The organism is Arthrobacter sp. EpRS71 (assembly GCF_001512285.1).
Lineage (GTDB): Bacteria > Actinomycetota > Actinomycetes > Actinomycetales > Micrococcaceae > Arthrobacter.
On the sequence record NZ_LNUV01000004.1, the window covers coordinates 114,423 to 172,093 of the forward strand.

The 57,671-nt window shown below is 62.4% G+C and carries 46 protein-coding genes and 5 tRNA genes (2 of these 51 cut by a window edge); 32 read left to right on the forward strand and 19 right to left on the reverse strand.

The features are described from left to right. Positions 1 to 282 carry the 3' portion of an SLC13 family permease gene (locus tag AR689_RS07915; RefSeq protein ID WP_062068864.1) on the forward strand. 915 nt of this gene lie to the left of the window's left edge, so the window shows 282 of its 1,197 coding nt (coding positions 916-1,197); its start codon lies beyond the left edge, outside the window; the stop codon is at positions 280 to 282. Here AR689_RS07915 and AR689_RS07920 read toward each other — a convergent pair. Further along, positions 279 to 947 (reverse strand): DUF1684 domain-containing protein, encoded by a 669-nt coding sequence (locus AR689_RS07920; RefSeq protein ID WP_062068866.1) that lies wholly within the window; start codon positions 945 to 947, stop codon positions 279 to 281. The two genes, AR689_RS07915 and AR689_RS07920, sit on opposite strands and share 4 nt — an antisense overlap. Positions 948 to 1,001: 54 nt before the next feature. Here AR689_RS07920 and AR689_RS07925 point away from each other — a divergent pair, with 54 nt between their 5' ends. Continuing rightward, positions 1,002 to 1,868, forward strand: coding sequence for a hypothetical protein (locus AR689_RS07925; RefSeq protein ID WP_062068868.1), 867 nt, complete (start codon positions 1,002 to 1,004; stop codon positions 1,866 to 1,868). Positions 1,869 to 1,938: 70 nt separating this feature from the next. Beyond that, entirely contained in the window at positions 1,939 to 2,745 is an 807-nt protein-coding gene (locus AR689_RS07930) for a transglutaminase-like domain-containing protein (protein ID WP_062068870.1), read from the forward strand. Here the strand turns inward: AR689_RS07930 and AR689_RS07935 are convergent. The 7 genes from AR689_RS07935 to bcp all read right to left on the reverse strand — a co-directional run bounded on the left by AR689_RS07935 (position 2,742) and on the right by bcp (position 11,801). Beyond that, complete coding sequence (locus AR689_RS07935; protein ID WP_062068873.1) at positions 2,742 to 3,203, reverse strand: MarR family winged helix-turn-helix transcriptional regulator; 462 nt, start codon at positions 3,201 to 3,203, stop codon at positions 2,742 to 2,744. The two genes, AR689_RS07930 and AR689_RS07935, sit on opposite strands and share 4 nt — an antisense overlap. Then, positions 3,203 to 4,327 (reverse strand): LLM class flavin-dependent oxidoreductase, encoded by a 1,125-nt coding sequence (locus tag AR689_RS07940; protein WP_062068875.1) that lies wholly within the window; start codon positions 4,325 to 4,327, stop codon positions 3,203 to 3,205. Before AR689_RS07940 ends, AR689_RS07935 begins: the two co-directional genes overlap by 1 nt. Before the next feature lie 150 nt (positions 4,328 to 4,477). Continuing rightward, positions 4,478 to 7,696, reverse strand: coding sequence for an efflux RND transporter permease subunit (locus AR689_RS07945; RefSeq protein ID WP_062068877.1), 3,219 nt, complete (start codon positions 7,694 to 7,696; stop codon positions 4,478 to 4,480). Between the two features lie 66 nt (positions 7,697 to 7,762). Beyond that, a complete protein-coding gene (locus tag AR689_RS07950) occupies positions 7,763 to 9,268 on the reverse strand; it encodes a malate:quinone oxidoreductase (RefSeq protein ID WP_082697843.1) in 1,506 nt (501 codons plus the stop codon). A gap of 79 nt (positions 9,269 to 9,347) precedes the next feature. Next, a complete protein-coding gene (locus tag AR689_RS07955; RefSeq protein ID WP_082697844.1) occupies positions 9,348 to 11,015 on the reverse strand; it encodes an ABC transporter substrate-binding protein in 1,668 nt (555 codons plus the stop codon). A gap of 167 nt (positions 11,016 to 11,182) precedes the next feature. Further along, a tRNA-Leu gene (locus AR689_RS07960) sits at positions 11,183 to 11,264 on the reverse strand. Between the two features lie 63 nt (positions 11,265 to 11,327). Continuing rightward, positions 11,328 to 11,801, reverse strand: coding sequence for a thioredoxin-dependent thiol peroxidase (gene bcp, locus AR689_RS07965; protein WP_062068883.1), 474 nt, complete (start codon positions 11,799 to 11,801; stop codon positions 11,328 to 11,330). Between the two features lie 84 nt (positions 11,802 to 11,885). Between bcp and AR689_RS07970 the strand changes: the two genes are divergently transcribed. Beyond that, positions 11,886 to 12,347: a MarR family winged helix-turn-helix transcriptional regulator gene (locus AR689_RS07970; protein WP_082697845.1), complete on the forward strand. Its 462-nt coding sequence runs from the start codon at positions 11,886 to 11,888 to the stop codon at positions 12,345 to 12,347. Positions 12,348 to 12,441: 94 nt separating this feature from the next. On the opposite strand, the gene AR689_RS07975 is transcribed toward AR689_RS07970, so the two are convergent. From AR689_RS07975 to AR689_RS07990, 4 genes are all read right to left on the reverse strand, one after another. After that, positions 12,442 to 12,517, reverse strand: a tRNA-Lys gene (locus AR689_RS07975). A gap of 195 nt (positions 12,518 to 12,712) precedes the next feature. Beyond that, positions 12,713 to 12,788 (reverse strand) — tRNA-Lys (locus tag AR689_RS07980). Between the two features lie 118 nt (positions 12,789 to 12,906). Continuing rightward, positions 12,907 to 14,085, reverse strand: coding sequence for a PQQ-dependent sugar dehydrogenase (locus AR689_RS07985; RefSeq protein ID WP_062068887.1), 1,179 nt, complete (start codon positions 14,083 to 14,085; stop codon positions 12,907 to 12,909). 30 nt (positions 14,086 to 14,115) lie between these two features. Continuing rightward, positions 14,116 to 15,117, reverse strand: coding sequence for a sunset domain-containing protein (locus tag AR689_RS07990; protein ID WP_231745468.1), 1,002 nt, complete (start codon positions 15,115 to 15,117; stop codon positions 14,116 to 14,118). A 180-nt stretch (positions 15,118 to 15,297) separates the two neighbouring features. On the opposite strand from AR689_RS07990, the gene AR689_RS07995 reads away from it, so the two are divergent. From AR689_RS07995 to metG, 9 genes are all read left to right on the forward strand, one after another. Further along, the gene (locus AR689_RS07995; RefSeq protein WP_062068889.1) at positions 15,298 to 16,218 is read left to right on the forward strand and encodes a LysR family transcriptional regulator; all 921 of its coding nucleotides are present in this window, start codon (positions 15,298 to 15,300) and stop codon (positions 16,216 to 16,218) included. A 38-nt stretch (positions 16,219 to 16,256) separates the two neighbouring features. Beyond that, positions 16,257 to 17,978, forward strand: a complete 1,722-nt coding sequence (gene ilvD, locus AR689_RS08000) for a dihydroxy-acid dehydratase (protein WP_062068891.1) — start codon at positions 16,257 to 16,259, stop codon at positions 17,976 to 17,978. A gap of 292 nt (positions 17,979 to 18,270) precedes the next feature. Then, the gene (locus AR689_RS08005; RefSeq protein ID WP_062068894.1) at positions 18,271 to 20,175 is read left to right on the forward strand and encodes an acetolactate synthase large subunit; all 1,905 of its coding nucleotides are present in this window, start codon (positions 18,271 to 18,273) and stop codon (positions 20,173 to 20,175) included. Between the two features lie 2 nt (positions 20,176 to 20,177). Then, positions 20,178 to 20,690, forward strand: coding sequence for an acetolactate synthase small subunit (gene ilvN / locus AR689_RS08010; protein ID WP_011775174.1), 513 nt, complete (start codon positions 20,178 to 20,180; stop codon positions 20,688 to 20,690). Between the two features lie 76 nt (positions 20,691 to 20,766). Beyond that, entirely contained in the window at positions 20,767 to 21,792 is a 1,026-nt protein-coding gene (ilvC, locus tag AR689_RS08015) for a ketol-acid reductoisomerase (RefSeq protein ID WP_024817201.1), read from the forward strand. A gap of 307 nt (positions 21,793 to 22,099) precedes the next feature. Next, on the forward strand, positions 22,100 to 23,695 hold the full coding sequence (gene serA, locus AR689_RS08020; protein WP_062068896.1) for a phosphoglycerate dehydrogenase: 1,596 nt from the start codon (positions 22,100 to 22,102) through the stop codon (positions 23,693 to 23,695). A gap of 209 nt (positions 23,696 to 23,904) precedes the next feature. Beyond that, the gene (locus AR689_RS08025) at positions 23,905 to 26,715 is read left to right on the forward strand and encodes an FtsX-like permease family protein (RefSeq protein WP_062068898.1); all 2,811 of its coding nucleotides are present in this window, start codon (positions 23,905 to 23,907) and stop codon (positions 26,713 to 26,715) included. Beyond that, complete coding sequence (locus AR689_RS08030; protein WP_062068900.1) at positions 26,712 to 27,467, forward strand: ABC transporter ATP-binding protein; 756 nt, start codon at positions 26,712 to 26,714, stop codon at positions 27,465 to 27,467. The genes AR689_RS08025 and AR689_RS08030 overlap by 4 nt, the downstream gene beginning before the upstream one ends. Before the next feature lie 35 nt (positions 27,468 to 27,502). After that, positions 27,503 to 29,062 carry a methionine--tRNA ligase gene (gene metG / locus AR689_RS08035; protein WP_062068902.1) on the forward strand — a complete coding sequence of 520 codons (1,560 nt, stop codon included), beginning with the start codon at positions 27,503 to 27,505 and terminating at the stop codon, positions 29,060 to 29,062. 118 nt (positions 29,063 to 29,180) lie between these two features. On the opposite strand, the gene AR689_RS08040 is transcribed toward metG, so the two are convergent. The 4 genes from AR689_RS08040 to AR689_RS08055 form a co-directional block, all read right to left on the reverse strand. Next, positions 29,181 to 31,649 carry an ABC transporter permease gene (locus tag AR689_RS08040; RefSeq protein WP_062068904.1) on the reverse strand — a complete coding sequence of 823 codons (2,469 nt, stop codon included), beginning with the start codon at positions 31,647 to 31,649 and terminating at the stop codon, positions 29,181 to 29,183. 3 nt (positions 31,650 to 31,652) lie between these two features. Further along, positions 31,653 to 32,447 (reverse strand): ABC transporter ATP-binding protein, encoded by a 795-nt coding sequence (locus tag AR689_RS08045; protein ID WP_062068906.1) that lies wholly within the window; start codon positions 32,445 to 32,447, stop codon positions 31,653 to 31,655. Between the two features lie 111 nt (positions 32,448 to 32,558). Beyond that, positions 32,559 to 33,272 carry a response regulator gene (locus AR689_RS08050; RefSeq protein WP_082697846.1) on the reverse strand — a complete coding sequence of 238 codons (714 nt, stop codon included), beginning with the start codon at positions 33,270 to 33,272 and terminating at the stop codon, positions 32,559 to 32,561. A 4-nt stretch (positions 33,273 to 33,276) separates the two neighbouring features. Continuing rightward, positions 33,277 to 34,461, reverse strand: a complete 1,185-nt coding sequence (locus tag AR689_RS08055; RefSeq protein WP_062068908.1) for a sensor histidine kinase — start codon at positions 34,459 to 34,461, stop codon at positions 33,277 to 33,279. A gap of 125 nt (positions 34,462 to 34,586) precedes the next feature. On the opposite strand from AR689_RS08055, the gene AR689_RS08060 reads away from it, so the two are divergent. From AR689_RS08060 to AR689_RS08105, 10 genes are all read left to right on the forward strand, one after another. Beyond that, the gene (locus tag AR689_RS08060; protein ID WP_062068910.1) at positions 34,587 to 35,639 is read left to right on the forward strand and encodes a 3-isopropylmalate dehydrogenase; all 1,053 of its coding nucleotides are present in this window, start codon (positions 34,587 to 34,589) and stop codon (positions 35,637 to 35,639) included. A gap of 117 nt (positions 35,640 to 35,756) precedes the next feature. Next, entirely contained in the window at positions 35,757 to 36,869 is a 1,113-nt protein-coding gene (locus tag AR689_RS08065) for a branched-chain amino acid aminotransferase (RefSeq protein WP_062068912.1), read from the forward strand. 308 nt (positions 36,870 to 37,177) lie between these two features. Then, on the forward strand, positions 37,178 to 37,978 hold the full coding sequence (locus AR689_RS08070; RefSeq protein WP_062069645.1) for an MBL fold metallo-hydrolase: 801 nt from the start codon (positions 37,178 to 37,180) through the stop codon (positions 37,976 to 37,978). Positions 37,979 to 38,001: 23 nt separating this feature from the next. After that, the gene (locus AR689_RS08075; RefSeq protein ID WP_062068914.1) at positions 38,002 to 38,778 is read left to right on the forward strand and encodes a fumarylacetoacetate hydrolase family protein; all 777 of its coding nucleotides are present in this window, start codon (positions 38,002 to 38,004) and stop codon (positions 38,776 to 38,778) included. A gap of 123 nt (positions 38,779 to 38,901) precedes the next feature. Next, positions 38,902 to 40,422, forward strand: coding sequence for a glutamate--tRNA ligase (gene gltX, locus AR689_RS08080; RefSeq protein ID WP_062068916.1), 1,521 nt, complete (start codon positions 38,902 to 38,904; stop codon positions 40,420 to 40,422). 14 nt (positions 40,423 to 40,436) lie between these two features. Further along, positions 40,437 to 41,165, forward strand: coding sequence for an HAD family hydrolase (locus AR689_RS08085; RefSeq protein WP_062068918.1), 729 nt, complete (start codon positions 40,437 to 40,439; stop codon positions 41,163 to 41,165). Between the two features lie 137 nt (positions 41,166 to 41,302). Further along, positions 41,303 to 41,374, forward strand: a tRNA-Gln gene (locus tag AR689_RS08090). 127 nt (positions 41,375 to 41,501) lie between these two features. After that, positions 41,502 to 41,577: transfer RNA gene (locus AR689_RS08095), tRNA-Glu, on the forward strand. A 106-nt stretch (positions 41,578 to 41,683) separates the two neighbouring features. After that, a complete protein-coding gene (locus tag AR689_RS08100) occupies positions 41,684 to 43,465 on the forward strand; it encodes a dynamin family protein (RefSeq protein ID WP_062068920.1) in 1,782 nt (593 codons plus the stop codon). Next, positions 43,462 to 45,081 (forward strand): GTPase, encoded by a 1,620-nt coding sequence (locus AR689_RS08105; protein WP_062068922.1) that lies wholly within the window; start codon positions 43,462 to 43,464, stop codon positions 45,079 to 45,081. Before AR689_RS08100 ends, AR689_RS08105 begins: the two co-directional genes overlap by 4 nt. Before the next feature lie 26 nt (positions 45,082 to 45,107). Here AR689_RS08105 and AR689_RS08110 read toward each other — a convergent pair whose 3' ends face one another. Then, positions 45,108 to 45,644 carry a DUF1697 domain-containing protein gene (locus AR689_RS08110; protein WP_062068924.1) on the reverse strand — a complete coding sequence of 179 codons (537 nt, stop codon included), beginning with the start codon at positions 45,642 to 45,644 and terminating at the stop codon, positions 45,108 to 45,110. A 1-nt stretch (position 45,645) separates the two neighbouring features. Next, on the reverse strand, positions 45,646 to 46,365 hold the full coding sequence (locus tag AR689_RS08115; protein WP_062068926.1) for an IclR family transcriptional regulator: 720 nt from the start codon (positions 46,363 to 46,365) through the stop codon (positions 45,646 to 45,648). Between the two features lie 123 nt (positions 46,366 to 46,488). Here AR689_RS08115 and leuC point away from each other — a divergent pair, with 123 nt between their 5' ends. The 6 genes from leuC to AR689_RS08145 all read left to right on the forward strand — a co-directional run bounded on the left by leuC (position 46,489) and on the right by AR689_RS08145 (position 53,062). Continuing rightward, positions 46,489 to 47,940, forward strand: a complete 1,452-nt coding sequence (gene leuC / locus AR689_RS08120) for a 3-isopropylmalate dehydratase large subunit (protein ID WP_062068928.1) — start codon at positions 46,489 to 46,491, stop codon at positions 47,938 to 47,940. Positions 47,941 to 47,949: 9 nt separating this feature from the next. Further along, positions 47,950 to 48,558 carry a 3-isopropylmalate dehydratase small subunit gene (gene leuD / locus AR689_RS08125; protein ID WP_062068930.1) on the forward strand — a complete coding sequence of 203 codons (609 nt, stop codon included), beginning with the start codon at positions 47,950 to 47,952 and terminating at the stop codon, positions 48,556 to 48,558. Positions 48,559 to 48,766: 208 nt separating this feature from the next. Next, positions 48,767 to 50,092: a UDP-N-acetylglucosamine 1-carboxyvinyltransferase gene (murA, locus tag AR689_RS08130; protein WP_024817180.1), complete on the forward strand. Its 1,326-nt coding sequence runs from the start codon at positions 48,767 to 48,769 to the stop codon at positions 50,090 to 50,092. Between the two features lie 11 nt (positions 50,093 to 50,103). After that, a complete protein-coding gene (locus AR689_RS08135; RefSeq protein WP_062068932.1) occupies positions 50,104 to 50,877 on the forward strand; it encodes a lysophospholipid acyltransferase family protein in 774 nt (257 codons plus the stop codon). Further along, the gene (locus tag AR689_RS08140) at positions 50,874 to 51,926 is read left to right on the forward strand and encodes an NAD(P)H-dependent glycerol-3-phosphate dehydrogenase (RefSeq protein ID WP_062068934.1); all 1,053 of its coding nucleotides are present in this window, start codon (positions 50,874 to 50,876) and stop codon (positions 51,924 to 51,926) included. Before AR689_RS08135 ends, AR689_RS08140 begins: the two co-directional genes overlap by 4 nt. Next, positions 51,926 to 53,062 carry a D-alanine--D-alanine ligase family protein gene (locus tag AR689_RS08145; protein ID WP_062068936.1) on the forward strand — a complete coding sequence of 379 codons (1,137 nt, stop codon included), beginning with the start codon at positions 51,926 to 51,928 and terminating at the stop codon, positions 53,060 to 53,062. Before AR689_RS08140 ends, AR689_RS08145 begins: the two co-directional genes overlap by 1 nt. Before the next feature lie 15 nt (positions 53,063 to 53,077). On the opposite strand, the gene AR689_RS08150 is transcribed toward AR689_RS08145, so the two are convergent. After that, positions 53,078 to 53,587, reverse strand: coding sequence for a DUF3515 family protein (locus AR689_RS08150; RefSeq protein ID WP_062068938.1), 510 nt, complete (start codon positions 53,585 to 53,587; stop codon positions 53,078 to 53,080). Positions 53,588 to 53,794: 207 nt separating this feature from the next. On the opposite strand from AR689_RS08150, the gene AR689_RS08155 reads away from it, so the two are divergent. The 3 genes in view from AR689_RS08155 to AR689_RS08165 are tightly spaced (at most 22 nt apart) and all read left to right on the forward strand, a layout consistent with a single transcriptional unit that may run on beyond the window. After that, the gene (locus AR689_RS08155; protein WP_156424551.1) at positions 53,795 to 54,808 is read left to right on the forward strand and encodes a thiamine-phosphate kinase; all 1,014 of its coding nucleotides are present in this window, start codon (positions 53,795 to 53,797) and stop codon (positions 54,806 to 54,808) included. Between the two features lie 22 nt (positions 54,809 to 54,830). Continuing rightward, complete coding sequence (locus tag AR689_RS08160; protein WP_062068942.1) at positions 54,831 to 55,907, forward strand: DAK2 domain-containing protein; 1,077 nt, start codon at positions 54,831 to 54,833, stop codon at positions 55,905 to 55,907. Beyond that, positions 55,897 to 57,671, forward strand: partial view of an ATP-dependent DNA helicase RecG gene (locus AR689_RS08165; RefSeq protein ID WP_062068944.1) — the 5' portion only. Its footprint extends 481 nt past the window's final position; only the first 1,775 of its 2,256 coding nucleotides appear in the window; the start codon lies at positions 55,897 to 55,899; the stop codon falls past the right edge of the window. The genes AR689_RS08160 and AR689_RS08165 overlap by 11 nt, the downstream gene beginning before the upstream one ends.

Sequence of the window (57,671 nt, forward strand, 5' to 3'; positions counted from 1 at the left end):
GGCTCAAACGTCGTCAACAACCTGCCGGCGTATCTCCTCGCCGAGCCGCTGGCCGGAGGTCCGGTGCGAATGGCGGCGCTGTTGGTAGGAGTGAACGCCGGGCCGTTGATTACGCCGTGGGCCTCACTGGCCACCCTGTTGTGGCATGACAGGTTGGTGCGGATGAACGTGCTGATCACGTGGAAGGGATATGCGGTCTTTGGCCTGATAGTAGCTCCGCTGACCATAGTGGCGGCCATAGCAGCTCTCGTGGCTGTTGGCCCCGGAGGGGTGTTGGGCTAGCCCAGATAGAGTTCGCCCACGGGAACCTCGGCAGCCAGACGGTTGGCAGGTCCGGCCAGCGGGCATGCCCAGGCTTCGTTGTAGGCGCACGATGGGTTGTAGGCAAAGTTGAAGTCCAGGACGAACTCTTGTTCGGCGCCGGATCCTCGCGTTCCGTGAAATGAGCCTTTGACCGTGTCCAGCAGATACCGGCCTGCTCCGTAGCTTCCGCCGTTCTTGCCGGCCGTCGCATCCCGGAAGGGTACAAAGATGCCGCCCCCGTAGCTCCGTAGCCGCCATGCGGCCAACGAACCCAGCCCGGGCAACTCAAAAGTGCCGATCCTGGTGAAGGGCACCACGCCGTCGGTCCCCGTTTCGACGTTCATCTCCTGTCCGCTTCCCTCGGGCGACAGGGCAGCGTACCTCCGGAAAGAGGGGTCATAGTCAGCGGTTCGAAGTCCGGAAAATGAGTCCTTCATATCGGCCGTCAGCGCTGAAGCAGGATGCGTGGCGAACATCAGGTCCCGTTCCTGCCGCCAGAACACATGGGCGTCGAACGGGTTGGTGGCTGCGAGTTGACGCACCTTGTCGTAGAGAGCGAACGTCCGCAAGCGCCAGTCGGCAATATCAACTGCTGACATGGCGGGGATGTTGTCCTCGAAGTAATCCTGCTGATCGGGAGCCATACCCTCAGCCTAGTCCTGTGCGTGTCGCAGGACTGCCGCCGATAGGCTGTGGTCATGAAGGGCATCCTGAACCTGCGCTGCGGTCCGATGCGGCTCGCCGCGCTGGCGCTGACGGTCACCGTCCTCGCCGGGACAGCGGCCTGCTCCGCCGAGTACAAGGGTCCGCAAGTCACCCCCACGGCCGGATCCCAGCCCAACAGTACGGAATCGGGAACGGGAACACCGGAAAGCACGACGCCGGCACCTGGCTCCGCGGCGGGCTCGCCGTCCGCGGCACCCGGCGAAACAACAGGAGCCGGCGGTAGCAGTTCGGCCAGCCCCGGGCCGTCCCCGGTGGCGACGGCAGTGTCTTGGAAGACCTACACGGACGCCGCCAAAACCGTCAGCTTCGAGCTGCCGCAGGAGTGGATAGCCCAGTCGGTGACGCCGGAGGCCGCGGCATTGGCCCACGCTGTGAAGGTGGAGGTCAAGGATGCTGAGGGGCGGTACATCGCCACGCTCCAGACCGGATTGCCGACGGCAGTGCCGGTTTCCTGCCCCGCCGGTCAGGCGCGCCCCTATGTGGTCATCAGCAGCGTGCCCTTGGACATCCCGCACTCGGATGGCCAGGACACCATTGATCCGCGGGTGGTTTTCCGCGTGGTCCAAGGCTACAAATTCTTTGGCTCCTACGGCATCACCAACATGGTGGCGGGTGTGGACGGACAGTCCTGTGAACTGCGGAACCGGGTTCAGGGCCCTGCCGGAAAGGGGGATATCTCCTTTGGGGATGTTCCGGCGATCCACGCCTTTGCCGCTGATGAGAAGGTGGCCCCGGCCAAGGCTTTCGATACCTTGGACCTGGCTGCGAAGTATGCGGTCCATGGTTCTGAATTCGCCAATGTCCAGCGGATGCTACTGTCTCTGAAGGTCAATCTGTAGCCCTGCGATTGGCTGATCCACACACACGGCAGCGATGGGGGCTGTCCGCCGCAACCCACCTCGGAGATCAATGGAACGCAATGTTGCTGCCTCGCTCGTTTTCAAGACCGCAGCCAACACCAAGGTGGCCATGGCCATAGCCGTGGCCACTAATCGTGGTTACCAGTCAGTGACGGAAAACCTGTCCATCACCAGTGACGGTGCCGAGGTTCCTTGTGCCGAACTCACCGACCACCATGGTGGCCGCTTTCATTACCTGGAGTTCACCGAGCCAAGCGACGTGACAGTGGAGTACCGGGCAACGGTTCATGGCTTTGGGGAGCCGGACACGGCCAGTCCGATGGAACTCATCAGGTATGTCAGGCCCAGCCGGTATGCGGAGTCGGACAGGTTGCTGCCCACCTCCTACGCCGAGTTCGGAAACCTCCACGGTGCAGAGCTGCTGCATGCGGTCCGCAATTGGGTCAACGGGGAACTGCGCTACGTCAGCGGATCCTCCCGCGGGACTGACGGCGCTGTGGAAACCCTGCTTCACCGGAAAGGTGTGTGCCGGGACTTCGCCCACCTTGCCATTGCCCTCTTGCGGTCCAAGGATGTTCCTGCGCGGCTGGCGGCAGTGTATGCCCCCGGGCTGAGCCCCATGGATTTCCATGCTGTTGCCGAGGCATACATCAACGGCGCCTGGCACATCATCGACCCCACCGGGCTGGCACCCCGCGAGTCCATGCTCCGCATCACTGCAGGGCGGGACTCCTCGGATACTGCGTTCCTGTCCACCGTGGGCGGCAGCTTGACCCTGAAGACACTCAGGGTCAGTGCAGTGGTTAACGGAGAGCTCCCGGTGGAGGACCCCCGGGAGCTCATCAGCTTGCGTTAGTGTGCGGCCACCGAGGCGCGGAGTTTCTCCGTCAGTCGCAGAAGCTCCTTCTGTTCCTCGGCTGTGAGTGCGGGCGCCACCAAGTTGGCGATGTCCCGCACATGTTCGCGGCCGATGGTTTTTTGGAGGTCACTGCCGGCTTCGGTGAGTGAGAGCAGGACTCCGCGGCCGTCGTCGGGAGCTGTTGTTCGTTCCACCAAGCCGCGCTTCTCCAAACGGTCCACCAAGCGGCTCAGGCTGGACTGGCTCAGCAGCACCTTGTCATTGATCTCGTTCAGGCGAAGCTGGCCTGACGGGCATGTGGACAACGTAAAGAGGACGTCGTACTCCTTGACCGGAAGCGTCTTGAACGCAGGTCCCGACTGAAGCTTCCGCATCACCGCCACCTGGGAGCGGAACAGAGACTCCCAGGTTTCGGCGGCGAGGCGAACGGCGGAGGACGCCGAGGGGCTGGACATCAGGCGTCCTGCCCCGCAGCACCAGCGGTAGCGGTTTCGCTGACCTTGGCTTCCAAGGCGGCGGCAACGCGCGAGGCGTGCGTCGGTGCGTCCGGCACGTGCGCAGGTTTCATGGCGGCGTATTCCTTACGAAGCACGGGCAAGACTTCTTCGCCGAAGAGGTCCAGCTGCTCCAGGACAGTCTTCAGCGGCAGGCCGGCATGGTCAATCAGGAATAGCTGCCGCTGGTAATCACCGAAAGCCTCCCGGAATGTCAGGGTTTTCTCGATGACTTCCTGCGGGCTGCCCACGGTCAGCGGAGTCTGCGAGGTGAAGTCCTCCAACGAGGGTCCGTGTCCGTAGACAGGTGCGTTGTCGAAGTACGGGCGGAATTCCTTCACGGCATCCTGGGAGTTCTTCCTCATGAAGAACTGACCACCAAGGCCGACTATTGCCTGATCGGCCTTGCCGTGGCCGTAGTGCTCGTAGCGCTCACGGTACAGGCCGATCAGCTGCTGGTAGTGCTCCTTGGGCCAGAAGATGTTGTTGGCGAAGAAACCGTCGCCGTAGTACGCGGCGACTTCCGCAATCTGCGGCGTACGGATGGAGCCGTGCCACACGAAGGGGGCGACGTCGTCGAGCGGGCGCGGCGTGGAGGTGAAGTTCTGCAGCGGAGTACGGAACTTGCCGGACCAGTTAACGGTGTCCTCATCCCACAGCTTGCGGAGGAGGCTGTAGTTCTCGATGGCGAGCTCGATGCCGTCCTGGATGTTCTTTCCGAACCAGGGGTATACCGGCGCTGTGTTGCCACGGCCCAGGACCAGGTCCACGCGGCCATCCGAGAGGTGCTGGAGCATGGCGAAGTCTTCGGCGATCTTGACCGGATCATTGGTGGTGATCAGGGTGGTGGCAGTGGACAACGTGATGCGCTCGGTCTGGGCTGCGATGTAGGCCAGAGTGGTGGTGGGGGAGGAAGAGAAGAAGGGCCGGTTGTGGTGCTCGCCGAGGGCGTACACGTCCATGCCGATTTCTTCGACCTTCTTGGCGATGGCAACGGAGGCCTTGATGCGTTCGTTTTCCGTGGGCGTGCGGCCCGTGGTGGGGTCAGTGGTGATGTCGCTGACGCTGAATACGCCGATCTGCATGGTGTGCCTTTCTCCCTGCCCGAGGTCCCGGGCTCTGTAAACAGTGTACCTCAAACTAGATGCATTTGCATGTATCGATACCTGTAACAGGACAGGCCCGGGAATTGTTCCCGGGCCTGTCCATCAAGGGTGACTCTGTAGAGAAGCCCGCTATTCTGCGGGGTTATGGGCGGCGCGGCGGCCCGTAACCCGGGGAACCATGCCCGTGGTCCAGTCTTGGAAATCGTCTGACGCGGAACTGCCGCCGGATCCGGAGCCGGGAGAAGCCTTGGGCTTGTCCTGAAGCGCCTTCAGCAGATCCTTCTTCTCCCGGCGGCCCTCCACAAGTTTGTAGAGAACCGGCACCAGGACCAACGTCAGCGCAGTGGACGAAACCAGTCCACCGATCACCACAATTGCCAAGGGTTGCGAAATGAACCCGCCTCCACCTGTGAGGCCCAGCGCCATGGGAGTCAGGGCGAACACGGTGGCCAGGGCCGTCATGAGGATGGGCCGGAGCCGCTGGCGGGCTCCGTGGGTGATGGCATCGGCAACGTTCATGCCCTGACTGCCGTCATGGGGTTTGCGGTACTGGTTGATGAGGTCGATCAGCACAATGGCATTGGTGACCACGATTCCCACCAGCATCAGCATGCCGATCAGTGACGGCAGTCCCAACGGAACGCCGGTGACCAGCAGCAGACCCACCGCACCCGTTGCCGCGAACGGTACGGAGACCAACAGGATGAGTGGCTGTATGAGTGACTTGAAAGCGGCCACCATAATCACATAGACGATCGCTATTGCCGCCAGCAGAGCCAGGCCAAGTTGCCGGAAGGACTCAGCCTGCTGCGTTGTGGCACCACCGATGGTGGCCGTCACCCCCGCGGGCAATTCCACTCCAGCCAGCCGCTCCTGCACGGCAGCGCTGACGCTGCCCAGATTGGATCCGGAGGGCGTCACGGTCACCCTTGCCGTGCGCTGCCCATTGCTGCTGGTGATGGACACCGGGGTGTCAACCTGCTCGACGGCGGCAATCGACTCGAGTGCCACTCCGCCGCGGACTGTGGGCAGCTGGAGCGCACGTACCGCGGCGATGCTGGTAAAGCGTGTACCTTCGCCGATCTGCACAGGGTAATCGTTGGTCTCAATCCGGACGGTACCGGCAGGAACGGGGCTGACCGTGGAGGCAAGGAAGGCTCCTACCTGCTCTTCTGTCAGGCCTGCCGCCACTGCCTTGGCCCGGTCGACGCGGACCTGGACCACCGACTGCTTGGAGGCAAGGTTAGTGGCCACTTCCGTACTGCCCGGAACGCCTTCCATGGCCTTGACCATGGCATCGCTTGCCGTCTGCAGGTCAGCGGAGTTCGCGGCCCTGATGGTGATGTCCACCGTTGAGGAGGTGCCGAATCCGCCCTGCTGGGATCCCACCGTCACCTTCCCGGCAGCCCCTTCAAGCTTGGCGCGGACCTCATCCTGGAGTTTGCTTTGGTTCACTTTCTCATCGGTGACAATGGTGAACGTCGAGTTGGACGAACCGGTGGAGGTGAGTGCAGCGAAGCCGGTCTGGGCGTTTCCGGACGTGACCTGCACGTCCTTGATGCCTTCAATGCCCTTGAGGGCTTCCTCAACCTTGGAAGCTTCATCGCTGGTGGCCTGCAGGCTGGTGCCAGCCGGAAGGACTTGGCGCACTGTCATGCTGTTCTCGCGGGAGCGGCCCAAAAGATCAGTGGCCAGAAGAGGCGAGACTGCGATGGTGGCCACCAGAATCAATGCCGCGGCGGACAAGGTGATGACGGGATGTTTCTGCGTCTTGGCAAGAATCGGAAGGTAGCCGCGCTGGAGGCGGCTCCGTTGTTCGGCTTCCCGGGCCTTCTCGGCGGCCTCCTTGGCCGATGCCTGTGCCTCAGCGCCCTTTCCGGGTGAGGAAAGGAACCAATAGGCCAGGACCGGAACGATCGTCAGGGAAACCAGTAGTGAAGACAACAGCGCGATGGTTACAGTCAGGGCGAAGGGCCGGAACAGCTCACCAGCGAGGTCGCCCACGAAAGCGATGGGGAGGAACACAGCCACGGTGGTCAAGGTGGAAGCCGTGATGGCCCCGGCAACTTCCCTGATGGAGGTCAGGATGGCCGTCAGCTTGTGTTCGCCGTAACTCAGATGCCGCTTGATGTTCTCGATCACCACAATGGAGTCATCAACCACGCGCCCGATCGCAATGGTGAGGGCACCCAAGGTCAGGATGTTCAGCGAATAACCGGTGGCGGAGATGCCGATGAACGTGATCAGCAGGGACAGCGGAATGGAGACAGCCGTGACAAGCGTGGAGCGTACGGACATCAGGAAAACCAGGATCACAGCCACCGCGAAGCCCAGGCCAAGGAGCCCTTCGGTGGTGAGGTCCTTGATGGACTTCTCAATGAACGGAGCCTGGTCGAAGACCGGCGTGAAGGTCGCGTTATTGCCGAGTTCCGCTTCCATGGGCCCGACGGCGTCCCTGACGGCGTGCGAGATCGCCACCGTATCGCCCTCCGGCTTCTTGGTGACGGACAGCGCCAACGTGGGCTTACCGTTGGTACGCGTGATGGACGTGGCGGCGTCGTCCTCGATGCTGACATCGGCGACGGCGCCGATGGTGGCGGCATTCTTGGCGCCAGCCAAGGGGAGTCCCTTAATGATGTCCAACGAATCCACCGGGCTGCCGAGCTGGAGGGACAGGGTCTTGCCCTGATCCTCGATGGTGCCGACAGGAACCAAGGTGCCATTGTTCTTCAGGGCATTGCTGATGGACTGGACAGAGGCACCTGACGTTGCCAGATCCGCAGGGCGGGGCTGGATCAGGATGTGCTGGCTGGAGCCGCCGGTCACATCGGCGCCACGAACGCCGTCGATCTTTTGCAGGCGCGGAACGCTGAGACGCAGGAGGTCAGCGTTAAGTTCGCTCAGCGGTTTGTCCGAGGAGACCGCCAAATAGACAATCGGGAAGTCGCTGATGTTGCCGGCGATTGACTGGGGTTCGACGTCGGCCGGCAGTACCCGCTTGGCATTTGAGATGGCCCGGTCAATCTGATTGCGCGCCCGGTCCAGGTTGGAGCCGTACGTGAACACCATGGTGATCTGCGAAACGCCGTTGCGGGACGTCGAGGTGGTGGACTCAAGCCCTTCGACGCTGTTCAGTGCTGTTTCCAGCGGCTGGCTCAGCTGCTTGTCCACAACCTCCGGAGAAGCGCCCGGCATGGAGGTCACCACCGTGATCTGCGGGAACTCGATGGAGGGAATAAGTTCCTGCTTGAGCGAACCCATGGTGATCACGCCGAACACCGCCGCAAAGACGGTGATCAGCGCGATCAAGGCCCGGTTTCCCAGGGACAGTCTGGCCAAGCGGAACATTGCATTGACTCCTGCGGTCTACGTAACGATTCGGCTGAGGGAACCGGCCGCAGCCCCGGGTATGGCCTAGCTTTGGATGGCGGTGGCCACTTCCAATTGCAGAGAGCTGGCGGTGCTTGCTTCCAGCTCGGCTGCAAGGTCGGCATTCTCATTGAGCTTGACGCCGTAGCCCGGCATCATCTCCTTGAGCTTGGACTGCCAACCTTTGAAGTTCTTCGGGAAGGACTTCTGCAACAGTTCGATCATGATGGGCACGGCGGTGGAAGCGCCCGGAGAAGCGCCCAGCAGCGCGCCGATTGACCCATCGCGGGAGGCAATGACTTCAGTGCCGAACTGCAGGACGCCACCCTTCTGTGGGTGCTTCTTGATGATCTGTACACGCTGGCCCGCCGTGATCAGTTCCCAATTGCCCCCGGAGGCTTCCGGATAGTACTCGCGCAGGGCCTCAACCTTGGCCTCGTGCCGCTTGGCAACCTCCTTGATGAGGTACGCGGTGAGGTCCATGTTGTCCTTGGCCACAGCCAGCATGGGAATGATGTTCCCCGGGCGGATGGACAACGGAAGGTCCAGGTAGCTGGAGGTCTTCAGGAAGTTGGTGGAGAAACCGGCGTACGGGCCGAAGAGGAGGGAGCGCTTGCCGTCCACATAGCGGGTGTCCAGGTGCGGGACGGACATGGGCGGCGCGCCCACCGACGCCTGGCCGTAGACCTTTGCGCTGTGCTGGGAGGTGACGGCGTCGTCGGTGCACCGGAAGAACTGGCCGGAGACGGGGAAGCCACCGTATCCCTTGCTTTCAGGAATGCCGGATGCCTGGAGAAGGTGAAGTGCTCCGCCACCGGCACCCACGAAGACGAACTTCGCGTGGATGCGGCCGTGCTCGCCGGACTTGGGGTGCTTGATGGAAAGATCCCATCCACCGCCTGCTGCGCGGTGGATATTGGTGACATCGTGTCCATAGTTGACCTCGGCGCCGCTGCTCTGCAGGTAGCCCGTCAGTTCACGGGTCAAGGCGCCGAAATCGACGTCGGTGCCTTCAGCCGCGCGGGTTGCTGCCACGCGCTGCTTGCGGTCACGGCCCTTGACGATCAACGGGGCCCACTTGGCGATCTGGTCCTGGTCCTCGGTGTATTCCATGCTGCGGAACAGCGTGTTGGGCTTAAGGGCCTCGTAGCGGGTCTTGAGGAAGTTCGAGTGGTCATCGCCAATGACGAAGCTCATGTGCGGAACGGTGTTGATGAAGCCCTTGGGAGACCCGATGACTTTGCTGTCCACAAGATGGGACCAGAACTGGCGGGACAGTTGGAACTGTTCGTTGATGTGCAGGGCCTTGGACGGGTCTACGGAACCGTCTTTTGCTGCGGGGGAGTAGTTAAGCTCACACAGCGCAGCATGGCCCGTGCCGGCGTTGTTCCAGGGTCCGGAACTCTCGAGCCCTGCTTCGTCGAGTCGTTCGAACAGGGAGATGGTCCAGGTGGGTTCAAGTTGCTTGATGAACGCACCAAGGGTGGCACTCATGATTCCACCGCCAATAAGGACGACGTCAGCATGTTGGGTCTTGGAAATGAAGGTCACGATCAATCTCCGTTAGCGGCGGCACTGGCTGTCACAGAATATCCCCGCGCAGACTCAATACTGAAATTACGGGGAATCGTCAAGGCTTTAGGCGGACGTTTGTGAAAACTTCGTTGAGGACCGGGGAAGCCGGGTAGCTTTCCACCTTGTTGGACAGCGCCAGCGCCGAGATGGGGAAGGCGATGGGCACAGCCGGTACCGACGCCGCGATTTCTGCGTTGATGGCCTGGTACTGCGCATTGCGGTCATCGCCGTCAGGCATGGCCCTTGCGCGTTCGATCTTGTGGAACACCTCCGAGTCGGCGTATCCGAACTCGGCGCGGGTTTCGCCGAAGAGGGGTCCCAGGAAGTTGTCTGCGTCCGCATAGGAGCCGTTCCAGCCGAGCAGATGCAGGCCCCGGTCCCCGGCAGACTGGACTCTTTGGAGGTAGCCATCCTCCCAGTCGATGGGAACCGGCTTGATGTTGAAGCCGACAGCGACGAGTTGGCGGCTGAGCTCGGCGTAGATCTTTTCCGGTGTGGGCATGTAAGCCCTTGTGGCGTTGAGCGGGTAGTAGAACTTCAGCTCTTCACCCTTGTAGCCGGCCTTCTTCAAGAGCTCCTTCGCTTTCTCCGGGTTGTATCCCAGGGAAGGAGCGTTGTTATTGAAGCCGCTGAGCTTGGGCGGCACGAACTGTGAGGCCTGCGCCGTGTTGTCGATGAAGAACTTGCGGATCAACGTCTCTTTGTCGATCGCCATCTCGATCGCTTGGCGCACTTCGGGCTTTTCCAGTGGTGCAACAGCCTGGTTGATCCCCAAATACATCACCGAGAAGGGGTCGCGCTGGATGATCTGGACACCCTTCTTGACCAGTTGGTCAAACGTCCCTGACGTCACCAGGTCATAGGCGTCGATCTTGCCGTCCAGCAGAGCCTGTTGGCGTGTTTCCGCGCGATCATAGGGAACGAAGTTGATGGTTGCTATCTGGCCCCGGTTGCCCCAGTAGCCCTTGTAGCTGGACAAGGTGAGCCTTGTCTCGTCCCACGCGGTGAATTCGTACGGGCCAGTGCCCACAGGATGGCCGGCGTAAGTGGACATGGCCTGGCCGTTCCGTACCTGGTTGAGGACATTGGCCTTTTGTGCCTCCAAGGCAGCCGGGGAAGATATTGCGAAGGCCGGCAGAGTCAACGCCTGAAGGAATCCGGTGAAGGGGCGCGTCAGATTGATCTGCACGTCGCTGGCCGAGACCACCTTGCAGTCCTTGAAGATGGAGAACACTGGTTGGTCCGAGTAAGCCTTGAAGACACTTTGGAAAGAAATGCCGGGTGCCTGGTTCCGGAGTTCCTCTGGAAAGGTGAACCATCGGTTGAAGTTGGCGCATACTGCGGTTGCATCCAGGGGAGTGCCGTCGTGAAAGGTCACACCGGAGCGGAGCGTGAAGTCGTAGCTCAGCCCGTTGTTGCTGTCTTTCCACTCCGTGGCGAGGAGGGGAGTCGTTTGCCCTGTTTCTCCATCCACCCCCACCAGTCCTTCAAGGACCTGGCGGGTGACGCGGTACGACTCGGAATCCGCGGTCATGGCGGGATCCAGGCCCAAGGGCATGGACGCTGTGCCGAAATTGAAGGTTGCCGTCGGTTCAACCGCGGGGGAGCTGCCGGTGGACGACGACGGCGACGGACCAGGGGTTCCGGTGCACCCTGCCAGCCCCAAAGCCAGGACGGCCGCTCCGAACTGCATGCCCAGGCGCCGCATTTTGCTGCTTGCCACTCGTGTCCCCTCAAGCCGGTTGGAAGTGCTGTGGCCGGCTTCGGCCAGACCGCATTCCAGTCTAGTTGAACGTCCTGAGTGCCCTTCCCAGCGCACTTTCAGGAGGTCCCCGGCTGCTTGAGGACAGAAATACCCCCGGCCTGCAGCCGGGGGTATTCATGTAGCTGTGCGCAAGGGGGGACTTGAACCCCCACGCCCGAAGGCACAGGAACCTAAATCCTGCGTGTCTGCCAATTTCACCACTCGCGCTGGCAGGCAATCCGACCGTCTGAAGGGACGGTGGCTGCCATATACCGGCCTCCAGTGTACCCGTTACTTGTCCAGCTGGAGATCCCGCCGGAGTTTGGCAACGTGCCCGGTGGCGCGCACGTTGTATTGGGCAAGGGAAATCTTTCCATCGGGATCAACCACAAAGGTGGATCTGATCAATCCCATGTAGCTGCGCCCGTAGTTTTTCTTCTCGCCCCATGCCCCATATGCCTCGGCGACGGCGTGGTCCTCATCCGAGAGTAACCGGAAGGTCAGCTGTTCTTCTTCGTGGAACGCCGCGAGTGCCTTGACGGGATCGGGGGAGACGCCGACAACCTCGTATCCGGCAGCCTGCAGGGATCCCAGCGTGTCGCGGAAATCGCATGCTTCCTTGGTGCACCCGGGCGTGGAAGCAGCGGGATAGAAATAGAGGATGGTTTTACGTTCGTGGAGGTCCGACAAGCTCACGCTTTTACCGGTTTCATCCTGAAGTGTGAAGTCCGGGGCGACGTCTCCCGGGATAAGTCGTTCAGCCAAAATGTTCTCCTTGCCAGTGTTCGCGATTTTCCAGTTTAGTGGGAGAAGCCGCGCCCTCACCCCTTCGACGCATATACTGTCGGCATGCCAGATATGGAGAGATGGCCCACCACCCGTTTGCTTTCAACAGCCGCGCGCTTGGTGGAAATCTCGTGGAACGAAAAATTGAAGTCCATCGGCCTGACCCACGCCGGTGTCATTGCGATGCAAGTGTTGGCTGCCAAGGGAGCCATCACCCAGGCAGCTTTGGCCGAACTTGCGCGGGTCAAGGCCCAGACCATGGGTACCACCCTCGCAAGGCTTGAACTGCACGGGCATGTCACCCGGCAACGCAGTGATTCAGACCGCCGAAGTCACGTGGTAACCCTGACTGACGCCGGAATTGAAGCTCTAGCTGAAGCAGTAAAGCTCGAACAGGATGTTTTGTCCCCCGTAGCCGTGGATACCGTCCGGCTGCGCGAGGAACTTAGGATAGTCGTCCGCGGCCTGGCGGGGTTGCCGGAGCCGGAAGCCCACCAGACCGACACCGACTTGCCCCAGGCCTGACCTCAGCATGTGGCCGGGGTTTCCTTCGGGAAGCCCCGGCATGGAAACGCTAAAGGCTCCGGATCGTAGATACGATCCGGAGCCTTTAGCTTTATGGTGCACCCCCCGGGACTCGAACCCGGAACCCATTGATTAAGAGTCAATTGCTCTGCCAGTTGAGCTAGAGGTGCAGCTATTGTTTCGGCTTATTCGGGGAATTCGCATTCCCCGTTGACCTCCGCAACGACAAATAACTCTACACCACTTTTTTGTGGCCACGGACCATAAAGGGCCATGCGTGATGAACGCCATGTGGTTGCTCTCCTAGAGCGGCATTAAACAACAAGAAAGGCCTTGGAGTGAAATTCACTCCAAGGCCTTTTCCTTGGTGCACCCCCCGGGACTCGAACCCGGAACCCATTGATTAAGAGTCAATTGCTCTGCCAGTTGAGCTAGAGGTGCAGCTGTTGATTTGGATCTCACCCGGGAGCTTTTTATTTCCCCGGCGATCTCCGCAACGACATGTAACTCTACACGACTTCCGCCGAAGTGTGAAATCCGCAGCTTGTCGCCTCTGGCTTCACGGAGCAACCCTCAGAATCAGCGCAAAATCAGGGTTTCTGTTGTTGCTGATGACCCACAGCGTGCCGTCGGGGGCGCGGGCCACGTCCCTCAGGCGCCCGTATTGTCCTGTGAAGTAGGCCACAGGGGTGCCTGCGGTCTCCCCATCGAGGGGAACCGCCCACAAGCGTTGGCCGCGAAGCGCGCCCGTGTAGGCCACGCCATCCACAATTTCGAGCCCGCTGGGTGAGGCGTCCGACGTTGACGGCCAGACGACCTTCGCATCGATCAGGTCGCTGCGTCCCGGCGCGCCCGTCACCGTGGGCCAACCGTAGTTTCCTCCAGGGGTGATCAGGTTCAATTCGTCATCCACGTCCGGGCCGAACTCGCTTGCCCAGAGCCGTCCGTCACTGTCCCAGGCAAGGCCCTGCACGTTCCGGTGCCCGTAGCTGTATACGGGATTGTTGCCGAAAGGATTTCCCGTGGCCGGACGCCCTTCCGGAGTGAGCCGAAGAATCTTGCCACCCAAGGCGTTTGTATCCTGCGGCTGGTCCCGGCGCTGGGAGTCACCGGTACCTACATAGAGGAACCCATCCGGGCCGAACCTGATCCGGCCGCCGTTATGCGTGGACGCTTTGGGCATTCCGGAGAAGATCACCTCAGCCTCGCCCAAAGCCAGTGAGCCACCCGTATCCCCGGTGAGTTTCATGCGGGCAATCCGGTTATCGCCGGGGGCTGTGAAGTAGGCATACAGCCAGCGGTCCGTTGCGAAGTCGGGCGAGAGGGCCAAGCCCAACAGTCCGCCTTCCCCGCCGGGGTCGACGCCGGGCACCTCGCCTACGGTGGTGGTTTGCTCGTTGCGGATGCTCTTGACTTGGGCGGAATCGCGCTCGGACACCACAGCTGTGCCATCCGGCAGGAAGACCACCGACCACGGCAGCTGCAGTCCGGCGTCGAGCTTCCGGGTGACTTCCGGAATCTGCGGCGACGCAGGCGCCGTTTGCCCGGCTCCCGTGGAAGGGGGCCCGGGCGCGGCTGACCCTCCCTGGCTCGTTGATGCCCCAGGTGTTGCCGCCGTGCCGGGCGACGATGGACTGCCGGTGCATCCGGTCAGGGCAAGCATCAGGGCGAGCAGGGTAAATGCAAGAGCACGCATCGGGTGCCCGCGCCGTTCCCAAGGGTGCCGGCCTGTGTTCATGGCTGCTGGATTCCTGCCGCGCGATGGGACTCAGTGCCTGCTGCGGCGGGGTGGCCGGAAACCGGCAGCTTCGGCGTGCGCGGACGATTCGAACCACACATCAGCGGCAGCCTCGTCATAGCCCGCAGTGTCTTCGTCGTGGTACGTCATGGCAGATGCGCTGGCCTTGACGGGATAGGCGTCCCCTGGTGCGCTGGAAGATCCTGTGCCGTACGGGTGCTCGACGGCCAAATGACCCGAACCGGCCGAATCTTCGGCCGCAGCGGATTCGGCGCCCGGAAGGGTGGGTGCATGTGCGTCGGTGTACTCGTGGTGATGAACCGGGGTGCCGTTGGCATCGGTCCACGACGATTCCCACTCTGCCTTATCCGCTGCCGCATCCGCGCCTGATGACTCGCTGGCCACTGCCGGATCGGGCGTGGGCTCGGAGGTTGCCGCGGCGGAACCTGCGTCCCAGTCGTCAACATCGCCGGCGTCGGCTGCATGGACCTTTGCTTCAGTGTCCACTCGCGGTTCATCCACCACTGGTTCGTCGATCACAGGTTCGGCAACTGTGGGGGTTGCGATAACGGGTTCCGCAACGGTCAATCCTGGTGTTGGCTCCGGCTGAACATGAGAGTCGACTACTGCCGGTGCGTCGTCGACGGCGGTCCGTGGCTCTGCCTCCACATCAGCTGTGGCGGGGGAGGCCTCGGAGTTTCCTTCGGAAGCGGCGGGTGCTGAAGGGGCGGGTTCCTTGGTGTCAGGTTCGTCGACCTTCGGGCCGCTGCCCTCGGCGGCTGCCTTACCGAGGTTGGTCACACCCGCCAAACCTGCCACGCCTGCTGCGACCACACCGGCATCAGGCACAGAGGCAGAGTTGCTGGGCGACGTCGCAGCCGGGGGAGTAGCGCCGGAAAGCTCTCCGGGGCGAACATCGGCGGTGGTTTGGCTTGAGGTGGAATCGGTATTCCGCGTCTTGTTGCGGTTCATCAGCCACCAAACAATAGCAACGACCAAAACAATGACAATGACCCAAATAATCCAGTCCATGGTTGGAGGCCCTTCTGCTCACTGGGGTGCAGCTCGTGGTAATCCCGACGTTACGTGCCTGCTAATGGGCTGTCCAGCGTTTGACCTGCTGCTTCGCTCGAAATATCAGCTTCCTGTCTATGTGGGGGTCGGGAATAATTCCGGTGCCGGTAATTTCTTTGAGTCGCTTAGTCTGGCTCCATGGACTTCAAAAGGCTGCAGATTCTGCGCGAATTGGCGGACCGGCAAAGTGTTGGCGCCACCGCCGAGGCCTTGAATGTCACGGCCTCGGCGGTTTCGCAGCAGCTCAAAACACTGCAGGCAGAGATCGGCGTCGTCCTGGTGGAGAAGGTGGGCCGCGGCGTTCAGCTGACCGAAGCCGGGCTGGCCATGGCAGCGGCGGCCTCGGATATCGCTACGGCCATGGCAAGGGCAGAGTCCACCCTTGACACCTACCGGAGAGGCTGGCAAACACGGGTCTCCGCAGCCTTCTTTCCCAGTGCCGCGGAAATGCTGCTTCCAGGGGTGCTGCACCGTGTTGCCTCCATGGACGGGCTGAGCTTCGATGCTCATTTCGAGGACCCGGGAACCGCCCACTTCGCCCCGCTGGTGGCGGATTACGACATTGTTCTGGCGCACAGCGTGGACGGGCCGGAGGTTTTTGCCAGGAGGGGCCTGACGGTGGTGCCGCTTTTGGAAGAAGCGCTGGACGTTGCCATGCCCGCTGGTCATCCCCTGGCCGCCAAGGCGCGGCTCAGCCCCCAGGACGTGGTGGACTACCCGTGGATCGGCGTACCGGAGGGATTCCCCTTCGATACAGTGCTTCGCCAAATCGAACTCCATGCCGGCAGGCAAGCCTTGAGGGGGCAGCGGTACCCGGACCTGAGGGTGCTTGAGGCCCTGGTGGGAGCAGGGCACGGTATTTGCCTCCTGCCGCGGTACACGGCCCGGGCCAGTGCGCGGCGGGGGCTCGTACTTCGGCCTCTCGATGAGGTAAAAGCCAGCAGAAGCATTGTGGCGTTGTCCCGGCAGGAGGTCGCCGCGAGAGGCACCATCGCCATCGTCCTGGACATGCTTAAGAGTGAAGCTGCGGCCATCGCCAAGGAACTTAACGAGTCATAGAGCGTTGGTAGTTGCCCGGTGCACATAGACTTTGGACCATGAGTGACACCACCCAGATTGCGACAGATAACACGCCGGACATCAAACCCCGCAGCCGGGTGGTGACCGACGGCATTCACGCAGCACCGGCCCGTGGCATGTTCCGCGCGGTGGGCATGGGCGACGAGGACTTCGCCAAGCCCCAAATTGGTGTCGCCAGTTCGTGGAACGAGATCACCCCCTGCAACCTTTCCCTGAACCGACTTGCCCAGGGCGCTAAGGAAGGGGTCCACGCCGGCGGCGGCTTCCCGATGCAGTTCGGCACCATCTCCGTCTCTGACGGCATTTCCATGGGCCACGAGGGCATGCACTTCTCCCTGGTCTCCCGTGAGGTGATCGCGGACTCCGTGGAAACCGTGATGCAGGCCGAGCGCATCGATGGCTCGGTGCTCCTGGCCGGCTGTGACAAGTCCCTCCCGGGCATGCTCATGGCTGCCGCCCGCCTGGATCTCGCATCGGTCTTCCTGTACGCAGGCTCCATCATGCCGGGCTGGGTCAAGCTTGAAGACGGCTCGGAGAAGGAAGTTACCCTCATTGATGCCTTCGAAGCGGTGGGTGCCTGTGCCGCCGGCAAAATGAGCATGGAAGACCTTACCCGTATCGAAAAGGCCATCTGTCCCGGCGAAGGCGCCTGTGGCGGGATGTACACGGCCAACACCATGGCGTGCATCGGTGAGGCCCTGGGCATGTCCCTCCCGGGTTCAGCCGCCCCACCGTCGGCAGACCGCCGTCGTGATGATTTTGCCCGCAAGTCCGGCGAAGCGGTGGTAAACCTGCTGCGCCTGGGCATCACGGCCCGCGACATCATGACCAAAAAAGCCTTCGAGAACGCCATTGCCGTCACCATGGCGTTCGGTGGTTCCACCAACGCCGTGCTGCACCTGCTCGCGATCGCCCGCGAAGCCGAAGTTGAGCTGACGCTGGACGACTTCAACCGCATCGGCGACAAAATCCCGCATCTGGGGGACCTCAAGCCTTTCGGCCGCTACGTCATGACGGACGTCGACAAGATTGGCGGTGTGCCGGTCATCATGAAGGCACTGCTCGACGCCGGACTGCTGCACGGTGACTGCCTCACCGTTACCGGCAAGACCCTCGCTGAAAACCTTGCCTCGATCAACCCGCCGGACCTTGATGGCAAAATCCTCCGCGCCTTGGACAACCCGATCCACAAGACCGGTGGCATCACCATCCTTCACGGTTCCATGGCCCCCGAAGGCGCAGTAGTGAAGAGCGCCGGCTTCGATGCGGACCTTTTTGAGGGAACGGCCCGGGTCTTCGAGCGTGAGCAGGGCGCCCTCAGCGCGTTGGATAACGGGGAAATCAGCAAGGGCGACGTCGTGGTCATCCGCTATGAAGGCCCCAAGGGTGGCCCGGGCATGCGCGAAATGCTGGCCATCACCGGAGCCATTAAGGGCGCAGGCCTTGGCAAGGATGTGCTGCTGCTGACCGATGGCCGGTTCTCGGGTGGCACAACAGGTTTGTGCATTGGCCACGTTGCTCCTGAAGCCGTAGACGGTGGTCCTATTGCCTTCGTGAAGGACGGCGACCGCATTCGTGTGGACATCGCCGCACGTTCCTTCGACCTCCTGGTGGACGATGCCGAACTCGAAGCCCGCAAGGTGGGGTGGGAGCCGCTGCCTGCCAAGTTCACCAAGGGCGTGTTGGCCAAGTACGCCAAGCTGGTTCACAGTGCCTCCACCGGGGCCTACTGCGGATAATTCCTGCTGAACGCCGGCTGTCACGAGACGGCCGGCGTCCGGCAGGCGGACATCACTGTCCAAATAGTGAGATACGATAGTCGTCAATTGACACGTATCTCACTTTGAGGGAACACTGAACGCATGATCACATTCGTTACCGTCGGCGTCGTCGTCCTTACCAAGCGCGTGGCTTAGCCCGACTGGTAACGAACCGTCACGCGCAAACCCCTCGAAGAGCCGGAAGGCTGAGGGGTTTTTTTATTCCCCGAAGCAAGACCCATCTAATGAAGATCCACTAAGGAAGAGTCCGATGAGCAAAGGATCGCCGATCAGCCCCTCGCTGATGGCTGCAAAGTCCGCTGGAGCCCACAAAGCTCCGGAAAAGATCGACCGTACGGCTGAGGCCGTCGTTGTCGACGCTGCTGCACCTCTCTCTCCTGTACTTGGGCCGAACACCGTTGTACCCCCAACGGTGATGTCCGGCTCGCAAGCAATTGTCCGCTCGCTCGAAGAACTCGGCGTGGACGATATTTTCGGTTTGCCCGGTGGCGCGATCCTGCCCACCTACGACCCCTTGATGGCTTCCAGCATGAATCACATCCTGGTCCGTCACGAACAGGGAGCCGGCCACGCCGCGCAAGGCTACGCCATGGTTACCGGACGGGTTGGCGTTTGCATCGCCACCTCGGGACCCGGTGCCACCAACCTCGTTACCGCCATCATGGACGCCCACATGGACTCCGTGCCAATGGTGGCCATCACTGGACAGGTTTCCAGTGGAGTCATCGGCACCGATGCCTTCCAGGAAGCGGACATCGTGGGAATCACGATGCCCATCACCAAGCACTCGTTCCTGGTCACCGACCCCAACGACATCCCGCACGTCATGGCAGAAGCTTTCCACTTGGCGTCCACGGGCCGTCCGGGCCCCGTTTTGGTGGACATCGCCAAGGACGCCCAGGTTGGCCAGATGACCTTCTCCTGGCCGCCGAAGGTGGATCTGCCCGGTTATCGTCCCGTGGTGCGGGGCCACAACAAGCAGGTCCGTGAAGCTGCCAAGCTGATCGCTGCTTCCAGCAAACCGGTCCTCTACGTGGGCGGTGGTGTGGTCAAGGGCCACGCCTCCGCAGAGCTCATGGAGCTCGCGTTGGCTACGGGTGCGCCCGTGGTCACCACCCTGATGGCCCGGGGCGCGTTCCCCGATTCGCACCCCCAGCACGTGGGCATGCCCGGCATGCACGGTTCCGTTTCCGCCGTCACTGCCCTCCAGCAGGCCGACCTCCTGATCACCCTCGGTGCCAGGTTCGATGACCGCGTTACCGGCGTGCTGAAGACCTTTGCCCCCTTTGCCAAGGTCATCCACGCAGACATCGACCCCGCGGAAATCTCCAAGAACCGCACTGCCGATGTCCCGATCGTTGGTTCGGTCAAGGAAATCATTCCGGAACTCACCGAGGCCGTGAAGACGCAATTTGAACTAAGTGGGACCCCGGACCTGGATGCCTGGTGGGCTTTCCTGGGCAACCTTCGCGACACCTACCCCCTGGGATGGACCGAGCCCGAAGACGGCCTCACCGCTCCCCAACGCGTGATTAAGCGCATCGGCGAGCTCACGGGTCCGGAAGGAATCTACGTTGCCGGCGTTGGCCAGCACCAGATGTGGGCCGCGCAGTTCATCAAGTACGAGCGCCCCCACGCCTGGCTGAACTCCGGTGGCGCAGGAACCATGGGATACTCGGTTCCGGCAGCCATGGGCGCCAAGGTGGGCGAACCGGACCGTGTGGTGTGGGCCATCGACGGTGACGGCTGCTTCCAGATGACCAATCAGGAACTGGCCACCTGCGCCATCAACAACATCCCGATCAAGGTCGCCATCATCAACAACTCCTCGCTGGGCATGGTCCGCCAATGGCAGACACTGTTCTACGAGGGCCGTTACTCGAACACGGATCTGAACACAGGCCACGACACCGTCCGGATTCCGGACTTCGTGAAACTGGCTGATGCCTACGGTTGCGCAGCACTGCGTTGTGAGCGCGACGAAGACATTGACGCCACCATCCAGAAGGCGCTGGAAATCAATGACCGCCCGGTGGTCATCGACTTCGTTGTGAGCCCCAACTCGATGGTGTGGCCGATGGTGCCTTCGGGCGTTAGCAATGACCAGATCCAGGTTGCCCGCAACATGACCCCGGAATGGGAAGAGGAGGACTAGGCATGAGCCGTCACACACTGTCCGTTCTGGTCGAAGACAAGCCCGGCGTGCTGACCCGCGTGGCCAGTCTCTTCGCCCGGCGCGCGTTCAACATCAATTCCCTCGCTGTGGGACCCACCGAGGTTCCAGGCATGTCCCGCATGACGGTTGTCGTCGATGCCGACGGCGACCTCATTGAGCAGGTCACCAAGCAGCTCAACAAGTTGGTCAACGTGATCAAGATTGTGGAGCTGACTTCCGAATCTTCCGTACAACGTGACCACATCCTGGTCAAGGTACGTGCGGATGCCGCGACACGTCTGCAGGTTACCCAAGCTGCAGACCTGTTCCGTGCCGCAGTCGTCGATGTGTCCACAGACTCGTTGGTGATTGAGGCAACCGGTACCCCCGAGAAGCTCGCTGCGCTGCTGTCAGTGCTCGAGCCGTTCGGCATCCGTGAAATCGTGCAGTCCGGCACCTTGGCCGTTGGACGGGGATCCCGCTCCATGAGTGACAGGGCGCTCCGTTCGGCGTGAATCGCCATTCGTTGAGCCCAGTACCGCAGCACCACTATCAATATCTAAGAAAAACCACTCAAGAGGAGTTACGCAAGTGACTGAAATGTTCTATGACGACGACGCAGACCTGTCGATCATCCAGGGCCGCAAGGTAGCAATCGTTGGCTACGGCTCGCAGGGCCACGCCCACGCACTGAACCTCCGCGATTCCGGCGTCGAGGTTGTTATCGCGCTGAAGGACGGCTCAAAGTCGGCCGCCAAGGCAGAGGACGCAGGCTTCACTGTCAAGAACGTAGCTGACGCCGCCGAATGGGCCGACGTCATCATGATCCTGGCACCGGATCAGCACCAGCGCTCGATCTACAACGACTCCATCAAGGACAAGCTGACCGAGGGCAAGGCACTTGCGTTCGCACACGGCTTCAACATCCGCTTTGGCTACATCGAAGCTCCCGCTGGCGTTGACGTCATCCTGATCGCCCCGAAGGCTCCGGGTCACACTGTGCGCCGCGAGTTCGAAGCCGGCCGCGGTATCCCGGACATCATCGCTGTGGAGCAGGACGCAACCGGTTCCGCTTGGGACCTTGCGAAGTCCTACGCCAAGGCAATCGGTGGAACCCGCGCCGGCGTCATCAAGACCACCTTCACCGAAGAGACCGAAACCGACCTGTTCGGCGAGCAGTCCGTCCTTTGCGGCGGCGTTTCCCAGCTGGTCCAGTACGGCTTCGAGACCCTGACCGAAGCCGGCTACCAGCCGCAGATCGCCTACTTCGAGGTCCTCCACGAGCTCAAGCTCATTGTTGACCTCATGTGGGAAGGTGGCATCGCCAAGCAGCGCTGGAGTGTTTCCGACACCGCAGAGTACGGCGACTACGTCTCCGGCCCGCGCGTCATCACCCCCGAGGTGAAGGAAAACATGAAGGCTGTCCTGGCGGACATCCAGAGCGGTGCTTTTGCCAAGCGCTTCATCGACGATCAGGACAACGGTGGCACCGAGTTCAAGGAGCTGCGCGCCAAGGCAGAGCAGCACCCCATCGAAGAGGTTGGCCGCGAACTGCGCTCCCTGTTCTCCTGGCAGCAGCAGGACGCTGACTACGTCGAAGGTTCCGCAGCCCGCTGATCCTTCGGTGCCGGCCTAACGGCTGCGCACTACGACGCCCGTCCGGTCATCACAGCCGGGCGGGCGTCGTCGCATATCAACCGCCATTTCTCCAGCGATTTGCACAGTCTTCTCCAGCGACTTGCACAATCGCGTGGGCTGTGAACTTCTTCACAACCACTGCCGGTGTGGCCGTAACATCCCTCCCCGGCACAGGAATCCCCGCCCGGATTCGATATTCTGGGCTGGTCCCGGCGCCGTGCCCCGGGCCACGCATCCGCTCCTTGTCCAGTTCTGTCCAAAGTTGTCCAAAGTAAGGTGCCTCCCCGTGTCAGCCAGCAAACCCGTCGTCCTCCTCGCCGAGGAACTTTCGCCCGCCACAGTTGAGGCATTGGGCCCGGACTTTGAAATCCGACAGACCGACGGCGCCGACCGTTCCCAGCTGCTGTCCGCCATTGCCGACGTCGATGCCATTCTGGTCCGCTCGGCTACCCAAGTGGATGCCGAAGCCATTGCCGCGGCAAAGAACCTCAAGGTGATCGCCCGTGCAGGCGTGGGCTTGGACAACGTGGACATCAAGTCCGCAACCCAGGCCGGTGTCATGGTGGTGAACGCCCCGACGTCCAACATCGTCTCAGCCGCAGAACTCACGGTTGGGCACATTCTGAGCCTCGCCCGCCACATTCCGCAGGCCAGCTCTGCGTTGAAGAACGGCGAGTGGAAGCGTTCCAAGTACACCGGAATCGAACTTTTTGAGAAGAAGATCGGCATCATCGGCCTGGGACGCATTGGTGCTTTGGTGGCTGCACGCCTCCAGGGTTTCGACGCTCAGATCCTGGCGTACGACCCCTACATCACGTCCGCCCGCGCAGCCCAGCTGGGCGTCAAGCTGGTCACACTGGATGAGTTGCTGGAAAACTCGGACTTCATCACCATTCACATGCCTAAGACACCTGAAACGGTGGGGATGCTCGGCGCCGATGCTTTCCGCAAGATGAAGGAAACGGCCTACGTGGTCAACGTGGCCCGCGGTGGCCTCGTGGACGAGGAAGCACTCCACATTGCGCTGAAGGAAGGCCAGATTGCCGGCGCAGGCGTTGACGTCTTCGTCAAGGAGCCCAGTACGGATCTGCCGTTCTTCGAGTTCGACAACGTCATTGTGACCCCCCACCTGGGTGCATCCACTGACGAAGCGCAGGAGAAGGCAGGCGTGTCCGTTGCCAAGTCCGTGCGCCTCGCCCTTGCCGGGGAGCTTGTACCGGACGCCGTGAACGTTGCCGGTGGGGTTATCGCTCCGGACGTTCGCCCGGGTATCCCGCTGATCGAGAAGCTGGGGCGTATCTTCACTGCGCTGACCCACGCATCCTTGACGCAGATCGACGTCGAGGTGGCCGGTGAAATTGCCGCACTTGATGTCAAGGTGCTCGAGCTTGCCGCGCTGAAGGGTGTTTTCGCCGATGTGGTCACCGAGCAGGTCTCCTACGTCAATGCTCCCGTGATCGCCGAACAGCGTGGGATCAACACCCGCCTCATCACCACCCCGGACGCTGAGGACTACCGTAATGTCCTGACCATCCGTGGTGCGCTCAGCGATGGTTCCCAGATCTCCGTTGCCGGAACGCTGACGGGTCCCAAGCAGGTTGAAAAGCTTGTAGGGGTCAACGGGTACGACGTCGAGATTCCCATCAGCGAACACCTGGTTGTTGTGGCTTACGCCGACCGTCCGGGCGTGATTGGCACTATCGGCCACATCCTGGGCATGAACAACATCAACATCGGCGGGATGCAGGTGGCACGCCAGACCGAAGGCGGCCAGGTTCTGGCGCTCCTGACCATCGACAGTTCCGTTCCGCAGCAGGTGCTGGAAGCCATCAAGGCCGGTATCGGCGCAGAGATGGTCCGTGAAGTGGACCTGGAGGACTAGCACTGATTCTTATCAGTTAGGTTCGCGTGCCGGCGACACACCTTGGCACGCAGGAGTGGCCGGTCTGCTTACAATGGCTGGGTCCGGGATTCGGACCCGGCAGCAGGCCGGCCACAACTTTTTGCACACACAGCCCGGTATTCCTCTGTGTCTTTTGAGGAATCACGGTGAATGTGTGCGCGCCCGCAATCAAGGTCTCAGGGAGCCCAATGAACGCCGTCCAAAGGTTCATCAGAAGCCGTGTGCTGCTGCTGACCGCGGCCATTTTGATCGTCGCCATGTGCTTATCCGTCCTCGTCCAGAGCCAGTCGCAGGCGGCTCTGAACAGGACAGTGGATGAGAACTCGCGGGGACTCTACGACATCCTGGTCCAGGCCAAGCCTGATCAGTCACAAGATGGCGACGGCGGTGCATTGATCCAGCCGGAAATCGCCAACGGCCAAGGCGGCATCAGCTTTGAACAGCTTGAGAAGATCCGGACCATGGGCCAAACGGCCGTGGCTGCGCCCATCAGCCTGGTCTCCCGTGTCTCGCAGAACCTTGAGGCACCACGCCTCAATGCCATGGACTACCTCGGATACAACGCAGGACTCGCCGGCGCAGTAACTGCGGGGGATCCCTCCGCCATGGATTCCAGCAAGTGGCCTGCAGCGGAATCCGTGCTGTCCGATTCCCCCAAGAAGTACCGTTTGACCGCCTCTGCCACGAGCTCTGACGGCGTGAACCAGCAGACGCTGTTCAAAACCAGTGCTGAAGGTACCTTGGGCAAGGGCCGCCTGATTCAGGAACAGACTGCGGGCGGGACCAACGTCCGGATCGCCGGCCCTGACGGTGAGACCGGCGTCAAGTTCCCGGCTCCGGCACTGGGCTCGGAGCACAATCTCTTCAATCTCTCCGTGGCGCTTCCCCTGGCGCCTGAGGTGACAGAATCCGTCGTCGCCGTTGACCCGACCGCTGAGCGGGCGCTGCTGGGCTCCGCAGGAGATTTCCTTGCGCCGCTGGAGAAGGCTCCTCCGGCAGACGCACGTGACGCCGGCGCCATTGGACGCCATTTCGAAAGCCTCTTCACCACTGGCCTCAGCATGGATCAGCTGGAAGAGGGACCGGATTTCCTGGGCGTTAAGCTCAAGTACTGGGCGCCGCTGATGACGCAGTACCAGCAGGCCAAACGTGACGGCCTGCTGACTGATGATTCCCAAGCTATTCCGCTGATTGTTCGTTCCGGCACTTCCCTTGATCTTCAGTACTCGGTGAAGATCGAGGAACTTGATGCAAGCGGCAAGGTGGTCAAGGAGGTTGGCACCGCAACACGGTCCTTGGACAAGGACTACCTCCCGTTCGTGTCCAAATCCCCGTTCGCCCTCGAATGGCCGGGATCCACTGACCACAGCCAATTGCTGGGCAGCACGGCTTCCTTCAGCCAGGGGCTGTACAACCCGGCCACCTGGAGCACCGCATTTGCTGCGGCTCCGAAGTATCAGGACGGCGATGAAGCCGCCAACGGAGCAACGGACAAGAGCGCCACGCCGGGGGACTGGGTAACGGTCAACCGCCTGCCTGAGAAGTCCTCCTTCGGGGCAGCCGTGGACCAGACGCAACGCAAACCGGTAGACGAGCGTTCCTACCGGGAAGACCTGGAAACGGGCAAGAAGCCGGCTACCCCGCTGCCCATGGTGTACGGAACCTTTGACCCTGCTGCAGTGAAGGCTGCTGCCGGGGATGTCAACAAGCTTCCTTTGGGCGGCTACGACCCCACTCCCATGACCCTCAGCAAGGACGCTGAGGGCAAAGAGGTGGAGGGCACGGAACTGAAGCCGTCCCTCAGCGCTACGGGTCTGGTCAGCCAGTCCGCCGGCGCCATCACCGACTACTACGGTCTGGCAGCAGCGCGTGGTTACGACAACAACGCCGACGTCATTGACGCCATCCGGGTCAAGGCGTCAGCAAGCGGCAACTGGAAAACGGCACAGCCCGAGGTGGAGAAACTTGCCACCCAGATCCGCGAGCTCGGTCTTGAAGCCACTGTCGTGGCTGGTTCCGCCCGTGAAGACGCCAACATCTTCGTCCCCGGTTACAGCAAGGACGACGCCGGCAAGGAATCGCCGCTGGGCACCGTCCAGCAGTCGTGGGTGCGCCAGGACGCCGCCGATGCCGTGTCCGGCTCCCTCACCGGAACCAACGTCACCCTGCTGTTCCTCACGCTTCTTGGCGCCACGCTCCTGACGGGTGCCTCCACCGTGAGCTATATCCGTCAGCGCAGGAGTGAAGCCGGAATCCTCCGCGCCATGGGTTGGACACAGAAACGCATCCGGTCCTGGGTCCTGGAAGAGTTCGCCGTGGGTGCCGCAGCCCTCGCAGCAGCAGGAATCATCCTCAGCTTGCTGAGCTGGAACATAGCCACCGTGATCGTCTCGGTGACCATGCTTGTCATCTACAGCGGTGCTGCATTGCTGGCAGCCCAGCAGCTGCGCCACCGCGTGGTGATTGACCAGGAACCGCAGCACGACGAGCGCCTGGTGACTGTCGACTCGCCTCTGACTTTCGCCAACAGGCAACTGACCACCAACCGCTTCAACTCGATCTCCCTGGCAGTGGCGGTGGGTGTGTTCGGAGCAGCGGTGGGTGCCCTCATTGCGCTCCTGATCGACATTCCCCGGGCAGCCGGCGCCAGTGCCTTGAGCGGTCTTGCCGCGGCAAGCATCGCCTTGCCAAGCGTCATCCTCGCCGTCTTCGGTGTGGTGGTTGGCCTGCTCCTGACTTTGGTCACCGGCCGTTTCGAACTCCATGCCAAACGGGAGTACCTCGGTACTTTGCGTGCCATGGGATGGAACCCGGACATGCTGGGCCAGGTCCGCTTCTTTGAAAACGCACTTGTGGGCACGGTGGCACTTCCCCTGGGTGTCCTCGGTGCCTTGGGACTGGGCTTGCTCCTGGCTCCCTACGCGGCCCTCTGGGCCGGTTTGGCTGGCCTGTTGGCCGTTATTTGCTGGATTCCGATTGCAACGAAAGTAGTCAAATGACTGACAAACTCAACCCCGAGCCGACGGCCACCCCGGAGTCCGCGGAAGAGTCCTTGCAGACCCGAGCCAACACCATTGTCAGGGCTGCCGATCACGCAACCCCGTTGGAGCTGAGCCGTGTCACCATCCACTACGGTGGCGATAAGGGCGGTGCCGAAGAAGTCGATGTGGTGGATGACTTCAACCTCACCCTCCACTCAGGTGAGATGCACTGTATCGCTGGTCGAAGCGGCTCCGGTAAGACCAGCATCCTGACGGTAAGTGCCGGGCTGACACTCCCGACGTCGGGCAAGGTCCTCTGGGAGGGCCAGCCCCTGGACAGCATGGGCGACGACGAGATCGCGGACCGCCGCCGGGCACTGATCGGTTACGTGGACCAGGGCGGGGCCTTGATCGACGGCATGAGCGCGCTGGAAAACGTCCTGCTCCCCGCTGTGCCGGATGGCGAAGTGGAACAGCGCACCGAGATGGCCAAGGACCTCTTGGACCTGGTGGGACTCGGGCGGCGCATGCGTCATCGCCCTGCGCAGCTTTCCGGTGGTGAACGGCAGCGCGTAGCTATTGCCCGTGCCCTGATCCTGGGAACCCGCGTCTTGGTGGTGGATGAGCCCACGGCCAGCCTCGACCGTGCGGCAGCCAACCGGATCATCGGCATTCTGAAGGACACCACCAGCGATGGCATTGCCGTGCTGGTTGCCTCCCACGACCACGAGCTGGTGCGGCTCAGCGATACGCTGACCGAACTTAACTAAAGCTATTTCATCCCAAAAAAAGGTAACTTCTTAGAGTGACGTCTCCAGAGAAATCCCCGTTCTACATCACCACCGCAATCAGCTACCCCAATGGCGTGCCGCACATCGGCCACGCTTATGAGGTCATTGCGACTGATGCCATGGCACGCTTCAAGCGCCTTGATGGCCATGAAGTGTTCTTCATGACAGGAACGGACGAGCACGGACTCAAGATGCAGCAGTCAGCCGAGAAGGAAGGCATCACTGCCAAGCAGCTCGCTGACCGCAACTCGGCAGCCTTCAAGCAGATGAGCCAGGACTTGGGGATCTCCCATGACCGCTTCATCCGCACTACGGACCAGGACCACTACGCCGCTTCCCAGGCCATCTGGAAGAAGATGGAAGCCAACGGCGATATCTACCTGTCCAAATACGAGGGCTGGTACTCCGTCCGCGACGAGGCATACTACGTCGAGGACGACACCGTGGTGAAGGACGACGGGCTTCGCTACTCCAAGGAGACGGACACCCTGGTCACATGGACTGCCGAGGAGAGCTACTTCTTCCGGCTCTCCAACTATCAGGAGAAGCTCCTCGCTCTGTATGAGGAATACCCCGAGTTCGGTGCGCCCCAATCCCGCTTCAATGAGGTCATCAGCTTCGTGCGTCGTGGTCTGGAGGACCTGTCCATTAGCCGCACCACCTTCGACTGGGGCGTTCCCGTCCCGGGCGATGAGAAGCACGTTATGTATGTCTGGGTTGATGCCCTGACCAACTACCTGACCGGTGTGGGGTATCCGAATATCGACTCGGAATCCTTCAAGAAATTCTGGCCGGCCGACGTCCACGTCATTGGCAAGGACATTTCCCGCTTCCATGCGATTTATTGGCCGGCGTTCCTGATGAGTGCAGGCCTTGAGCTGCCCAAGCGCGTCATGATCCACGGCTTCCTCACCAACAACGGCGTGAAGATGTCCAAGTCATTGGGCAACGTGGTGGCTCCGCAGGACTTCGTGGCACAGTACGGCCTGGATCAGTGCCGCTACTTCTTCCTCCGCGAAGTTCCCTTTGGTGCGGATGGCAACTATAACCATGAAGCAATCGTGGGCCGCATGAACTCGGATCTGGCCAACAACTTCGGTAACCTGGCCCAGCGTTCGCTGTCCATGGTGGCGAAGAACTGTGAAGGCAAGGTCCCGGTTCCCGGAACCTTTACCGCCGAGGACAACGCTTTGTTGGCGCAAGCCGGCCAGCTGCTGGAAACTGCCCGCGCGGCGTTCGACAAGCAGGAGTTCAGCAGGGCCTTGGAAGCCATCTGGACTGTCCTCGGCGACACCAACGCGTATTTCGCTGAACAAGCTCCGTGGGTACTTCGCAAGACGGACCTCGACCGCATGAACACGGTCCTTTACGTCACCTTGGAGGTTGTCCGGATCGTGGCGATCCTCGCGCAGCCGGTCATGCCGTCGTCGTCGGCCAAGTTCCTTGAGGTGCTCGGCCAGCCGGAGGGTGAGGCCCGCCAGTTCGCCGCAATCGCGACGCCTTTGGTCGCGGGGACAGAGCTGCCGGCACCTGCACCTGTCTTCCCGCGGTACGAAGACCCCGCCGAGGCATAAACCTTCTCTCACATCACAGCCGTCAACAAGAAACGCTCTCTCACTTCCTTCCGGTCTATCCGGGGAAGTGAGAGAGCGTTTCTGTTTTAGGGTGATTAGCTGATAGAGCGTCGGGGGCTTAGGCGGTAGCGAGCCCCTCGACGGGCGACAATCGTGCCGCCCGCCGGGCAGGAATCACCGATGCCAGGAGCCCGGCCACCACCGCGACGCCGAAGACTGCGGCCAACTGCAGCCACGGCACAGCCGGAACAACAGTGGCCACGCCGCCCAGGGTTGCCTGCGCTCCAAGCCATCCGTACACAATGCCCATGCCGGCTCCCATGATCGCTGCCACGCCTGCGACAAGCACAGCCTCGATGGCCAGCATCCCGCGGAGTTGGCCTTTGGTCAGGCCAAGCGCCCGGAGGAGCGAGTTTTCCCGTGTCCGTTCAAAGACGGAAAGGGACAGGGTATTGGCCACACCGATCAGGGCAATAACCACTGCCACACCGAGCAGCCCCGTAACCACCAGCAGCAGGACGTCGATGATGCTGTTGAAGGTCACCCGCTCTATCGCAGCTCCGCTGACGGTGCGCTCCTGCACTCCCAACGCTGCGGCAACTTCTTTCTGGATGGCCTGAACCCGGTCTGCTGACACGGAGTCGTCCAGTTTCACCCACACCATGGCAGGTGTTTCCGGCAGTGGGGCTGAGGAGATACTGGTGCTCTCCACGAAGCCCGGGACGTGGCGGGTCCGCAGAACCTTGGCGTCGAGCGATACGTTGCCGGACGCCGTCGTGATGGTGGCAGGGCCCTCAGGGGAGTCTTCAGGCAGGTAGACCGTTCCCGGAGCGGGCTTGAGGTGGTTGTCGCGGAGGACCGACCCGGCATCTGTGGCGCTGAGGCTGTAGATCGTGCTGCCGCCATCGGGCGTGGTGGCATCACTCAGCGTTCCCACCGGTTGGAGCAGCACCGCAGCGCTCACGCCGTCGAGGGCTTTGATTAGGGAGACAGCATCGCCGGGGTCGCGTCCACCGTCCACAGCGGTCTGCGCGGAAAGGTCCACCGGATAATTTTCGGCCAGGGTGTCGTTGAACGCCTGCCGGGAGGTGGCCGCGCCTGTCATCATCAAGGACACCAGGGTGACACCGATCAGCAGCGCAGCAGCGGTTGCCGACGTGCGGGCGGGGTTGCGGGTGGCATTGACAGCGGCGAGCTTGCCCGGAACACCGGCCGGAGCTGCCAGGCGCCCGGCCAGCGACACAACGGTGGGGATGAACAGTGATGAGCAGAGCAGGATGCCAACGAACGAGGCTGCACCGCCCAGCAGTGCAAGGGGAAGCGACACCTTCATGCTGCCGTACACCAGCAGCGCAGAACCACCCGCGAGGGCGATGAGGCCCAGTATCAAGCGGAACTTGCCGCGACGGTTCCGCACGGATGCGTCATCGGCGGGCCGCAAGGCGGCAAGGGGCGCGACGGCGGTCGCGGCCTTGGCGGGCACCAGCGCCGCCACCACGGTCAGCAAGGTTCCGGCCACCAGGCCGGCAATGATGGCCGACGGCGGCACCGCCAACGTCGCGAAGGCTTGCTCGGGTTGGGACTTGGCCCAGGCAATCAGCCCGGTCATCAGGCCGGTGGCTGCAAGGACGCCCAGTACCGAGGAAACGAATCCCACCACGAGTGCCTCGAGCATGACAGATCCCCGGATCTGCGACCGCCCGGCGCCCAGGCAGCGCAGGAGCGCCAGTTCCCTGGTCCGCTGAGCCACCAGGACTGAGAAGGTGTTGGCCACCACCAGGGTGGAGACCAGAATCGCGACGCCGGCGAAGGCAAGCAGGACAACCGTCAGCTGGTCCTGACCGGCGCTCAGCATGGCCACGGTGGAGGTGACCTTTTCCTGCGCAGTTTCCACCACGGGGTCAACCGCGCCCGCGGATTCCATGCGGTGCGCGATGTACTCCTTGGCCGCAGACACGTCTTCTCCGGGCTTCAGCGCGAATTGGAGGCCAGCGAAGCCGGCCCCCGCATCTTGGACTGCGTTCAGTACGGACTCGGAAGCAATCAACTGGGCAGCTGACGACGAGAAAGGATCGTTGGTGGACTGGATCAGGCCCGTAATGGTCACCTTGGCGTTCTTGACCGGCCCGGCACCGCGCAGCTCCAGAGTGCTGCCAACGGAGAGACCCAAGTGCGCGGCAGTTTTCACATCGACTGCTGCGTCCAATGCTTGTGAAGGCATGGATCCCGAGGAAAGGACGGCACCTTCCAGGGAAGTGGGGGCCACCTTGCGGAGATGACCATACTGCTCTCCACCGCCGGCCTCAAACGTCACATACGTGGATCGCTCCGCATAGCTGTCTTCCACCGCCGGGGACGAAGCGGCAGCATCCACTGCAGCTTGGGTAAAAGCTTCACCGTTCTTGGACGTGGCAACGAGGTCGGCGTTCCGGTACGCCTCTCCGATGCTCGCACCCAGAGATGCGTTGGTGCTCGCGCCCACCATGAGCGTGGAAGAGAGGAACATGACAGACAACATCACGGCCAGGCCGATGGCAACGAACCGCCGGAAATGCGTCGTCACTTGGGAAAGGGCAACACGCAACATGCCTCAGGCCCCCAGCTTGCCGAGGCCGGTCAGGACAGAGTCGGCGGTGGGGTTGTGAATCTCGCCCACCAGTCCGCCGTCGCTCATCAACACCACGCGGTCCGCATAGCTGGCAGCAACGGGATCGTGGGTGACCATGATGATGGTTTGGCCCATCTCCTGGCTGCTCCTGCGCAGGAGGGCCAGGACTTCTCCGCCGGCCTTCGAATCCAGGTTCCCGGTAGGTTCATCTCCGAACACGACGTCCGGCCGGGTCAGCAAGGCCCGGGCAACAGCCACACGCTGCTGCTGGCCCCCGGAGAGCTCATGCGGACGATGCTTCAAGCGGTCCTTCAGCCCCAGGGTGCTCACCACGGTGTCCAACCATCCGGCGTCGGCGGTGGTTCCAGCCAAGGCAAGCGGCAGCGTGATGTTCTGCTCGGCAGTCAACGTTGGCACCAGGTTGAAGGCCTGGAAGACGAACCCGATCCGCTCCCGCCGGAGCGCCGTGAGTTGGCGGTCGTTGAGCCCCGTAAGTTCCGTGCCGCCCAAGACGATGCGTCCTGAGTCGGCACTGTCCAGGCCGGCAAGGCAATGCATGAGCGTTGATTTGCCGGAACCGGAGGGTCCCATGATGGCAGTGAACTTTCCGGCGTCGAAGCTCACGGACACCTTGTTCAGGGCAGTGACGCTGGTATCGGCTCGCCCATAGCTTTTGGTCAGCTCATGCGCCTCGACGGCTGGACGGGCAGTGGTGCCATTCGATCCTGCGGGCCGGCCGGATCCTGACGGGTGGGGGAAGGACGTGAAAGTTGTCATGTTTCCACGCTATGTTTCAGCCTTGCCAGGCGGGATCGGGCTGCGGGCCCATTGTCAGGAAGCCCTGGTCATACCGTGGTCTGAGTTTGGAGGCCGAACGGTATGAGCAGCCTAGGTTCCGGGGGACACAATCCCAGTCTCATAGGCGATGACCACTACCTGCACCCGGTCCCTGGCGCCAAGCTTGGCCAGGATATGGCCCACATGGGTCTTCACCGTCGCCTCGGAGAGGAACAGCCCCGCCGCGATCTCGGGATTCGACTGGCCCTGGGCGATCAGCTGGAAAACCTCGCGCTCGCGGGCCGTGAGGCGTTCCACTGCCGCGGCGTGCTCACTCTGCTCGGGAGTCTGTGTTCTGAGAAGAGGCGCCACGTGGTCCAGCAGGCGGCGTGTGGTGGACGGCGCGATCACTGCATCGCCCCGGTAAACGGTGCGGATAGCCTCGAGGAGTTCCTCGGGTGGCGCATCCTTCAGGAGGAACCCGCTGGCACCTGCCTGGATTGCGGCAAGGGCGTACTCATCGAGGTCGAAGGTGGTCAGCACCACAATCTTGATCTCGGCCCGCTGGGAACCCGAGGGCTGAGCAGTTGCTTGCTCCAGTATCCGCCGGGTTGCTTCGATGCCGTCCATCCCGGGCATGCGGACATCCATCAGGACCACATCGGCTGCAGTGGCGCTGAGTGCTTGGACAGCCTCAATTCCGTTGCCGGCCTCGGCAACCACTTCAAGGTCCGGCTGTGAATTGATGAGCATGCCAAAACCCGAACGGACCAAATGCTGGTCATCAACCAGGGCCACCCGGATGGGTGCAGGAACGTCAGACATGGGTTTAGGCCTCCGAATAGGGGATGAAAGCGGACACACGGAAACCGCCGCCCTGTTCAGGGCCTGCGGCCAAGGAACCATCGTAGAGGGAGACCCGCTCACCCATACCCCTCAGGCCGTTGCCACCACCTGCCGACGGCGGATCAGCGGCGGCGCCCCGGCCGTCGTCGACGATGTCCAATTGCAGGCCGCGGGCCTGCCAGGTCAGCGTCACACTGGCCACAGCTTTAGGGCCGGCGTGTTTCATGACGTTGGTGAGGGCTTCCTGAATGATGCGGTATGCCGTTAGTTCGGCACCGGCGGGAAGTGCCCGGCGGGCTGCCCCGATCTGGTCAAAGGTGACCTGGAGCGTGGCCGCGCGGAAGCCCAGCAGGAGTTCATCGAGGTCTGACAGCCGCGGTTGCGGGCGGGTAGGGGACTCGTCGTTGGAGCGGAGGACGCCAAGCAGCCGCCGCATTTCCCCCAGCGAGTCCCTGCCCGTTGCTGCGATGGTGGCCAGCGCTTCGGTGGCGAGCTCCGGTTTCGCCGCGGCCGCGTACCGTGCGCCGTCCGCCTGGGTGATGATGACGGACAGTGAGTGGGCAACGATGTCGTGCATTTCGCGCGCGATGTGCGAGCGTTCGTCGGCCGCGGCCAACTGGCGCTCCTGCTGCTGTTCCACCTCGAGCCTTCGGGTCCGGTCTTCCAATGCCTGAAGTTGGAGCCGCCGCACCCGGGTGAGGTCACCCAAGGTCCAGCTCACCAGCACCAGCATCCAAATCAACACTGTGTAAAGGGCGCCAATGGTGAGCCCCATAATGCCCGACTCGGTAGTGCTGGAGTACTCACGCGTCGTCAGCATGATGCCGCCCACCATTCCGGCCACCAGGACTGTGCGGCTTGCCCACGCCGGCCCGTAGGCCGCGGTTGCGTAGATGACCAGGGGGACTGCGATCTGGCCGGCCACAGGCTCGGAGCCCACCGCCCATTGGATCAGGCACACCAGGATTACGACGCCGGCGGCAACGGCTGGGCGCGTGCGTCGCCACGCCAGGGGGAGCAGCAGGCTGCAGGAAAGGACAAATAGCCAAGGTCGTGAAGCCAGCAGATAGACCGGACCAAAAAGGAGTATCAGCAAGGACGTCGCCGTCATATCCACTTTGAAGCGGTTGATCCGGAACCATTCATATACTGCGTGCCTTCTGTCCACGCTACGACTCTATGCTCTTGGTCCGGAGGCGGGCATCATGCCGTGGTCTGAATCGGCACGACGTGGAGTGTTCGCAGAATGAGACGATTTTGACCAGCATGTGGATTGCTTGGCTAGATAGAGCTATGAGTGCAACGTCCATCAATCTCGCTGTCATCCCTGGCGACGGCATTGGCCCAGAGGTCATCGCCGAAGCCGTCAAGGTCCTCGAAAAGGCCGTCGCCGCCGAAGGCGTCGCCCTTGAACTGACCAACTACAAGCTCGGTGCCCAGCACTGGCTTGAGACTGGCGAGACGCTCCCGGACGAGGTTCTGGCGGATCTGCGGACCCGCGATGCCATCCTCTTTGGTGCAGTAGGCGCTGCGCCGGGCGACACCCGCATCCCTTCCGGCATCATTGAACGCGAGATGTTGCTGAAGCTCCGATTCAGCCTTGACCACTATGTGAACCTGCGCCCGTCCCGCCTCTATGGCACAGTCGGCAGCCCCTTGGCCAACCCCGGCACCATCGATTTCATTGTGGTCCGGGAAGGTACCGAGGGCCCGTACGTGGGCAACGGTGGCACGCTGCGCGGCGGAACGCCGCACGAGGTCGCCACCGAAGTGTCACTTAACACCGCCCACGGTGTGGAGCGCGTTGTCCGTGACGCCTTCCGCCGTGCCAGCGAGCGTCCCCGCAAGCACGTCACCCTTGTCCACAAGCACAACGTGCTCGTGTTTGCCGGGCACCTCTGGAAGAGGACTGTGGAGGCCGTGGCCCAGGAATTCCCCGAGGTCACCCACGACTACCTGCACATCGACGCGGCCACCATCTTCATGGTGACCGAGCCCTCGCGCTTTGATGTCATCGTCACCGACAACCTCTTCGGCGACATTCTCACCGACCTCGCTGCTGCCGTTACCGGCGGCATTGGCCTGGCGGCATCGGGCAACATCAACATGGACCGCACAGCACCGTCCATGTTTGAGCCCGTCCACGGCTCCGCTCCGGACATCGCCGGACAACAGAAAGCCGATCCCACCGCGGCCATCCTCTCCGCAGTGCTTCTCCTGGACCACCTTGGCTACACCACGGCGGCCCGAAAGATCGAAGCGGCAGTAGTCGCCGACGTCGAGAGCCGCACCGGCGAGCCACGCAGCACAGCTGCCATTGGCGACGCTATTGCGGCCGCACTTTAGGCCCAATACTCAGGCGTAAGCTTGTCTTGAATTATTTACCTGCTTCCCTGGTCCATCGCTGAACCACACCCTTCTGGGCCCGGTTCGCCCTGCCAGGTAGCTGACTGTGGAGGAAACATGACTCAGACTGCCCATGGCGTCGAATTCAGCCAGCAGCTTTCGGAAACACCGAAGTCTGCTGAGGAGCGTGCAGCCGTCCTGGCGAACCCGGGATTTGGCGACTACTTCACCGACCACACCGCCGTCGTTGACTACAAGGTTGACGCCGATGGCAATGGCGGTTGGCAGAACGCCCGGATCGAGCCTTACGGACCCATTTCCCTGGACCCCTCGGCCGCGGTTCTGCACTACGGCCAGGAGATCTTCGAAGGACTCAAGGCCTACCGCCACGCCGACGGCTCGGTGTGGACCTTCCGGCCCGAAGCCAACGCTGCACGCCTGAACAAGTCGGCCCGCCGCCTGGCCCTTCCTGAGCTGCCCGAGGAGTACTTCCTGGGCGCCATCCGGGAACTGGTGCAGGCAGATCGGGAATGGGTTCCGTCCGGCGACGGCGAGGCCCTGTACCTGCGTCCGTTCATGATTGCCACGGAGGCCTTCCTCGGAGTTCGGGCTGCCCGCGAAGTGTCTTTCCGGGTTATCGCTTCACCCGCAGGCAACTACTTTGGTGGGGAGCTCAAGCCCGTCTCCATCTGGATCTCCCGTGAATACGCCCGTGCCGGCCGTGGCGGGACCGGCGCGGCCAAGTGCGGAGGCAACTATGCTGCTTCCCTGATCGCGCAGCAGGAAGCCGAAGCGAACGGCTGCAAGCAGGTGCTTTTCCTGGACCACTTCAACGACGACGCCGTGGAAGAACTCGGCGGCATGAACGTCTTCTTCGTGATGAAGGACGGTTCCCTGGTCACTCCCGCGCTCAGCGGCACCATCCTGGAAGGCGTGACGCGCATGTCCGTAATCCAGGTGGCCAAGGACATGGGCCGTGAGGTCTCCGAGCGCAAGATCACCCTGGACGAGTGGCGCGACGGCGTCGCTTCCGGCGAGATCACTGAGGTTTTCGCTTGTGGCACGGCAGCCGTGATCACGCCGATCGGTGTGCTCAGGGACGCCACCGAGTTCATCGGCGCCGAGGATGCCAAGGCTGGCGAAACCACCATGGCCATCCGTGAGCAGCTTCTGGGCATCCAGACCGGCACCGTCGAGGATACCCATGGCTGGCTGACCCGCCTGGTCTAACCTTCCTACTCACCACACGCCGGCGGCCCTCCACTTGGTTTCAAGCGGAGGGCCGCCGTTCTGCTTCCCCGGACGCTCGATCACATCCCTCGGGTTTGCGTCGATCCCTCTGGCAGTTCCCTCGGGTTTGCGCCAACCCCCCTCGCAGTTCCCTCGGGCGTTCTAACGCTGTCGATCCTGGCACCTCAGCTGCCAGCCGGCGTCTAGCCCGGGAAGGGCGCGGGATGTGAGAGAGGGGTGGTGGGAAGGGCGTGGGATGTGAGAGAGCGTGGATTCAGTGCCAAGATGGGACAGTGACTTCAGAATCCATGGGGACTTCCGGTGAATCATCCACCGGCCACTCCTCTTCCTTGCAGCGCAGCAGCGAGCTCACCCGCTTCCGGTTGGCCCCGAACCCGGGCCCGATGAGCCTGGACGGCACCAACTCTTACGTCATTGGCGCCCCGGGTTCGCCCTACGTCGCGGTGGTGGACCCCGGCCCTGATGACGAAAACCACTTGGCTGCGTTGGCATCGGCTGGTGTTGTGGACGTGGTCCTCATTACTCATCGGCATGCGGACCATACCGAGGCTTCAGCGCGTTTCCACCAGATCACCGGGGCGCCGGTCCGCGCTGCGTTGCCGGAGCATTGCCATGGTGGTGAGCCGCTCCAGGACGGGGAAGTGCTGACGGCCGGTGGCGTGGAGATCCGCGTGGTGGGAACCCCGGGCCACACGTCGGACTCCCTCTGCTTCCATCTCCCTCATGACGGCCCCACAGGATCCGTCCTGACCGGCGACACCATCCTGGGCCGTGGAACCACTGTCCTGGATTACCCGGATGGTCGGCTGGGGGATTACCTGGCAAGCTTGGACCGGCTCGAAGAGCTGGGTCCGGCAACCCTCCTCCCCGCCCACGGTCCGGTGCTGCCTGCCCTGGACGAGAAGTGCCGCGAGTACCGGGACCACCGTGAGCAGCGGCTTGACCAGATCAGGACGGCGCTGAAAAATCTCGGACAGGATGCATCGATACCAGCCGTCACCGATGCCGTTTATCCCGACGTCGCCCCTTCCGTCAGGTGGGCGGCCGAGACTTCCGTCGCCGCCCAGTTGGATTACCTCCGAAGCTAGGCCCGGACTGTAGGCTTGAGCCCATGCGTATCGCCCGGTTTGTAGTTGATTCTGATCCCCTTTACGGCGTTGTTGAAGGCGAGCCCGGCAGTGAGGAAATCACTGTCATCAACGGCGACCCCTTCTTCAATGGCGTTGAACGTACCCACGTGAAGCACAAGCTCGAGGACGTGCGGCTCCTCGCTCCGATCATTCCCCGAAGCAAGGTTATTGGCGTCGGCCGGAACTTCGCCGAGCACGCCGCAGAACTTGGCAACGAGGTTCCCCAGCAGCCGCTGCTGTTCCTGAAACCCAACACCTCCGTGGTCGGCCCGAACGATCCCATCGTCCTCCCCTCGTTCTCAGAGGAGGTCTCCTTCGAGGCTGAGCTGTGCGTAGTGATCGGCCGGATCTGCAAGGACGTTCCCGAGGACCGTGTTGACGACGTCATCTTCGGTTACACCTGCGGCAACGACCTCACCGCCCGCGATGTCCAGAAGACGGACCTCCAGTGGGCACGGGCCAAAGGTTTCGACACCTCCGCGCCTCTGGGCCCGTGGATCGAAACCGATCTTGACCACGAGGACCTGACCATCCAAGGCCGCCTCAACGGCGAACTCCGCCAGGATGGCAGCACCAACCAGATGATCCGCGGCGTACGCGAGCTTGTCTCGATCGTTTCGCACGCATTCACGCTGCTTCCAGGTGATGTCATCATGACCGGCACCCCCGCCGGTGTGGGCCTGGTCAAGGAGGGCGACCGTTTTGAAGTGGAGATCGAAGGCATTGGCCGTCTTTCCAACCCGGTGGTTCGCCGCTAGGCTCCCAGCCAGTCGTTGAAGACCGACGGCGGCTCTTGCCTTTCACACGGAAGGCAAGGGCCGCCGTCGGGCGTTTCCGGCCGGGAAACCGACGCGTCGCCAAGCGGTAAAGTTGGAACCACTATGACTACTGCTTCTGCGTCGAACGCTGCTTCCAGCGCCATCCCTGCCGTCAACGCCGAGACTCCGGTCCGCGTCCGTTTCTGCCCGTCGCCCACGGGAACACCGCACGTTGGCCTGATCCGCACTGCCCTGTTCAACTGGGCGTACGCACGCCACACCGGCGGCAAGCTGATCTTCCGCATCGAGGACACGGACTCGGCCCGCGACAGTGAAGAGAGCTACCACCAGTTGCTGGATGCCCTGAAATGGCTCGGCATCAACTGGGATGAGGGCGTGGAAGTTGGCGGACCGCACGAGCCGTACCGGCAGTCGCAGCGCGGCGACATCTACCAGGATGTCATCGCCAAGCTCAAAGCCGGAGGACACGTTTACGAGTCCTACTCAACGCCTGACGAGATCGAAGCACGCCACAAGGCGGCGGGCCGCGACCCCAAGCTGGGCTACGACGGCTTCGACCGGCACCTGACGGATGAGCAGCTGGCACAATTCAAAGCCGAGGGTCGCGAGGCCGTCCTTCGCCTCCGCATGCCGGACGAGGACCTGACCTTCAACGACCTGGTCCGCGGCGAGATTACCTTCAAGGCCGGTTCGGTTCCCGACTTTGCTGTTGTGCGCGCCAACGGTGCTCCGCTTTACACGCTGGTGAACCCTGTGGACGACGCTCTTATGGGCATCACCCACGTTCTTCGCGGCGAGGATCTGCTCAGTTCCACTCCGCGTCAGATTGCGCTGTACCGCGCCCTCTACGCCATCGGCGTGGCCGAGTACATGCCGGAGTTCGGCCACCTGCCCTATGTCATGGGCCAGGGCAACAAGAAGCTTTCCAAGCGTGACCCCGAGTCCAGCCTGTTCCTGCACCGTGAACGTGGATTCATCCCCGAGGGTCTGCTCAACTACCTCTCGCTCCTTGGCTGGTCACTGAGCGCGGACGAGGACATCTTCACCGTGGAGCAGCTCGTAGCCAACTTCGATATCCACGATGTCCTGGGCAACCCGGCCCGTTTCGATATCAAGAAGGCTGAAGCCATCAATGGAACCCACGTGCGGTTGCTTGCGCCGGAGGACTTCAAGGAACGCTTGGTGCCTTACCTCCGGGCTGCTGGTTTCGTAGGGGAAATCCTGACCCCGCGGCAGGAAGAGATCCTCGCAGAGGCAGCTCCTCTGGTACAGGAACGCATCACCTTGTTGGGAGAAGCTCCGGAGATGCTGGCCTTCTTGTTCAAGGCCGATGACGCGATTGACGTTGCCGACGATGCCCGCAAGGGACTTCCGCAGAACCTGGAGGAAGTACTCGACGCTGCCTTGGCGGCGCTGGAACCGATCGGTGAGTGGACGGCCGAGAATATCCAGGCCGCGCTCAAGCAGGCATTGGTGGAGGATCTGGGCATCAAGCCACGGGCAGCTTTCGGTCCAGTGCGTACGGCCATCTCAGGACGCCGCATTTCTCCGCCCTTGTTCGAGTCGATGGTGATCCTTGGCAAGGATTCCTCGCTCGCCCGTGTCCGCGCCTTCCGAGGCTAGCAGCAGAAGCAGTCATGGCCATCTCACGTTCCTTCGGCACCGTCCGTGGTGTCCTCTTCGATATTGACGACACCTTGGTGGACCTTGAGTACGCCATGACAACGGCACTCCGCGATGTCAGCGAGCATCTCCTGCCCGGCCTGGACCAGGCCGGGTGGGTGAAGTTCGGCCGCATCTTCACGCACGAGACCACGCACTTCTACGACCGCTATCTGGCCGGGGAGCTGACTTTCAATGAGCAGCGGCTCCTGCGGGGCAGGGCTGCTTTGGGACACTTTGGCGTGGAGCTTCAGGATGGCGAAGAATCCCAAGCCTGGGTGGCCGAGTACCATCAACGCCAGACGGCGTATGTGCGGGCTTTTGACGACGTTGAAGGCGTACTCGACGCCCTCGATGCCGCAGGAATTCCCTATGGCGCCGTCAGCAACAACGTGCATGATTACCAGCGGGCCAAGCTGGACGGTGCAGGCCTGTCGAGGATCAAGATCCTCGTAGGTACGGACACAGTAGGTGTGCCAAAGCCGGACCCGGCGATCTACCTCGAAGGCGTGCGCCAGTTGGGCACAGGGCCGGCGGAGACCTTGTATGTTGGCGACAACAGGCTGCTTGATGCTGACGGTGCAACGGCAGCAGGGCTGATTGGCGTATGGCTGAACAGGACCGGGGAAGTGGTGGAAGAGTTCACCGGACGCCAAGTGGACTCCCTGTCGCGGCTGCTGGTGACGGCTCCCACCGCTGCGTAAGAATCGTGTGATGCAGGTAACGGCTTTCCGATTTGTGCACGTGGCGAGACTCCGGTAGAGTCATTACTCGTGCTGAGGGGCACGGAGGGAAAAGCTGAGGGAAACCAAAGCGTTGAACTCCGGTCCGAAAGTCACTTTGGGATATGGTGTAATTGGCAACACTACGGTTTCTGGTACCGTCATTCTAGGTTCGAGTCCTGGTATCCCAGCTCTGAAAATCCGCGTCAACACGCTGGAAATTCGGATGTTTCAGATCGCTGAGTCGATTTGGAGCGAAGCTGAAAGTGTGAAATACTCATTCAGCTTGATCGCCGGAAACGGTGATAAAAAGTGCAAGGCCCCATCGTATAGCGGCCTAGTACGCCGCCCTCTCACGGCGGTAACGCGGGTTCGAATCCCGCTGGGGTCACCAACAAATCCCCCGGAACCACGGTTCCGGGGGATTTCTTTTTTCTCCGGTTTTGTCCTCAATGCTTGCGGCGCCCCTGTCACGGGGATTGGACTGGCATGATGATGCTGTGACCGCTAATGATGATGAGAGAACACCCCGGGCCAGCCAAGCAGCCCTTGGTGCGGCAGCCGCCGTCGAGACCTTGGAAGCGGCCCGCGCGGAACTCGCGGCCACGACCCTTCCGCTCGCCGTACCGGAAGTCCGGGAAGCCCGTCAGTGGGTTCGAGAGTCCTTGGCTCAGCTGGACGACTACGTGATTCCCCGCTACCGGAGCCTGGACGCTCCTCTGCTGGCGGTTGTTGGCGGTTCCACTGGTGCAGGGAAGTCCACCCTGGTCAATGCGCTGATCGGCTACCCGGTCACGCGTGCCGGCGCCATCAGGCCCACCACGCGCCAGCCCATCCTCCTCCACCATCCCCTGGACGCGGAGTGGTTTGACGGCCATCGGATTCTTCCGGGCCTGGACAGGATCCGGGGCACGGTCTCAGACAGTCCTTTGCCGGCGCATCAGGCAGGTGCCACCCCCGATGCGCAGGCCATCACGTCATTGGTCCTGGTGGGACACGCGGCTGTTCCTCAGGGAATAGCGCTCCTGGATGCACCCGACGTCGACTCGATCTCTGATGACAACCGCAGGCTCGCCGGCCAGCTGCTTGCCGCAGCTGACCTTTGGGTGTTTGTTACCACCGCAAACCGCTACGCCGACGCCGTACCCTGGCGCCTGCTCCTGGATGCGGCGTCCAGGGATATCACCGTAGCCGTTGTCCTGGACCGTGTGCCGGCTGCCGCGGACGAGGAAGTCAGGACTGACCTCCAGGCAATGCTGGACCGGCAGGGCTTGGCCGAGGCGAAACTCTTCGTTGTTCCTGAAAGTGCCCTCAACGCACTGGGGATGCTTCCGGAGGAGTCCGTGATTTCCTTACGCCAGTGGCTGGGTGCCTTGGCCGCTGATGCAGTCGGACGGGCGGAGGTGGCCAGACGAACGCTCAATGGCGCTGTCAAGGCCGTCAGTGTCAGGTTGGACGGAGTCGCCGGCGCCGCTGCCGCCCAGAATGCCGCTGCCCACGATCTTCGGGTGACGTGCGTTGCTGAGTATGAACAAGCGCTCTCGCGCATTCTGGAGGCCACCAGGGACGGTGCTCTGCTCCGCGGCGAAGTGCTGGCGCGGTGGCAGGATTTTGTGGGCACAGGTGAGTTTTTCCGGGCGCTTGAACAGAATATCGGGCGGATGCGGGACCGGGTAGGGGCATTCTTCCGCGGCGAGCCGGCTCCCGCTGTGAAGGTTGAAACCGCCATTGAGACCGGGCTGCAGGCGGTGATCCTGGACGAGGCGGCGAATGCAGCCGAAAACGTGGACAGGCACTGGCGCTCGGATGCTGCCGGCCGGGAACTCCTTGGCTCGGAGGATCTTTCGGGTACCAGCGAAGGCTTCGATGCGAAGGCCGCAGCAGCCATCCGTTCCTGGCAGGAGGGTCTGATGGAGATGATCCGCACCCAAGGCCAGGGCAAACGGACCCAGGCGCGCTGGTTGTCCTTCGGCGTCAACGGGCTCGGGGCCGCGCTCATGGTGGTGGTGTTCTCCATGACTGCCGGCCTGAGCGGTTTGGAGATCGGCATTGCAGGCGGAACGGCCGTGGTTGGCCAGAAGCTGCTTGAAGCGGTGTTCGGTGAGGACGCCGTACGTCGTCTGGCCCAGCAGGCCAGGGATGACCTGCATACTCAATGCCAACGGCTCCTGGACGATGAGAGGGAACGGTTCCTTGGCCGCCTTGAGGCAGCCCATCCGGGCTCCGGGGACGACCTCGCCCGGTATGCCCAAGCATTGCGCCATCTGGCAGGGGCCGCATGAGCCGCCACGGACAGGTTCGCGAGTCGTCGCTGCTGCAGCGCAGGCTTGAATCCCTCAATACTGCACGGGAACTGGCTGAGGGTGTCCTGCCGGATGCTGATCTGCAATCCGTGTACGAGGTCTTGGAGCGTGCCAGCTCGCGGCGGTCTCTTTCGGCAGATCACACGGTGGTGGGATTCTTCGGGGCGACAGGCAGCGGAAAATCCTCCTTGTTCAATGCTGTTTCGGACAGCAGTCTCGCAACTGCCGCGGCTCGGCGTCCCACGACGTCGGCGCCTTTGGCGGGCATTTGGGGCGAGGAAGGCAGCGGGCCGTTGCTTGACTGGCTGGACGTCAAAGAGCGGCATACGCTGCCACCGGTTCCAGGGCTCGCGGAGGAGAACACCGGCCTGGTGCTGCTGGATCTGCCGGACTTCGATTCCACCAGACTGGAGAATCGGGAGATCGTTCAGCGAATGGTGGGCATGGTTGATGTCCTGGTGTGGGTTCTGGACCCGCAGAAATACGCCGACGCTGCGGTGCATCATGATTTTCTTCGCCCCATGGCCACTCATGGGGCAGTGACCTTGGTTGTCCTGAACCAGATGGACAAACTCAACGCGGCCGACGCTGCCGCTGTGATGCAGTCTTTGGAAGGGATCCTTGCACAGGACGGCTTGGGGAAGGTTCGGGTCCTTGGCGCCTCAGCGATAACGGGCGACGGCGTCCAAAGCCTCCGCGCTGTGATCAGGAAGGTGGTGGTTCAGCGGGAGGCAACAACAGAACGCCTGGCAGCGGACGTTGCGAAGGCCGCCGCGGAACTTGCCAAGGCCTCCGGCGAGGGCGAAGCCAGGGGCGTCAAAGGTGGAACGAAAGCCCGCCTCGCCTCTGAATTGTCGACGGCGGCAAATGTTCCGGTGGTTGTGGACGCCGTTCACCGATCTTTTAAGCGGGAATCAGCCAAGAGGACAGGGTGGCCCGTCACCCGGTGGCTTTTGCGTTTCCGGCCCGACCCGTTGCGGCGGCTGAACCTGGGCAGGGACGACACCAGGCCGGAACTGAACAGAACATCTCTGCCTCCTGCCGGGGCACCCGAGAGGGCGAGGACGGACGCAGCGGTGCGGGATTTTGCGGACGAGGCTTCAGCGGGCGCCCCGGGTCCTTGGCGTGCGGCGATCCGCAGTGCGGCAAGGGACGGGCGGGAGGAGCTGCCCGACGCCTTGGATCAAGCGATTGCAAGCACTGACCTCTTGGCGGGTAAACGTCCCCTGTGGTGGCTTCTTTTCAATACCCTCCAATGGAGCGCGCTTGTACTCGCTGCAGGGGGCCTGGGCTGGCTGGGTGTGATGGCCGCGCTGGGCTACTTCCAAATGCCTGTGCCTGAGGTGCCCCGAACAGAAGGGTGGCCGTGGCCAACCCTGATGGTTGCCGGGGGAGTGGTGTTGGGAATCGCCCTTGCCATCACCGGGAGGATTCTTGGTGGATGGGCGGCGCGTGCCAGGGCTTCGAGGGCGGCGAAGCGGTTGAAGGCAGCGGTGGCAGCGGTTGCCGAGCAGCGGATTGTGGAGCCCGTCGACGTGGAGATCACCCGCTTGAAAGCGTTCAACTCAGCCCTCAAGGCCGCACGCCCGGGCTAGAGGGTCCCCACCATCAAAGACAGAGCCTAGAGGGACGCGGCTGCATCCCTGACTTTGATGAGGGTGCGCAGGTTCCTGGTGGTCGTGCTGGCTTTGTAGCGTGCCTTGGCCGAGAGTTTGCTGAAGGGGCTGTCCAGTGTTCCGCCGGCAGGGGCCAGCCAAGCGGAGGCCTCCGGGCCGAGCCGCACCTGTTCCACGCCGCCAAGCGCCTCGCCGGCCTGGAAGAGTTCATCAAGCATCGCAGTATCGGAGGCAAGGGTGATGTAGCTGTGCATGGATTTGTCGTCCGCCGGATACGGGCATGCGTCCACCAACTCGCCTACCCTTGCAGCGGTGAGGACAACCACCCAGGCGTCGTAACCGAAGGTTTCCCGCAGGCATTTCTCGAACTGTGTTTTGACGTCCTTGGCGCTGAGCTCACTTTGCAGCACCACGTTCCCGCTGGCCAACAGGGTTTTGACCTTGCTGAACGGGTAGTCCTTCAGTGCAGAGGTGAGATCGGCCATCTTGATGTTGATGCCGCCCACGTTGATGCCGCGCAGGAAAACGGCGTAGCTGTACATGCTAGTCGTTGTTTTTACGCAGGGCATCGGTCAGGAGCCGGGCGGCGTTGCAGACCACTTCAGCGTGGAGGCGCCCCGGCTGACGGGTGAGGCGTTCGATCGGACCTGAAATGGACACTGCCGCAATGACCCTGCCTGACGGTCCGCGAACGGGTGCGGAGACGGAGGCGACCCCGGGTTCACGTTCGCCAAGGCTTTGACCCCAGCCCCGGCGTCGTACACCGGCCAGGACGGTGGGCGTAAAGCGCGCGTTTTGCAACCCCTCAAGGAGTCGGTCGTGGTCTTCCCACGCCAGCAATACCTGCGCGGCTGAGCCAGCCTTCATGGAGAGCTGGGTACCCACGGGGATGGTGTCGCGCAGGCCGATGGGCCGTTCGGCTGAGGCTACGCAGACGCGCCAATCGCCCTGGCGGCGGAAGATCTGCGCGCTTTCACCCGTAGCGTCACGGAGTTGAATGAGAACGGGGCCAGCAGAGGCGATAAGCCGGTCTTCGCCGGCAGCTGAAGCGAGTTCCACCAGTCGGCTGCCCAGGACGAAGCGTCCTTGGATATCGCGGCTCACCAAACGGTGGTGGACAAGTGCCAGCGCCAGCCGGTGAACGGTGGGCCGGGCCAGGCCCGTGGCCGCCACGAGTTGCGCAAGAGTGGTGGGCCCGGCCTCAAGGGCATCGAGTACTTGGGCCGCTTTATCAATGACACCGACTCCACTAGAATTGTCCATGTAATGATATTGCCGTCTCAATATCTGAGATGCAAGTTGTTTCGCTGGCCTATTTTGGCGCCGGGCTGCTTCAGTGGAACAAGAACAACGCAACACGCCAATCGCAGTGAAGGGAGCAAGGCCGTGGGAAAGACACTGGCCGAGAAAGTCTGGGACGCGCACGTAGTGCGCAAGGGTGAAGGCGAAGGAGCCAATGCCCAGCCCGATCTTCTCTTCATCGACCTTCACCTCGTCCACGAAGTAACGTCCCCGCAGGCTTTCGAAGGCCTGCGCCTGGCCGGCCGGCCCTTGCGGCGCGTGGACCTCACTATTGCCACCGAGGACCACAACACTCCCACGCTGGACATCGACAAACCAATTGCCGACCTGACAAGCCGCACGCAGATTGAGACGCTGCGCGCCAACTGCAAGGAATTCGGTGTCCGCCTTCACTCACTCGGTGACAAGGAACAGGGAATCGTGCACGTCGTGGGTCCGCAGCTCGGCCTGACGCAGCCCGGTATGACCGTGGTCTGCGGCGACTCGCACACGTCAACCCACGGCGCCTTCGGTGCGCTGGCCATGGGCATCGGCACGTCCGAGGTGGAGCATGTCATGGCCACCCAAACCCTGTCGCTGAAGCCTTTCAAGACCATGGCCATCAACGTTGAGGGCACCCTGCGCCCCGGCGTCACCGCCAAGGACATCATCCTCGCGGTTATTGCCAAGATCGGCACCGGCGGCGGTCAGGGATATGTGCTCGAATACCGCGGCTCGGCCATCCGGGCGCTGTCCATGGATGCCCGCATGACCATCTGCAACATGTCCATCGAAGCCGGCGCCCGCGCCGGGATGGTGGCTCCGGACCAGACCACATACGACTACATGCAGGGCCGCCCCCACGCTCCGGAAGGCGCAGACTGGGATGCCGCCGTGGAGTACTGGAACACGCTGAACACCGACGCCGACGCGACCTTCGACGTCGAAGTTGACCTGGACGCTGACGCCCTGGAGCCGTTCGTGACCTGGGGGACCAACCCGGGCCAGGGCGTTTCGCTGTCCGCCAAGGTGCCGTCGCCGGAAGACTTCGGTGATGAGAATGCCAAGGCAGCTGCCGAGCGTGCCCTGCAGTACATGGGCTTGGAAGCCGGCACCCCCATGAAGGACATCCGTGTGGACACGGTCTTCCTGGGATCCTGCACCAACTCCCGTATTGAGGACCTGCGCGCAGCTGCAGACATTATTCGTGGCCGTGAGAAGGACCCCAACATCCGCATGCTGGTGGTCCCGGGTTCTGCCCGTGTCCGGTTGGAGGCAGAAGCGGAGGGCCTGGACAAGGTCTTCAAGGACTTTGGCGCTGAATGGCGTTTCGCTGGTTGTTCCATGTGCTTGGGCATGAACCCGGACCAGCTGGAGCCGGGAGAGCGTTGTGCCTCAACATCCAACCGCAACTTTGAGGGACGCCAGGGCAAGGGCGGCCGCACGCACCTGGTCTCGCCGGTGGTGGCCGCGGCCACCGCTGTCCGAGGCACGCTGAGCTCGCCGTCGGACCTTGAGTCCGCTGCCACAGGCACACTGACCGGAATCGCAGTCTAGGAGGATCCCATGGAAGCTTTCACAACCCACACCGGCATCGGCGTTCCCCTGCGCCAGAGCAACGTGGACACGGACCAGATCATTCCCGCTGTGTACCTCAAGCGCATCACCCGGACCGGGTTCGAAGACGCCTTGTTCGCTGCCTGGCGGAAGGACGAGTCCTTCATCCTGAACCAGGCCCCGTTCAACGCCGGCTCCGTGCTGGTTGCCGGACCCGATTTCGGCACGGGTTCATCCCGGGAACACGCTGTCTGGGCGTTGAAGGACTATGGTTTCAAAGCCGTTCTCTCTTCACGTTTCGCTGACATCTTCCGGGGAAACTCCGGAAAACAGGGATTGCTGGCCGCCCAGGTTGCCCAGGACGACATCGAACTGATCTGGAAGGTCCTGGAGAACCACCCCGGTACGGAGATCAAAGTGGACTTGGTCTCCAAAACGGTGGAGTGCGGCAACGTGGTGGCTCCGTTTGAGATTGACGATTACACCCGTTGGCGCCTCCTGGAAGGCCTCGACGACATTGGCCTGACCCTTCAGCATGAGGAGGACATCACGGCCTACGAGGCAACACGCCCGTCCTTCAAGCCGAAGACGCTGCCAGCGAAAGTTGATGCGCTCTAGCCTCTGATAAGAGGCCGCAACCTTGCGGATAACGGACCGGCAGGCCCCCTTTGGACGGGCCGGCCGGTCCTTTTTCGTCCGCGGATCCCTGAGGGCTGATCGGCGGGGCGCCGGGCGGTTCCATTTCGGATCGGTAAAGCGAGCTTCTATGCTTAGCTGGAGCCTTTGTAAGTTTGGGGGGCGAGTAGTCGTGAGGAAACCGGTATAGATGAGTAGTGTTCTGACAATCCGCGGTGGCGTCCCGTTAACTGGACGAGTGACCGTTCGCGGTGCCAAGAACCTGGTGCCCAAGGCCATGGTGGCGGCGTTGCTGGGCAGCGAACCATCGGTGCTGAGGAATGTGCCGGAAATCAAGGACGTAGAGGTTGTCACCAGCCTGCTGCAGTTGCACGGGGTGACCGTGGTGAAGGATCCCGAATCGGGAGACCTCACTTTGGATCCCAAGGATGCGAAGACGGCCTCCAGTACGGCCATTGATGCCCACGCCGGTGATTCGCGGATTCCCATCCTGCTGTGCGGACCGCTGATCCACGCGATCGGTGAGGCCTTTATTCCGGACCTGGGTGGCTGCAAGATCGGCGACAGGCCCATCGACTACCACCTGAACGTCCTGCGGCAGTTCGGCGCCGTGGTGGAGAAGCGCCCGGGCGGCATCCACATTTCTGCCCCGAACGGACTGCACGGAGCCAAAATCTCACTGCCGTACCCTTCAGTGGGCGCCACCGAGCAGGTGCTCCTGAGTGCAACGCGTGCCGAAGGCATCACCGAACTCATAGGTGCGGCCACTGAACCAGAAATCATCGACCTCATTGCCGTCCTGCAGAAAATGGGCGCCATCATCAGCGTTCAAACGGACCGGACCATCCGGATTGAAGGCGTCAAGGACTTGCGTGGCTACAACCACCGCGCCCTCCCGGACCGCAATGAATCCGCGTCCTGGGCCTCTGCTGCCTTGGTGACGCGAGGCGACATCTTCGTAGAGGGCGCTTCGCAGCGCGACATGATGACGTTCCTGAACACCTACCGCAAAGTGGGCGGTGGCATGGACATCGGTGACGACGGCATCCGCTTCTATCACCAGGGTGGCAAGCTCTCCCCGCTGGTCCTGGAGACGGACGTCCACCCCGGATTCATGACGGACTGGCAGCAGCCATTGGTGGTTGCGCTCACGCAGGCCGAGGGCGTTTCCATCGTGCACGAGACCGTGTACGAAAACCGCTTTGGATTCACGGAGGCCCTTGCGCGCATGGGGGCGAACATCCAGGTGCACCGCGAATGCCTGGGCAGCGTTCCTTGCCGGTTCGGGCAGCGGAACTTCCTGCACTCGGCAGTGATTTCCGGTCCCACTCCGCTCCGGGGCACGGACATCGACATCCCCGATCTCAGGGGCGGCTTCAGCCACCTCATCGCTGCGCTGGCTGCCACGGGCACTTCACGGGTTACGGGCATCGACATCATCAATCGCGGTTACGAGCGCTTCACCGAGAAGCTGGCCGGCCTGGGCGCCGATTTCGATATCACCACCACCAAGTAGCGGGGGCTCCTTTGAAGGAATCGGCTAAGAGCCGTGCAACATTCATGCTGCTGGCCGGTCTCGCCCGTCCGCTGATGAACCTCCTGATGGCCAAGAAGTGGGAAGGGACGGAGAACCTTCCCCCCGGCGGCTTCATCGCAGTACCCAACCACTGCACCGAGATCGACCCCATCGTGATCGGGCACATGGTCTACAACCAGAAGCGGCCCCCGCACTTCCTCGCGAAGACGGGCCTCTTCAAGGTTCCGGTGCTGGGGTCCCTGCTGAGAGCGACACGGCAGATTCCGGTTGAACGCTCGACGGCGGGAGCGAACCGTTCCCTGCATGTAGCCAAGGAAGTGGTGGATGCCGGAGGGGCCATCATCATTTACCCCGAGGGAACCCTTACCCGCGACCCCGAGCTGTGGCCTATGAAGGGCCACACCGGCGCGGCCAGGCTTGCTTTGCAGACTGGAGCGCCAGTAGTACCTATGGCGCACTGGGGTGCGCAGGAGGTGTTCCCGCGGTATGCCAAGCGTTTCCATATCTTCCCGCGTAAAACCGTCCGCGTGCTTATTGGCAAGCCTGTAGATCTCAGTGCATTCAGGGACCGGCCGATGGACCGTGCAACACTGACCGCTGCCACTGACGTCATCATGGACGCCATCACGGAACTTCTTGAAACCCTTCGCGGCGAAGCTGCTCCTGCTGAGCGGTGGGATCCGGCTGTCCACAAACAGTCCCGGCATGGCCGTTTCACTGAGGGTGGATCACCTGATGCCCAAGAAGGGGATGGCGGCAAATGAGAACAGAGCACGTCACCGTCAATGCGCCGGACATCGTGGCAGTTTTGGGTGCGGGATCCTGGGGAACCACCTTTGCCAAGGTCCTGGCGGACGCGGCTGCGGCCACCGGATGTGAGCGCAGCATCCGTATCTGGGGCCGCCGGGCCGAAGTGGTGGAGCAGATCAACTCTTCGCACCGCAACGAGCAATACCTTAAGGACATCGAACTCCCGGCGTCGGTCACGGCCTCCACGGATGTGGAGGAGGTGCTCAAGGATGCCACGCTGGTGGTCCTTGCCGTGCCCGCCCAGTCCCTGCGTCCGCAACTGGGGGAGTGGAAGCCGTTTCTAGCCCCCGACGCCGTGGTTGTCTCCTTGATGAAGGGCCTGGAACTGGGCACGGACGCCCGGATGAGCGAAGTGATCGCCCAGGAGTTGGGTCTTCCCGCGTCCCGCGTAGCAGTGGTTTCGGGCCCCAACCTGGCGATGGAGATTGCCAGGGAGCAACCAACGGCGTCCGTTGTCGCCTGCAGCGACGCCGACGCCGCCGCCGCCATAGCGCTGTGCTGCACGGCGCCGTACTTCCGGCCCTACACCAGCACTGATGTTGTGGGCGTGGAAATCGGCGGGATCGTCAAGAACGTGATTGCCCTTGCCGTGGGCATTTGCGAAGGCCGCCAGATGGGCGACAACACCAAGGCTTCGGTGATCACACGCGGACTCGCGGAGACCTCCCGGCTTGCGTTGGCCCTTGGCGGAGAAGCTCACACCATGGCCGGCCTGGCCGGTCTCGGGGATCTCGTGGCCACGTGCTCCTCAGCTCTCTCACGCAACCACACCGCCGGCAGGCTGCTTGGCGAAGGCCTTAGCCTTGAGCAAGTTGCCGAACACATGACACAGACAGCTGAGGGCATCAAATCCGGCCCGGCTGTTCATGAGCTCGCCGGCAAGCTAAAAGTTGAAATGCCCATCACGGCCGCCGTTGTGGCAGTGCTTGAAGGCAGAATGTCCGTTGATGACCTGGGGCCGCGACTGCTGGCCCGGGCACTGAAGTCCGAAGGCGACTACTGATGGTGACTGACCACTCCACCCCTGTTACGGGCCGTCCCCGTGTAGCGATTCTCTTTGGCGGGCGCTCCAGCGAACACGCCGTCAGCTGCGTCACCGCCGCTGGTGTCATGGGCGCGATCGACAAGAACAAGTACGAGGTCATACCGATCGGCATCGCCAAGTCGGGGCAGTGGGTTCTCGCTTCCGGCGACACCAGCGCCTGGTCCTTGAGTTCGGCAGCGCTTCCCGAGGTGGCGCCGTCGGGTAAGACCGTCACCTTGGCCGAGGTTGGCGGTGAGCATCAGCTCATCGTGACCGAACCCAATGCCGTGCCCTTGGAACTGGGTGCTGTGGACGTCGTCTTTCCCTTGCTGCACGGGCCATGGGGCGAGGACGGTACCGTCCAAGGTCTCCTTGAACTCTCGGACACCCGCTATGTAGGAGCCGGAGTGCTGGCCTCGGCCGTGGGAATGGACAAACACTTCATGAAAGTGGTGTTTGAATCCGCGGGACTGAGCGTAGGGCCCTACGTGGCTGTCACGGACCGCGAGTGGACCACTGACGCCGAATCCGTTCGAAAGCGGGTGGATAAGCTGGGGTTCCCCGTGTTCGTCAAGCCTGCCCGTGCAGGCTCGTCCATGGGTATTTCCAAGGTGGACTCGATCGAAGGGCTGGACGCGGCCATCGAAGAGGCCCGCCGTCACGACTTGAAGCTGGTCATCGAAGCCGGCATAGTGGGCCGCGAGATCGAGTGTGCGGTCCTTCAAGGACGTGGCACAGATGCTCCCCGTACGTCCATGCCGGGTGAGATTGCCGTGGCAGAAGGAGAGCATCAGTTCTACGACTTCGCCGCCAAGTATGTTGAGGACGGGGCCGCAGCCCTGAGCTGCCCGGCCGATATGCCGGACGAGGCAATCTCGCGGGTACGCGAACTCGCGGCCGTCGCTTTCGACGCCGTCGGAGCAGAAGGCCTCAGCCGTGTGGACTTCTTCTACACCCCGGCAGGTGAGTTGATCATCAACGAGATCAATACGATGCCTGGCTTCACGCCCAAGAGCATGTATCCGCAGATGTGGGCGGCATCCGGCTTGGCCTACGGGGACCTGATCGATGAATTGATCCATCTGGCGCTGACCCGCAAGACGGGACTGCGCTAACCCCGCCGGAGGTTCCTACTGCGCTGACGGCAGGTTCTGAAGGTCTTCCTGGCCGACGCACTTTCCGGTTGCCTTGATCTTGCCAACCGCGGCTGCCAGCTCGGTCAGAACGGTAGCCGAGCTGATGTTCGCTGCCTCCAGTTTGACCGGATCGATCAGGATTTCCGTGGCTGGTTCCCGACCGAAGGTGGTCAGGGTGTAGACGGGATCGCCTTCCTTGATGACCCAGTCGATGTCATTGACGCTGACGCAACGGTCTGTGGTGGGGCCGGGAACGTTCACGCCGCAGCGGAGGATGACCTGGGACGGATCTCCCCAGGCGGCTGTCGCCTGGCTGTTGGTCTTGCGAAGGGCAGCATCACCGATCTGATCGGGCAGGGCCACCATCATTGGTGCGCAGGCGGGATTGGCGGCGTCTCCGGCGGCCGTGACGTCCACGGCGGGGGCGCAGGCCGACAAAGCGGTGGCGGAAGCGGAGGCCAGGGCGATGGCCAGAGCAGTCCGGCGGAGGGTCTTTCGGTGCATCCATCCACCCTATCCCGCGGGCGCTGGCTGAAAGATTCGCGTTGCCCGGGTCACAATCCTGATGGAACGTGGTGGGGGACTGCCACAGTATTCTGTCGGTGGGTCGCGATAGCGTATGGAGGTACCTGCAGACGAGCCGGGTGCAGTGCGTGGGATGCGTCGGCCACTAAAGAACCGAGCGTCGTGCCAAGAGAAGAATTGAGTGCAGTGCCAGTAGAACAGTTGACCGTCCAAGACCTTTCGGAGTCCGCCCTCCTCGCCAGGATTTTCCCGCGACTGCACCATAGCCCCGGCGTTTTGTTGGGACCCGGAGACGACGCTGCCCTGATTGCAGCACCGGACGGCCGGACCCTCATCTCCATCGACACTCAGACGCAGGATCAAGACTTCAGGCTTGAGTGGCCCAACGGCTACAAGACCACCGGATACGACGTCGGTTGGAAGGCCGCGGCGCAAAACCTGAGCGACATCAACGCCATGGGCGGCAGCGCCACGAGTCTCGTGGTGAGCCTCACCATGCCACCGACCACGCCCGTCGAATGGGTGGAAGCCTTTGCCGATGGCCTCACTGCGGCGATCGTTGGCCTGGGTGCCCCGGACTGCTCCGTGGCCGGCGGAGACCTCGGCCGGGGCAGCGAGCTGGCGGTGACTGTCGCCGTCGTCGGTACTCTTTCCGGTGTGGCGCCGGTCCTGAGGTCCGGAGCCAACCCGGGGGACATCGTGGCGGTTTCGGGAACATTGGGGAGGGCCGCTGCCGGCTGGGCGCTGCTGGAAAGCGGGATTACCTTGGACAGCCTGTCGAGCGAACTGCGGACCTTGGTGGACACCCAGTGCAGGCCGCTGCCTCCGCTGGCCGCCGGCCCCCTGGCCGCGCGTGCGGGTGCCACCGCCATGATGGATATTTCCGATGGCCTGATGCGCGATGGAAGCCGCTTGGCCGGCGCCAGCACTGTGGTTTTGGATTTCGATCCCGCTGCCTTGGAGAACTACGCAGTCCCGTTGGAACCTGCGGCTAAGTTGCTTGGCGAAGATGCCATGCGATGGGTGCTGGGCGGGGGAGAAGACCACAGTTTGCTTGCCACGTTCCCGGCAAGTATTCAGCTACCGCAGGGCTTCACTGCGATAGGCTCGGTGCAAGCCGTTGTCGAGCCGCCAGGCAGTGGCGTCCGGATTTCCGGGCAAACTGCTGACACTGTTGGATGGGATCACTTTGCAGACTAAGATCGCCGCGAATGCGCACGCCATGAAACGTTGGCTCGGCAAGGCGGAGGTGGTCCTCGGTAACCACAGCGACCGCCTCAATGCGATCAACATTTTTCCTGTCGCCGACGGCGATACCGGAACCAACCTCTATCTCACTGTCCGGGCCGCAGTGGCTGCCTTAGGCGGCACTGCGATTGACGCAACGGAGACCGGCAACGACGTCGGGGCGTTGCTGTCCCGGGCCGGGCAGGCGGCCATGGAACAAGCACGGGGCAACTCGGGCACGCTCTTTGCCGTTTTCCTGTGCGCCGCTGCAGAGCCCTTGGTTGGCAAATCCCGCCTCAGCGCCCCGCTGCTTGCCACAGCCTTGAACAGGGCACAGATCCGGGCGTGGTCTGCCTTGAGCGAACCCGTGGCCGGCACTATGCTCTCGGTCCTGGAAGCCGCCGCTCATGCTGCCCAGGAAGTGGACGCGAACCAGAGTGGCGACGACAGCAACCATGCGTTGGGACTGTCCCTCGACGCCGTAGTGGATGCCGCGTACCAAGCGGTTGTCCGGACCGAGGACGAGCTCGCACAGCTTCATGAGGCACGCGTTGTGGACGCCGGGGGCGTAGGTATGCTGCTGGTGCTCGATTGCCTCCGTTCCGCCGTTCTGGGTGAGGAACTCCAGGATGAACTACTCGACGGCCTCCACGGTTACAAGCTGCAGGATCCCCACATCCATGAGCACATGCCCGCCGACGACGGTGTGGAAGTCATGTGCACCATCAATCTTTCGCCCCTGAATGCGGCCATTCTCCGGCAACGCCTGGACGAGATGGGCGAATCCGTGATCATGAGCCAGGTTGGCGGTGCGCAGGGCAACGATGATGACGACGACGAATCCGGCGTGGAAATGAGCTACAGGTGGCGCGTTCACGTGCATGTTCCTGATCCTGAGCCGGCTGTCGCACTCATTCGTTCCTTGGGAGAGCCCACGGACATCGCAGTAAGCCAGTTGGCGATTCCCCGTGACAACGGGCACGAGCCGGCCACCCAGGAATCCTCCGGCAGCGAGTCCGCCAGCATCAACGAAGCCTTCAACGTTCCAGGCCAGTCACGGCATGAATTCTGAGCTGGAACTGCCCCTCGAACGCAGGATCGGCAAGCGCTCCGCGGCTGTCATCGAAAAGCACTTGGGCCTCAAAACCACCGGATCCTTGCTGAACTACTTCCCTCGCAGGTACTTGAGCCGGGGGGAACTGACGCCCATCAGTAACCTTCCGCTGGATGAGGAAGTCACACTGATTGCCCGGGTGCTGTCCAACAGCACGCGCCAGATGCGGGCACGGCGCGGTTCCATCACGGATGTGGTGGTCACTGACGAAGCCGGAGGCAGCGGCGTCCCGGGGACGTTGAAGGTCAGCTTCTTCAACGGGTTCCGGGCGAAGGCAGAACTACTGGCAGGTCGGCGCGCCATGTTCTCGGGGAAGGTGTCCCGTTACGGTGGGTCCCTTGGCTTGACCAACCCGGACTTCCTTCTCTTGGACGAGGACCCTGAAGCCGAGGGGTCCGTGGATCCCGAAAAGCTCGCCGCCATGCCCATTCCTGTCTATCCTGCAACGGCTAAGCTGACCAGTTGGTCCATCCACAAGGTGATTACTGCCTTACTGCAGACCATGGACCTTGATTCCCTGCAGGATCCGCTTCCGGCAAGCATCGTCCGAAGGGACGGGCTGCTGAGCGTGGCTGAGTCCTACCATTTGATCCATTCGCCCGAGACCGCCAAGGATTGGCAACGCGCCCAGGAGCGCTTCCGGTATCAGGAAGCCTTGGTTTTGCAAACGGCCCTGGCACGGCGTCGCGCCCAACTTGCAGCAGAGGAAGCCACTGCGCGTAGGCCGCGGGTGGATGGCTTGCTCGGCACCTTCGATCAAAACCTGCCGTTTACTCTTACTGCCGGCCAATCCGCCGTCGGAAAGACGCTGGCTGAAGAGCTCGGGCGCGACTCTCCCATGAACAGGCTGTTGCAGGGAGAAGTTGGCTCGGGCAAGACCATTGTGGCCCTGCGTGCCATGTTGCAGGTGGTGGACGCAGGCGGCCAGGCCGCACTCCTGGCACCCACGGAGGTCCTTGCGGCCCAGCACTTCCACTCCATCCGGAAGACGCTCGGAGCGTTGGCCCGTGACCACATCTTTGGCGGCGTGGGAATGCTGGGCGGCGACTCGGCCCAGGAAGCCGTGCAGGTGACACTCCTGACGGGTTCCATGCCCACGGCTACCCGCAAGCAGGCAATGCTGGATGCTGCCTCCGGAAATGCCGGCATTGTTATTGGCACCCATGCCCTGCTGAGCGACAAAACCAGTTTCCAGGATCTCGGATTGATTGTGGTGGATGAGCAGCACCGTTTTGGCGTGGAGCAGCGCGATGCCCTCCGGGCCAAGGCGCAGCGGCCCCCACATTTGCTGGTCATGACGGCTACGCCTATTCCCCGCACGGTGGCGATGACGGTGTTCGGTGATCTTGAGACGTCCATCCTTGACGAGCTTCCTGCGGGGCGCGCACCGATTTCGACGCACGTGGTGGGGCTCGCGGAAAATCCGGGATGGGTGGACCGCATTTGGAAGCGTTCACGTGAAGAAGTGGACTCGGGTCATCAGGTCTATGTGGTGTGCCCCAAGATTGGCTCGGACGACGACGGCGATTTCAGCCCGGGCGAAGCGGAACCCAGCGACGCGGACCTTGCGGACGAAGGCCCGGCGCGGGAACTGGCATCGGTGACCGCCGTCGTCGACGCCCTCCTGCAGGAACCCGCACTGGCCGGCGTCCCCGTGGCACCGCTTCATGGGCGGCAGGATCCGCAGGTGAAGTCGGAGACCATGGCGTCGTTCGCCTCCAA

Coding starts and splice junctions, on each gene's coding strand:
- AR689_RS07920 (WP_062068866.1), bottom strand. CDS start 947: ATGGCTCCCGATCAGCAGGATTACTTCGAGGACAACATCCCCGCCATG.
- AR689_RS07925 (WP_062068868.1), top strand. CDS start 1,002: ATGAAGGGCATCCTGAACCTGCGCTGCGGTCCGATGCGGCTCGCCGCG.
- AR689_RS07930 (WP_062068870.1), top strand. CDS start 1,939: ATGGAACGCAATGTTGCTGCCTCGCTCGTTTTCAAGACCGCAGCCAAC.
- AR689_RS07935 (WP_062068873.1), bottom strand. CDS start 3,203: ATGTCCAGCCCCTCGGCGTCCTCCGCCGTTCGCCTCGCCGCCGAAACC.
- AR689_RS07940 (WP_062068875.1), bottom strand. CDS start 4,327: ATGCAGATCGGCGTATTCAGCGTCAGCGACATCACCACTGACCCCACC.
- AR689_RS07945 (WP_062068877.1), bottom strand. CDS start 7,696: ATGTTCCGCTTGGCCAGACTGTCCCTGGGAAACCGGGCCTTGATCGCG.
- AR689_RS07970 (WP_082697845.1), top strand. CDS start 11,886: ATGCCAGATATGGAGAGATGGCCCACCACCCGTTTGCTTTCAACAGCC.
- AR689_RS07985 (WP_062068887.1), bottom strand. CDS start 14,085: ATGAACACAGGCCGGCACCCTTGGGAACGGCGCGGGCACCCGATGCGT.
- AR689_RS07990 (WP_231745468.1), bottom strand. CDS start 15,117: ATGGACTGGATTATTTGGGTCATTGTCATTGTTTTGGTCGTTGCTATT.
- AR689_RS07995 (WP_062068889.1), top strand. CDS start 15,298: ATGGACTTCAAAAGGCTGCAGATTCTGCGCGAATTGGCGGACCGGCAA.
- ilvD (WP_062068891.1), top strand. CDS start 16,257: ATGAGTGACACCACCCAGATTGCGACAGATAACACGCCGGACATCAAA.
- AR689_RS08005 (WP_062068894.1), top strand. CDS start 18,271: ATGAGCAAAGGATCGCCGATCAGCCCCTCGCTGATGGCTGCAAAGTCC.
- ilvN (WP_011775174.1), top strand. CDS start 20,178: ATGAGCCGTCACACACTGTCCGTTCTGGTCGAAGACAAGCCCGGCGTG.
- AR689_RS08025 (WP_062068898.1), top strand. CDS start 23,905: ATGAACGCCGTCCAAAGGTTCATCAGAAGCCGTGTGCTGCTGCTGACC.
- AR689_RS08030 (WP_062068900.1), top strand. CDS start 26,712: ATGACTGACAAACTCAACCCCGAGCCGACGGCCACCCCGGAGTCCGCG.
- AR689_RS08040 (WP_062068904.1), bottom strand. CDS start 31,649: ATGTTGCGTGTTGCCCTTTCCCAAGTGACGACGCATTTCCGGCGGTTC.
- AR689_RS08045 (WP_062068906.1), bottom strand. CDS start 32,447: ATGACAACTTTCACGTCCTTCCCCCACCCGTCAGGATCCGGCCGGCCC.
- AR689_RS08050 (WP_082697846.1), bottom strand. CDS start 33,272: ATGTCTGACGTTCCTGCACCCATCCGGGTGGCCCTGGTTGATGACCAG.
- AR689_RS08060 (WP_062068910.1), top strand. CDS start 34,587: ATGAGTGCAACGTCCATCAATCTCGCTGTCATCCCTGGCGACGGCATT.
- AR689_RS08065 (WP_062068912.1), top strand. CDS start 35,757: ATGACTCAGACTGCCCATGGCGTCGAATTCAGCCAGCAGCTTTCGGAA.
- AR689_RS08070 (WP_062069645.1), top strand. CDS start 37,178: ATGGGGACTTCCGGTGAATCATCCACCGGCCACTCCTCTTCCTTGCAG.
- AR689_RS08075 (WP_062068914.1), top strand. CDS start 38,002: ATGCGTATCGCCCGGTTTGTAGTTGATTCTGATCCCCTTTACGGCGTT.
- gltX (WP_062068916.1), top strand. CDS start 38,902: ATGACTACTGCTTCTGCGTCGAACGCTGCTTCCAGCGCCATCCCTGCC.
- AR689_RS08085 (WP_062068918.1), top strand. CDS start 40,437: ATGGCCATCTCACGTTCCTTCGGCACCGTCCGTGGTGTCCTCTTCGAT.
- AR689_RS08105 (WP_062068922.1), top strand. CDS start 43,462: ATGAGCCGCCACGGACAGGTTCGCGAGTCGTCGCTGCTGCAGCGCAGG.
- AR689_RS08110 (WP_062068924.1), bottom strand. CDS start 45,644: ATGTACAGCTACGCCGTTTTCCTGCGCGGCATCAACGTGGGCGGCATC.
- AR689_RS08115 (WP_062068926.1), bottom strand. CDS start 46,365: ATGGACAATTCTAGTGGAGTCGGTGTCATTGATAAAGCGGCCCAAGTA.
- leuD (WP_062068930.1), top strand. CDS start 47,950: ATGGAAGCTTTCACAACCCACACCGGCATCGGCGTTCCCCTGCGCCAG.
- murA (WP_024817180.1), top strand. CDS start 48,767: ATGAGTAGTGTTCTGACAATCCGCGGTGGCGTCCCGTTAACTGGACGA.
- AR689_RS08140 (WP_062068934.1), top strand. CDS start 50,874: ATGAGAACAGAGCACGTCACCGTCAATGCGCCGGACATCGTGGCAGTT.
- AR689_RS08145 (WP_062068936.1), top strand. CDS start 51,926: ATGGTGACTGACCACTCCACCCCTGTTACGGGCCGTCCCCGTGTAGCG.
- AR689_RS08150 (WP_062068938.1), bottom strand. CDS start 53,587: ATGCACCGAAAGACCCTCCGCCGGACTGCTCTGGCCATCGCCCTGGCC.
- AR689_RS08160 (WP_062068942.1), top strand. CDS start 54,831: ATGAAACGTTGGCTCGGCAAGGCGGAGGTGGTCCTCGGTAACCACAGC.